The sequence below is a fragment of the Halomarina pelagica genome (assembly GCF_024228315.1).
Taxonomy (GTDB): domain Archaea; phylum Halobacteriota; class Halobacteria; order Halobacteriales; family Haloarculaceae; genus Halomarina; species Halomarina pelagica.
The window spans coordinates 1,659,393-1,716,026 of the sequence record NZ_CP100454.1; the positions used below are offsets into that span (position 1 = coordinate 1,659,393).

Genomic DNA, 56,634 nt, shown 5'->3' on the forward strand with positions numbered 1-56,634 from the left:
GACGGCGCGGGCGGCGTGCTGGAGGACGCCTACACCGCGAGCGGGAGCGGCACGACGCTCGCCACCGGCGCGTTAGAGCGCGGCTACCGCGAGGACCTCACGCTGGAGGAGGGCGTCCGGGTGGCCGTCGAGGCGGTCGCGAGCGCCCTGGAGCGCGACACGGCGAGCGGGAACGGCGTGACCGTCGCGCGGATCACCGCCGACGGCGTGACGATCGACACCCACGACGACGTGACGGAGGTGCTCGAATGATGCGCGGCGACGACCGGCAGGCGTACGACCGGGGCAGTAACATCTTCTCGCCCGACGGGCGGCTCTACCAGGTGGAGTACGCCCGCGAGGCGGTCAAGCGGGGGAGCGCGAGCGTCGGAATCCGGGTTGACGAGGGCGTCGTCCTCGCGGCGGCGCGTCGGGTCCGCTCGCCCCTGCTCGAACCACGCAGCGTCGAGAAGCTCCACGCGATCGACGAGCACCACGGCGTCACCAGCGCGGGCCACGTCGCCGACGCCCGACAGCTCGTGGACGTGGCCCGACGCGCGGCGCAGGTCGAGCGACTGCGCTACGGGCAGCCCATCACCACGCGGGAACTCACCGCCGAGGTGAGCCGCCACATCCAGGAGTACACCCAGTCCGGCGGCGCGCGCCCCTTCGGCGCGGCGCTGCTCGTCGGCGGGTTCGTCGAGGGCGAGGCGCGACTGTTCGAGACAGACCCCTCGGGGACGCCCTACGAGTGGCGCGCGACCGCCATCGGCGGCGGCAGCGAGGACATCCGCCGGCGGCTGGAAGAGCGGTACGATCCCGAGATGGGCCTCGACGCCGCCGTCGCGCTGGCGCGCGAGGTGCTGCGCGACGAGATGGGAGAGGAGGAGGACGGGGAGTTCGTCGCCGTCGCCGTGATCGACGAGGACGGCTACCGCGCCGTCGACGGCGCGGCGGAGTCGGTGGCGGGTTCCGACGTCGGCGACGAGTGACGCGCCGTCTCGACCACGGTCCCGTCGCGACCCACGAGCAGTTCTAGCGTCTCCCCCTCCAGTTCCGTCGAGACGCGCACGCACCAGGGGTCGTCCGAGAGCACCGCCTCCCGCCACTCCCGGCCCACGTTCCAGATCGGCCGCTCCCGGAGGTCGACCCCGTGGTCGTGGTAGAAGGCGACGACCGCCGGGTGGTCGAACACCGCCAGCGTGACCGGACAACGGAGTGTGTACCCGCACGCCCCGCAGGCGAGGTGGAGCCGCGGGGGATGCGGGTCGAGCGCGCCGTCCCCCCGCTCCGCGTACTCCACGCGACTCGTCGCCCGCCCCCCGCACTCGGGGCAGGTACCCCCGGCCAGCAGCGCGACGCGGTGGCGGTAGAGTCGGTCGAACGCCGCCGGGAGCGACTCGTCGTCGTGCGTCCGGTGTCCGCCGGGGGGGAAGGGAAGCGCGAGCACGTCCCGCCCGCAGTCGTGACAGGAGACGGAGACGGTGTTGTCCGCCACAGCGGCGCGTAGGCCCACCTCGCCGCAGAACGGGCACGGGTCCGGGATCGTCACGGGTTCCCGATCGACGCTCTCCGTGTACGCGCCGCTCACGATGGCGCGGGCGATCTGCAGGCCGGCGTAGGTGAACGTGTACCCCCCGTCGGTCTCCCTGAGGTAGTGGTCGGTCAGCTGTCGCAGGTGGTAGGCGAACCCGGCGGTCGTCTCCGCGCCGCTGGCCTCGAACAGCTCCGAGAACGTCTTCGTCGTGGGGGCGACGCCCCTCCCCTCGCCCTCCCCGACGGGTTCGAGGAGGGCGGTGAGGACGCGCGTGCGCACCTCGTTTCCGAGCGGGCGGAACGCCTCTCCGGGGTCGACGGAGTCGTCGGTCATACGGCACCTACCACGCCCGCGCCGATAAGGTGCCCGTCAGCGCCGCTCGTACTCCAGTTCGGTCGCGACCCGATCGGCGATCCCGGCGTCCGCGAGGCGCTCGACGAGGTGGAGCGCGAGATCCAGCCCGGAGGTGACGCCGCCGGCGGTGACGACGTCGCCGTCGTCCACCACGCGCTCCGCTCTGACCTCCGCGGCCGTCTCCCGCAGGTCGGCGAGCGCCCCGGCGTGCGTGACGGCCGGGCGGCCGTCGAGGACGCCCGCGCTCGCGAGGATCATCCCCCCGGTGCAGACGGAGGCGAGCGTCGTCCCGTCGGCGTGGAGACGTGCGATCGCCTCCGGGAGGTCGCCCCGCTCGACCTGCGTCCAGGCTCCCTCCGCGCTCCGGTCGTTCCACCCGCCGCCCGGCACGACGAGGAGGTCCGGATCGGCGAGGACGCCGTCCGGTTCGACTCGCAGACCGTGGCTCGCCTCGACCCGCCCACGCTCGTCGAGCGTCACCAGCGACACGTCGATCTCGGCCCCGAGGGCGGCCGCCGAGGCGAACACCTCGTACGGGCCGACCGCGTCGAGTTCGTCGAATCCGTCGTAGAGAACGATCTGCACGTCGGTCATACCTCCGCCTTCGGCCCGGGAGGCATAACCGCTCCCCTGCCGGCGGCCGATAAATTGCATATCGCGATATGAAATCGAAGGTGCGTCGCCCAACGCGGCGAGTCTACCGACCGAGACCGAACGCCCCCGCGACGTCGATGAGGCCGTTGCCCTGCTCCTCCGCGTCGAGATCGAGGGATCGCGCCGTCTCGCGGAGGCGCTTCCGTGCCTCGACGTTCGAGAGGCCGTCCGACATCAGCAGCGCGCCCGCGCCGCTTACGTGCGGGGCCGCCATCGACGTGCCCGACTGCCGTTCGTACGTGCCACCCGGCATGGTGGAGTAGATCTCCTCGCCCGGCGCGGCGAGTTCGACCTCCGGACCCGTCAGCGAGAACTCGGCGAGTTCCCCGTCGCCGGTCGTCGCGCTCACCGCGATCACCTCCTCGAACGCCGCCGGGTAGCGCACGATGCTGTTGTCCTCTCCCTCGTCGATGTTGCCGGCGGAGGCGACGAGCAGCACGCCCTTCTCGTAGGCGTACCTGCACGCGTCCCGGATCACGCCCGACGGCGTCTCCTCGCCGAGGCTGATGTTCGCGACGTCCCATCCCTTGTCGCCGACGAACTCGATGCCGGCCGCGACGTCCGACGCCTCGACGCCCTCCTCGGTGCCGATCTTGACGGCGTGGAGCGCCGCCTCGGGCGCGACGCCGACCACGCCCTGGCCGTTGTCGACGGCTCCCGCGATCCCGGCCACGTGCGTGCCGTGCCCGAGGGTGTCCTGCCAGGCCGGGAGGTTCGAGTTCTCCTCGGCGTCGTCGTCGACGATGATCGTCGTCCCGTCCTCGTCCTCGTCTACGATCACCCGCTCGCCGCTGCTCTCGACGAACGACTTGCCCGTGTTGAGGTTCGGCCGCAGGTCCGGGTGCGTGCTCCCGATGCCGGTGTCGACGACCGCGACGGACGCCCCCTTCCCGGTGATCCCGCTCTCGTGGGCGACCCCGCAATTGATCCGCTCGACGCCGGCGGGGATCGACTCCGGCCCGGAGGGCGGTCGCTCCTCGCTCGTCTCGTCGTGGTCGTGGAGGCGCAACCGACTGTTCGTCTCGACGTACCGGACGTCGTCCCGACCGGCCAGCCACTCGACCACCTCCGTCGGAAGGCGGAGCGTCAACGCGTCGAACCCGAACTGGCGGACGACCTCGGACGCCTCGGACAGCGCGGCGTCCAGGCCGCTGTTCTCGGCGTAACCCACGTTGACCTCGACGAACTCGCCCCGGCCGCCGACGAGCGCCCGACCGCCGAGGCCGAGCGTGGCAACGCCGCCGATCGTACCGGCCGCCTTCAGGAACCGCCGCCGGTCCACTTGCATAGAGGTGTCTATCTGATTCATGTTGTGTGCGTGCTTTGACCTTCGATCCGTGGGCAGCCCGGTTACCGCCCCGTAACCACCTAACCCTGGCCATACTAATTAAATATTCCGATACTGGTACCATTCTTTGCAATAGTACGTCAAGTAAATTCACATTCTCACAGTATTTCTCCAATTTTCCAAAACTATCCGAACTCCGGTGAGGTCGCGCCAGGGATCGGTACGATCTTCGGGAGGACCCGCACTGAATCGGTGTTTTCGCCGTTTCGCGTCCGAATTTCCGCGATCGTTCCACCGATGTCGGGGTGCGGAGACCCGACGAGCGATCGGTGCGCGTCGACGGCAGCCACGACCATTCCTCGAACGGCTCTCGATCAACAGTACTACGTACAGAGAGAACGGGTACTCCCGCTCTCGTGACTGCCCGCCCGTGCGTAGCTCCTCGAACCGGACGCTCGTCGACGGACGAGGGCGGCGCGCGAGCGACGCCCGCCCCATCAACGATCGGAGACCAGTTCATATAGGTAGAGTGTCAATTACTCTCAGGGTCGCCCGACGACCTACTCGAGAGGGGAACGATGAACGGGAAGTACAATCGGATACTGATCGCGCTGGTCGCAGTCGCCGTCTCGGTCACCACCGGCGGATCGGCGGTGCCGATCGACGACGCGCCGACCGCCGCCGCGGTCACGGACGGATCGCCCGGCTACCACCACGTCGATGGAGTCGTCGAAGGCACGCCGAGCGAGACCGGCGAGCGCGGCGCGGGGAGTGACGGTGCAGGGAGCGGCGACGGCGACACGGGGAGCGCAACGAAGTCCGATCGCGCCGCCCGTCCCACGTGCGATCCGAACGGCGAGGCGGACGGCGTCGAGGTCGAGCGGGTCGGCGAGCGCGTCAGCGTCGAGGGCGACGGCTTCGACTACGAGAACGACGGCGAACGCGTCGAGTTCGAAACCGACGACGGACTCGACCTCGAAGTCGAGGAGGACGGCGACACCGAGATCGAAGGACCGGGCTACGACGTCGAACAGCGCGGGGCCGACCTCGACGTGGAGAGCGACGGCGGGTCCGGGGTGGAGGTCGAGCGGGTCGGCGAGCGCGTCAGCGTCGAGGGCGACGGCTTCGACTACGAGAACGACGGCGAACGCGTCGAGTTCGAAACCGACGACGGCCTCGACGTCGAGATCGAGGAGGACGGCGACGTCGAGATCGAGGGGCCCGGCTACGACGTCGAACAGCGCGGGGCCGACCTCGACGTGGAGCGTGTCGCGTGGTGTGTGAGCTAATCGCATAGGTCGTCGGGGCTCTAACTGATTAGGCGGACGGTACTCGCGTTTCGATCGCCAAGGTACGGTCGAGCATCGCCGTCGAGAGAACTGACGGAACGGCCGGGCGGTCTCGGACGAGCACGGGGCGACACGCGACCGTCGCGTGTCCGCGCGGACCGCGAAGTCCACGGTTCGCCCCGTCACGATGCCGAAGATCCAGAGGAGAGACCCACATGAGACACCACGTGAACGACGCCGGAACCGGGACGTCTCCGCGAGCGAGCGAGAGGGACAGATACGCCGTCCTGAAACTCGAGGAGGACGAGGCCCTGCTGTACGACTGCGAGAACCCCAGAGCCTGGATCTGGACGACGGTACTGTTCCACGCCGATGACTGCCGGTAGTCGTCCGCTCGTCCACCTTCTTCGGTAAGATCGGCGGTCGCGTCGTCACGATCACCGCGCCGGTGTATTCATCGACGGCGAATTCGTGGACACCCACCGCTCGCGGGGTATCACTCACTGTACGGCCAGGTGTCGAAAAATCGAGTGGGGTCGTGTTCCGGTCAGCGGGGTGAGGCGATTTAGTTGCCGTGTTCGATGTCGGCCTGCTCGCCGTCGCTCTCGACGTCGAAGCCGTCACCGTCCTCGACCTCTAGGCGGTCTTCGTCCTGCTCGACGTCGTTGTTGTCGTCTTCGTACTCGACGTCACCGTCGCCGCTGTTCTCGTAGTCGACGTCGTCGTCGGCGTTCTCGTACTCGAGATCGCCGTCGCGCTGTTCGATCTCGTCGTCGGCGGATTCGATGTCGACGTCGCCGCTGTCGCTATCGAACTCGAGGTCCACGGGACCGTCCATGCTCTCGAAGTCCAGGTCACCGTCGGCGGTCGTCTCGTAGTCGACGTTGTCGTTCTCGACTTCGGCGTCGTCATCGGACTCCTCGATCTCGAGGTCGTCACTCTCGACGTCGACGTCGTCACCGTCGTTGGCGGTCTCGTAGTCGAAGTCGTCCTCCGTGTTCTCGACTTCGACGTCACCGTCTTCGCTATGTTCGATCTCTTCGTCGTCGCTCTCGATGTCGAGGCCGTCGTCGGTCTCTTCGACGTCGACGGTGTCGTCACCACCGCCGTTCCCGTCACCTGGGGACACGTCGCCGTCGGTCTCGTTGCCGTTGCCGTTGCCGTTAGCCTGTGAGTCGTTCTGCGCCGCCAGCGCGCCCATGGAGCCGAGTACCACGGTCACGAGGACGACGATGACCAGCGCAGATCTGAGGTTCTGTTTCATGTCTCTTCCTGTTATATCGGTCGATTCGCGTTCACATCCCACGTGGGATACTCCAGGCTTGACCCGCCAGCGACGAGTAGTGTCGACCTATCGACGTAGGCGGACCGCGACCTACTGGGTTAGGTTACCCCGAGGTCGGGGGGTAGTCGGAGCCGAATGGGAGGTGACAGCCGGGACCGGGGAGACAGTCGGGACGGGAGACGTCGGTCATCCGCTCGATGCCGCTACGCGTGGTGGTCCTGCGTCTCGCTGAGGAACGCCTCCAGGAGTTTCTGCTCGGCCTTCCGGAGGTGCTGGTGGAGCGTCGGCGACGACACCCCCAGGGAGTCCGCGAGTTCGGCGGCGGTGTTCTTGCGCGGCCAGTCGTAGTACCCCGATGCGTAGGCGGACTCGATGGCGGTCATCTGCTTGTCGGTGAGGCGGTCCGCGAGGTCGTCGCGGAACTCCGCCGCCGTCTTGACCGAGCGGTTGACGTCCCGCTTCGCGACCAGAGACGAGTCGGGGTAGAGCGCCCGGAACGCCCCGACGATTCCCCGTATATCGGCAGTGAGGGGCGCTTCGGCGACGAGCGTCCCCACACCGTCGTCAGCCGCCATGGACCGGACGCTCGCGCCGACCTCCATCAGCACGCGGGAGACGGAACCGGATTTGACCAGCTCCACGAGGATCTCGTCGTCGTGCTCGCTCACGACGCGGTGACTCTCGACGGCCGCGACGTCGTCGGCCACCGCGAGCACGTCGTCGACTGACGCGCCGTCGATCCGGAGGTAACAGAGGAACTTCCCGTCCTCGAGCGCGGTCTCGTGTTCGAGCTGCGACCGACACGAGAGGCGCTCGGAGAACGCCACGGCGATGCTCCGCGAGTCGGTCACCTCGAACTCCAGTTCGACGATCGAGTCGGAGAGGAGGAGTTCCCGGTTCAGCGCGGCGTTGATCGCGAAGCCGATGACGTCGCCGAGCACCCCGAATCCGGTCCGTCCCACGTCGGTGAACACGTCCTCCCGGGACGCGTTGACCACTAGCACGCCGTAGATCCGATCCCCGTACGTGAGCGGGACGGCGGCGACAGCCTCCACCTCGCCGAGGGCGGCCCCGTCGTCGACGCCGTTCCCGAATTCGCGTTCCGCGACCTGATACTGGCGGATCACCTGAACCTCGCCGGTCCGGATGGCGTGTGCCACGACCCCGTTTCCGATCTGCGAGACGGGCATCGCGTCGAGCGCCGCCAGGTAGCCGTCGTCCACGCCGGCACCCACCTTCGGCGTGACGTCTTCGTCGGTCACGTCCACGCTTCCGATCCACGCGCTCTCGTAGAAGTCAGACGCCGCCAGCCGATCGCAGACGATCTGGTTGATCTCGTCGCGCGTGGTCGCGTTTATCAGGCGCCGGATGAGTTCCTGGACGAGGTTCGTGATCTGGTTGAGCGTGTCGAGCTGGTCGTGCTGCTGGCGGAGTTCGCGTTCGTTCCCGCGGAGTATCTGTTCGCGTTCGTCGCGCTCCAGCGCCGCCCTGACGTCCGCCGCCAGCAACTCGGCGCAGTGGCTGTCGAGTTCCTCGACGGCGTTCGACCGCGTGAAGACGGTCAGCGTGCCGTAGTCGCCGAGGGGCAGGTGCAGGCTCACCTGGCCCGGCCCGTCCGCGCAGGGCTCCGCCTCGTCCGCCCCCGTGATCACCATCTCGCGCTGTCTGTAGGCGCGACCGGCGAGCGTCGCGTCGAGGTCGAACGCGACGCACGACTCGACGAGTTCCGCCGCCCGGTCGGTCATGGCGACGGGTTCGAGCGCGTTGGTCCGGGGATCGAACAGCCGAACGCAGCTGACGTTGGAGCCGAGCACGCGCTCTACGGTGTCGAGCGCGCGGCGGGCGATCACGTCGGTCGTCTCGGCGACCATCAGTTCGCGGCTCGCCTCGTTGAGCGCCTCGAGCTTTCGCTCGTGGGCCTTGCGCTCCGAGACGTCGCGGACGAGCGCCAGCACGTGCGGCCGGTCGTCGATCTCGATTCGGGACGCGGAGATCTCGGTCGGGAGGACCTCGCCGTCGGCCGTGTGACAGCAGAGTTCGTCGGTCCACCCGGACCCGTCGCTCAGGACCGCGTCGATGAACGCCCCGAACTGCGGCAACTCGTCGCAGTGCACGTCGGAGGGAGCGAGATCGAGCAGTTCGTCCCGGGAGTAGCCGAGCAGATCGCACGCCTGCGGGTTGCACTGCTCGTACTCGTTTCGACCGGGATCGAAGATCAGGATCGCGTCGTTCACGTGCTCGAAGATCGTCTCGAAGCGCTTCTTGGCCTCGCGGATCTCCCGCTCTCGCTCCTTGCGTTCGGTGATGTCCGAGTAGATCGCGTACGCTCCGGGATTGCCGTCCGCCTCGAAGAGGATCACGTGGGCCAGAAACTCGCGGGGGCCGTCGACCGTCTGACGGCGGACCTCGGCCTTGACCTCCTCGCCTCGGAGCAACCGCCCGACGAACTCCCGATGCTCGTCGTACTCCTCGTCGGGGACGAGCACGTCGTCGATGGTGCGGCCGACCACGGCCTCGTCGTCGTACCCGAACACGCGCTCGAAGGCGTCGTTCACCCCCCGGATGACCGGCACGCCGTCTTTGAAGTCACAGTCGACGATCGGGTCGCTCGAGTTCTCGAACAGCGTCGCGCGGCGGTGGCGTTCGGCTTCCAGTCGGTGATTCGGCTCCGGTTCCTCCGAGGTCTCGCGTACCGTCGCGGTGTAGAACCGCTCGCCGTCGGACTCGGAGGTCTGTGCCGAGAGCCTGACCGGAACGTCGTGACCGTCACGATCGACGAGAACGACGCCGCGTTCGCCGCCGTCGGTCCGCTCGCGGCCCCGACCGGCGCGCGCCCGGATGAGTTCCAGCGGTGGAATCAGGCTCTCCGCGAAGAGTCGGGCGACGGGTCGGCCCTCCAGACCGCCGCGGTCGTACCCGAGGAGCCGTTCGACGTACCGGTTGGCGAGGACGACGGTTCCGTCGGCGTCGAGGACGATAATTCCCCCTGCGGTGGCCGCGAGGGCCGCCCTGAAGAGCGCACTATCCAAGCTCGAGTGCGACTGAGACATACTTGACACGACGATAGGTACCCGTATCGAAAGTGCGTGGTACCTCGATTTCGAGGTACTGTGTACGGCGATCGGACCGGTATCACCGATGGCCGATAATTCAACGACGTTGCCACGGAAGCGAGGTCGCTATCGGGGCAGAGACGGTTCCAGCAGGAGATCCAGACAGTTCTCGATGAGCTTCCGTTCGGCCGCTTGCAGGTGCTGGAAGAGCGTCGATCCCGAGATGTTCAGGTCCGCCGCGATCTCCTCGGCGGTGCTCTTCCTCGGGAAGTCGTAGTAGCCCGCGAAGTAGGCGGTTCGGAGCGCCGTCAGTTGTTTCTCCGTGAGTTGCTCCTCGAGCTGTCGGCTCATCTGCCCGGTCGTCTTGACCGGGCGGTCGACCGTTCGCTTCCTGGCCAACGTCCAGTCCGATGACTCCGCCCGAACCACCTCGACGAGTTCGTCGAGGTCGTCGTCGGGGGCGGCTTCGATGACCACGCGGTTCTCGTCCGGATCGGCGACGGCCGTCTGGATCACCGCGCCGGCGTCGACGACGTGGTTGAGGAAATCGGACGGCTTCACCCGAACTTCGAACCGATACTGCCCGTCGTACCGGGCGATCGTCCGGTACGCCTCGACGACCTCGGCCGCCTCGATCACCTCACGAACCCGCTCCGGGGACGCCCCCTCGACCGTCAGGAAGTGAAGCAGCGACTCGCCGGGGCCAGGAACGACGTCGTCGACGCGACAGCGACAGCGACACTCGGCGGCGAGCGCGGCGAAGAACGCCGCCGGTTCGGTGGCTCGGAGTTCGAGTTGGACCACCGTGTTCGCGAGCAGCAGACGCTCCTGTTTGAGGGCGTAGATGGCGAAACCCATCGCCCTCGCGAGGGTTTCGAGCGACGCCCGCTCGTGCGCGTCGAAGGCGTCCGGGCGAGCGGAGTGGACCACGAGCGCGCCGTAGATCGTCTCCCCGTGCGCGAGCGGGAGCGCGATGCCCGACCGCTCCCCTCGCTCGCGCGCGAACCGCCGCACCGGTTCCGGAACGAGCGGGTCCTCGTCGATCCGCCGGGAGACGAAGGCATCACCGCGGAGGAGCGTCTCGCCCATCTCACAGCCCTCCATAGCGTCGGGGTCCACCTCGGCGAGCATCCGCTCGACGGCCTCGCCGTTCGCGCCCGCGCGCGGGACGAGCCGTCCCTCCCGCACGCTCCGCTCGCCGATCCACGCGCTCGCGTAGAACGGCGTCGCGGTCAGGTGTTCGCACACCAACGCTTCGAGTTCCTCGCGCGTCGTCGGCTTCACGAGCGCCTGGATGATCTCCTCGATGAGGTGGTGGATCCCGTGGAGCGTCTCCAGTTCGTCCCGCTGGCGCTGTAACCGCCGTCCGCGTTCCTTCCGCTCGGTGACGTCCTGAACGATCGTCACGAACCCGCGAAGCGCGCCCCGCTCGTCCCGGATCGCCGTCAGCACGACGTGCGTCCAGCACGTCGATCCGTCCTTCCGGAGACAGCGGGCTTCGCCCTCGAACCGACCGGTTTCGGCGGCACGCTCGAGCATCCGCCAGGGATCCCCGCGATCGAGCGCCTCCCGAGTCGTGACGATCGAGAACGGCTCGCCGACGGCCTCGTTCTCGGGGTATCCGTAGATCCGGACGCACCCCTCGTTCCAGCTCGTGACGACCCCGTCGGAATCGAGCGTCGCGATCGCGTACCCGTCGACCGCTCGCACCGCCGACCGGAGCGGCTGATCGCGCACGTCCGTTCCGGCGTTCGGCCCGCCGGTTCGGATCGTGTCGCTCACGGCGGCCGCCTCCGCCGTCGCACGTCCACCCCCATCACGGATCCGCGCGGTTCGCCGCCGCGCGGATCAGAGTCGGCTCGTTTACTCATCCCCGATAGGTCCTCTCGATCACGTTACAGTACGACCGTTTAGCGAATCGGTTATCGAGTCTCACGCGATAGCTCTAGTTCGACCCGCGACTAATTCAAAGGAGTTCATATTTGACGGGAACGATCCGCCCTAATTCGAAGTGGACACCAGCGGACCATCAATCGCTACTCGGTAAAACTGTTGGACCGGTTCGCGTCGAACGGCGGTCGAGGCAGTGACGTGACGCATCGCCCAGGCGTCGATCCCCCGCGTCCGATGGTTCGTCCTCGAAGCGTCGTCCGGGGAACGCCGGACGCCGAGGGCGAGAACCGCCCTACGAATACGATGAAGCAGGTTTCGCTATATGGAATCCAGATTCGGCGCACAGCACAGATTCGGCGGAGGTCGGTCGACGGTCCCCCGTGCGACCGCTCGATGGCGCCGATCAGTCGCCGTTTCGAACGCTTCGACGTCCGTCGGGCACGCGTCACGGATCGATAGACCGTGGTGTGTCGGACGTCACGGCTCGACGGCCGCGTCCGACCCCTCGACCTCGGTCAGCCGCGCCCGCAGGTCGTACCCCACCTGTGCGACGCAGAGGATCGCGACTGTCCCGACGAGCGCGACGGCGGGGAGCCACCGTCCGAGCGGTGCGAGGAGGAGGACGAGGACGCCCCCTCCGGCGCGAACCGCGGCGAGCGACCGACCGCGTTCGTGGGCGGCCGTCGTCGTGGTCCACTGCACGACGCCGATGGCCGCGAGGCAGGTGGCGACCGCCCCGCAGAGCAACCAGCAATCCGCCGCCGCGAGCGGTGCGGTCAGATCGGCCGTGAGCGCGTGTTCGACGCCGACGCCCGCGGCGGTCAACCCGACCACGAGCGGGAGGTGGGCGTAGAGCCACCCCTCGTAGACGAGCACGCGACCCTCGCGGGCGCTCGCGTCGATGGTGACGCCGCTGTGACGGTCGAAGTAGACCCACCAGACGCTCACCGCGACGAGCAGGGCGAACGCCGCCGCGAGTACCGAGAACGGCGTCCACGCCACCTCGGCGACGCCGCTCACCACGGCGAGCACCGACTCGCCGAGGACGATGATGGTGAACAGCCCGAAGCGCTCGGGGAGGTGTTCGGCGTGCGGCGGGATACGGGCGTGCAACTGGCCGGCGGAGATCGGCGTCCCGAAGTCGACGAGCAGACCGACGCCCCAGAGCGCGTAGCGAGCGGGCGGCGGAACGAACGCCGACAGCGCCCAGAGACCCGCGGCGACGGCGAACCCGGCGGCGTACCGCCGCGTGAGCGGGCGGGCGACCGGGACGAAGTGGCTCGCGCCGAGGTACTTCAGGACGAGGACGCCGCGGACGCCCGCGTAGGCGAGCGCGAACGACGCCGACGCCGCGAGTCCGTCGTGGATGCTCACCGCCAGTGCGGCGACGGCGAACATCTCCGCGACGGTGAACAGCCGGTGGACGACGTCGTCGGTGTCGAAGCGCGTCGCGTAGAACGTCGAGCCGACCCACGCCCACCACGTGGGGACGAACAGCGCGAGGAAGGCGACGACTCCCGGGATCGACACGTCGGCGCTCAGGACGTGCGCCAACTCCGCGATCGCGACGACGAACACGAGGTCGAAGAACAGCTCCAGCCACGTCGCGCTGCGCAGGTCGTCCTCGGCGTCCGGGGAACTCCGCAACCGCGGCGGCGACAGGCGCAACAGCTCCGCGAGCACGTGACGAGTACGCCGGCGGACGATAGAACGCTGTCGCCGGCGTCGACCACAGTCGTACTGTCCGCGGTACCTGTTTCGAGAGGCCCGGTACTCGGGACCCCGAATATCCTCTGTCGAGGTACAGCGGACAGTATATGTTCGCCGGGGCGCAGTGACGGGCATGGCAACCGACGAGGAGATCGTCGAGGTGACGCTCTCGGCCGACGAGTACGACCGCCTGCGCGACGTGACGGACGACCCCGCCGCGATGGTACGCGAGGCGACGCTCGGACGGGTCAAACTCGAGGAGGCGATCGCGTTCACGCGCGACGGCGGGTTCCGCGAGTCGATGGGGCGCGAGCGGATGACCGGCGAGCCGATCCCCCGACCGCCAGTGGGCGAACTCGTCGGGTTCGACGTCGAGGCGGTCGCTGACGGGGAGTCGCGCCTGACGTTCGAGGCCGGTCCCGAGCACGCGAACCCGATGGGGACGCTCCACGGGGGGATCGTCTGCGACGTGGGCGACGCGGCGATGGGGACCGCCTACGCGAGCACCCTCGAGGAGGACGAGTCGTTCACGACGCTCGAACTCTCGGTCAACTACCTCCGGCCGGTCTGGTCCGGTCGGCTGGAGGCGGTCGGTCGGGTCGTCGAGCGCGGTAGCACGATCGGCTTCGTCGAGTGCGACGTGACCACCGAGGAGGGAAAGCGCGTCGCGCGGCTGTCGAGCACCTGCATGACGCTGCGGGAGGACCGGGCGGCGGGGCGGTAGGTCGCCCGCCGAGGGCGCGCGGGCCAATCTTATACCCGCGCGTCGCCTAGCGCTCGCGTGGCAGACAAAGACCTCAGCGACATCGCCGGTCTCCCGAGCGACCTCGGCATCGGCGAGGACCTCGCGCGCGCCGAGCAGGTGCTCTCGGTGCGCGTCGAACGCCGCCGCTACGGCAAGCCGATGACCATCGTCGAGGGGTTCGACGAGCACGCCATCGACTTAGACGAGCTGGCCTCGACCCTCAAGCGCCGCCTCGCCACCGGCGGAACCGTCGACGACGGCCGCATCGAACTCCAGGGCGACCACTCGAACCGCCTCCCCGACGTCCTCCGCGACGAGGGGTTCGCCGTCGAGTAACCCCCGCGACGACCGTACCCGTTTTCGAAGCAGGGATCCGACACCGAGAGCGATAGCGGTGGACGGTGCGGGGATCGACCGATCGGCTCAGTTCTCCGTCTCGAACGTTCCGGCGGGGGCGGCCCGTCGTAGCGTCCGAGAGACGAGTTTCGTATCCCGACATACGGTTTATCCCTCGACCGACGCGGGGCGCTTTTACCGCCCCGCCCGGTAGGAGGTCCATGGTGCGGAACGTCGCCAGCGAGTTTCTCGAACTCGAACCCGAGGACTTCTATCTCCTCTCGGGGATCGAGCACGGGATGCGGTTCAGCCGGTGGGTCGATCGGGAGAAGGTCGCGGAGTTCTCGCGGCTCGACCCGAAGGAGGTCGACTACCGGCTGGATCGCTGTGAGGACCGGGGGCTGGTCGAGCGCAAGACGGTCCACTACCAGGGGTTTCGCCTCACGTTCGAGGGGTACGACGCGCTCGCCCTGCGGGCGTTCACCGAACGCGACACGATCCGGGGGTTCGGCGCGCCGCTCGGCGTCGGCAAGGAGAGCGACGTGTACGAGGTGCAGTCGTACAAGCCGCTGGCGCTGAAGTTCCACCGCGAGGGGTACACGAACTTCCGCGAGGTGCGCCGCGAGCGCGAGTACACCTCCGAGCACCGCCACGTCTCCTGGTTCTACACGGCGAGGAAGGCCGCCGAACGCGAGTACGAGGCGCTCGAAACCGTCTACCCCGAGGTGCGCGTCCCGCGCCCGATCGACCAGAACCGCCACGCCATCGTGATGGAGAAGCTCCCGGGCGTCGAGCTATCGCGGGCGGAACTCGCCCCGGATCAGGTCGTCGGCGTGCTCGATCTCGTCCTCCGGGAGGTGACCGCCGCCTACCGCGCCGGCTACGTCCACGCCGACATGAGCGAGTACAACGTCTTCGTCGATAGCGAGGGCGTCACGATCTTCGACTGGCCACAGGCCGTCCCGACCGACCACGAGAACGCCGACGAGTTCCTCCGGCGCGACGTGGCGAACCTGCTTCGCTACTTCCGGCGGAAGTACCCTAAGCGAGTGGGCGAGGAGGACGCGGACGCCGTCGCGGACGCGGTTCGCGCCGACGAGTTCGAGTCGGTGCGCGCGTTCCGGTGAATTAGATGTCGCGATACAGAATCGTCGGCCGGTGGGAGCGGGGGCGAGACGGGCGTCGAGGGGCTCGCGGTCGGGCCGAACGCGGAACGGAAAGCGGGACCCTTATTCGCCGCACTTTCGTCGGTTCACGGGATGGCGAGGAACCGACCGGGGACGCGCCCGCTCGACAGTCCGCCCGAGAGCGCCGGTGACCACCTGAAGGGAGCGGCGGCGATCGTGGTGCTGTTTCTCGTCCCGCTCAGCGTGATCCTGGCGTTCGTCATCGGCGTCGGACCGGGGTTGTACGACTTCACCGCCACCGCGAACGCGACCGACGGATCGGGTGCGGGGAACGCGACGAACGCCACGAACGCCACGAACGCGACCGGCGGACCCGCCGACGCTGCCGGGGCGGGGACGACGGAGCAGGGGGCGACGCCGACGACCACCGAGGCCCCCCGAGACGCTCCGACGGACGAACCACCGACGGAGACGCCCGAGGCGACGCCGACGGAGGCGTCCGCGTCGACGCCCGAGGAGACCCCCGGAGCGACGTCCACCGAGACGCCGGCGGGGACGCCGACGCCCGCGCGGACAGCTACACCAACGCCGACCGCGACGGACACGCCGACACCCACGCCGACGCCTACCCCCACGCCCGCGCCGGAGAGCCACACGCTGGTGGTCGAACGGGCTGACGAGAACGCGTCGGCGAACTACACCGTGACCGTCAGCGGGGAGATCCGGCGGGACGCCTCCGTGGAGTCGGACGACGCGATCGGCGGGGACGGTCGGAACGTGACCGGGACGATCGCCGACGCGCGCGACGCGTACACGTTCACCGGCGAGGTCGAGCGCGCGGAGGTGGTCGGGAACGCGACGATCAGCGTCGACGGCGAGGTCGTCGCTCGGAGTTCGGCGAGCGAGTCGAACGGGGCGGACGGGAGCGGCGCGAACGAGACCAGCGCGAACGAGACGAACGCGACCGACGCCGACCGGACGAGCGCGAGTAACGCAAACGAGATCGACACGACCAACGAGAGCGGCTGACGCGGTCGCCGACGAGGGCGATTCCCTCAGGCGGAGCTGAGGACGGCGACCGGGCAGGGGGCGTTCTTGATGATGTACTCGACGCGGTGGCCGAAGAACGCCCGTTCGGAGACGGGACGGATGCTCGACCCCATCAGGACCAGGTCGTGGCCCCCCTCCTCGATCAGCCGGAGCATCTCCTCTTCGGGCTCCTCGCGGGCGACGAAGACGCGCGTGCTCACCTCGACGCCCGTCCGCCGGCCGCGGTCGGCCGCCTCGTCGACGATCTCCTCGCCGAACTCGATCAGCGAGCGGACGTTCTGGTTCCGGCGGGCGACGAACCGGTCGTTTCGGCGGGGCGGGTCCACGTAGTGAACGATCTCTACCATCGCGTTCCGGTCGCGGGCGATGGCGAACGCGACCTCGGCGGCGTGACGGTTGTACTGCATCCCCGCCGTCGGGAGGAGGATGCGCTGGATCGGGTTCTCGTCGACGCCGTACCGACCGGTCGTCCGATCCTCGTGGGCGTCGACGACCATGACGGGGCACGGCGCGTTCACGACGATGCGGTCGACGGCGGCACCGAACAGCGGGTCGTTCGGCCGAGCGCCGCGCTCGGCTGCACCGAGCACGAGCAGGTCGTACCCCCGCTCGGCCTCCGCGAGGACGGTCTCGGTGGCCCCGGTCGTCTCCTCCCGGACGACGTTCCGGAGGTCGTTGTCGTCGTCGAGGGCCAGCCGTTCGGCCATCACCTCGAAGCAGCGTGCGGGGTCGTCCCGGGGGGACGGATCGCCGTCGGCGGCCGTCGCGACGTCGGCGGATGCGGAGGGGCTACCGCCGTCGGGCAGCAACCGCGCGAACCAGCCGCCGGAGGCGGAGCGACGGGAATCGGCGGCGGCCGCCCCCCGACGCGCGAGGTACATGTTGGTGACCTCGATCTCCTCGCCGCGGGTCATCAGTCCCACGAGGCGGGCGGCGAACTGCGAGTCCTCGCTCCCGCGCGTGGGGACGAGTACGCGCTTGAGGTTGGCGACGAAGTTCCGCTCGCGTTCGGCCTCGCGCTCCTCGTCGTCCATCTCGATCCTCGGCACCGTCCAGCGCAGCAGCGGCGGTGCCATGATCGAGGTGACGATGGCGACCATGACGACGATCGTGTACATCTCGCCGGTGAGGACGCCGAGGCTGAGGCCGATCGTGGCGATGATGATCTCCATCGCCCCGCGGGCGTTCATGCCCGCGCCGAGGCTGATCCCCTCCCACCGCGAGAGGCCGGCGGCCGCCGCGCCGAGGTACGTCCCGACGAACTTCCCGGCGATGGCGACGCCGAGCGCGGCCGTCCCGACCGCGAACACGGTCGGATCGAGCATGGCCGCGAGGTTCACCCGCAACCCCGCGGTGGCGAAGAAGATCGGCGCGAAGACGCCGACCGTGACGACCTCGAAGAGGTGTCGGGCCGAGCGGTCGAATCGCTTCACGTCGCCGACGAGGATGCCGACGACGAACGCGCCGAGCACCGCCTCGATGCCGAGGTAGTGGGTCAGGGAGCCGACGCCGAGCGCGAGCACCATCAGCGTCGTGATCTTCGCCGTGTCCCCGCCGACGGCGTTGTCGACGAAGCGGACGATACGCCTCGACAGGCGGCGTCCGAGGGTGAACGAGACGCCGAGGAAGACCAGCAGGATCAGGATCGTCTCCGCCGCCGACCCGAGGTCGACGACCCCGCTCCGCGCGAGGCCGGCGACGACCGACAGCATGATCCAGCCGAGGCTGTCGTTGATCATGCCCGACGCGAGCGTGATCTGCCCGATGTCGCGCCTGACGAGGTCCATGTCCATCAGCACCTTCGCGATGACCGGGATGGACGAGATGCTCATCGCGGTCGCGACGAACAGGCTGAACACCAGCCGCTGGTCGGGCGACACGAGGAACTCCGCGGGGAGAACGTACGCGAGTCCGAAGCCGAACGCGAACGGGACGGCGACTCCGCCGACGGCGACGCTCGTCGCGGACTTCGCCCGGGCGACGATGAGGTCGAGATCCGTCTCGAGACCCGTCAGCACGAGCAGCATCAGCAGCCCGATCCACGAGACGACTTCGAGCAGGTGGAACTGCTCGGCGGCGAGGGGAAAGATCGCCTCGAAGGCCCCCGGCGCGACCGTCCCGAGGACGGACGGACCGACGACGATGCCCGCCAACAGTTCGCCGACGACCGACGGGAGGTTCGCCTTCGTCGCCAGCACGCCCAGTCCGCGCGCGACCAGCAACAGCAGGAATAGCTGGACGAGCAGGACCAGCAGCGCGTGGTGATCGATCGGCTCGACCGCCTGTTGGATGGGGACCGACATCACGTCTCACCCACCGGTCGACGGAGACCCTGCCGGCCGCGTCGGGGCGGAACGGTCGCGGGACGGTTCTGCCGTGCGCTCCAGTGGACGTATCGGTGGGTGCGGTGAATCATGGTTCGGTAGGACGGCACGCGAGGGAGGGCCGTTCAGGCCGGTACCCTCGTCTGGGGTGCGTCAGCCGGGAAACCCGTCGAGCGAGCGACGGCGTCGGGACCCGGAGGTCGTTCCCCCGCCGGATCGTCCGACTCGACCGCCCCGGTGACGATGCTTCGCATGGTCTCGATCGCGAGCGACGAGCGACGCCCGTTCGAACGCGCTCGAACCGCTTCGCGACCACCTCTATGAAACGAATTGTGATAAAGAACGCGGTTAGATTGTCGATTTGGTATATTTATACCGATTTATTAATCAGATCGTCCCACATCGGAGGGCCGGAGCACCGCCTGGCGTCGTCGTACTCTCCCAGGAGCGTTCGCCTCTCGCCAGAGAGGCGACCCGGGAACTCGACGCCTACCCTTGCGAACTCACTCCTCGCTCCCGTCGGCCCGGACGAGGCGGTCGAGGACCGCATCGGAGGCCCGTTCGCCCGCCTGTACGCTCCAGAGGGTCGCGTAGAGGCCGCCGGCGGCGAGGAGGTCCTCGTGGGTGCCGCGCTCGACCACCCGGCCCTCTTCGAGGACGACGATCCCCTCGGCGTCCCTGATCGTCGACAGCCGGTGGGCGATGACGAGCGTCGTCCGGTCCTCGGTGAGCCGGTCGAGGGCGCGCTGGATGAGCACCTCCGTCTCGGTGTCCACGGCGCTCGTGGCCTCGTCGAGCACGAGGATCGGGGGGTTCTGGAGCACCGCCCGGGCGATGGAGATGCGCTGGCGCTGGCCCCCCGAGAGCTTCACGCCGCGCTCTCCCACCCGCGTGTCGTAGCCGTCCGGGAGGTTCTGGACGAACTCGTGTGCCTCGGCGGCCTTCGCGGCCGCCACGACCGCCTCGTCGTCCGCGTCGAACGCCCCGTAGGCGATGTTCTCCCGGACGGTGCCGTCGAAGAGGAACACGTCCTGGCTCACGTACCCGACGTTGGAGCGGAGCGCGTCGAGCGCGAGGTCGCGCACGTCGATCCCGTCGACGCGGATCGCCCCCTCGTCCACGTCGTACAGCCGGAGGAGGAGCTTCGCGGCGGTCGACTTGCCGGCTCCCGTGGGACCGACGAAGGCGACCGTCTCGCCCGGTTCGACGGCGAAGGAGAGGTCCTCGACGACGGACCGCCCGGGCAGGTACGCGAAGCCGACGCGGTCGTACTCGACCCGGCCCTCGACGCGCTCGGGGCGGACGGCGTCGGGGCGGTCGTGGACGGTGACGGGGCGCTCGACGAGGTCGACGATGCGCTCGCCGGAGGCGCGGGCGTTCTCGTAGGAGTTGACGATGCGCCCCGCCCCGGAGAGCGGTTCGACGAACCGCTGGGTCATGAACAGGAAGGTGACGAACTCGCCGACGAGCAGTTCGCCCGAGAACCCCGGCGGCGGGCCGACGACCAGCCAGTACCCGCCGAGGGCGAACGTCGCGGCGAACGAGAGACCGGCCAGGAGGTCCATCGACGGCTGGTAGAGGTACTCGAGCTTGGCGACCGACCAGGTCGTCAGGTAGTTCTCCCAGGAGGCGTCGCCCACGCGCTCGTTCTCGTAGCGCTCCGTGTTCGAGGTCTTGATCACCTCCATCCCGCTGAGGTTGTTCTCGATGCGCGTGTTGAGGTCGCCGATGCTCGCCCGGAGCGCGCGGTAGCGCGGTCGGATGGTGCGCATGAACCAGACCGTGAAGACCGCGAGGACGGGAACGCCGAGGAGCGTGACGGCGGCGAGCTGCGCGTTCAGGTAGAACAGCAGCGCGGCGATGCCGAGAACGGTCGCGAGCAACTGGAGCGCGCCGCTCACGGTCGAACCGAGGAACATCCGCAGGTTGCGCACGTCGTCGTTGAGGATCGCCATCACCTGCCCGGTCTGCTTGTCGTCGAAGAAGGCCATATCGAGTTCCTGCATCGCGCGGTAGGCGTCCACGCGGACGGCGTGCTGGATGCGGTTCGAGAACAGCGAGAGGCTCACCCCCTGCGTCCAGGTGAGCGCCCCGCCGACGACGAGCGACCCGAGGATGAGCGCGACCGAGAGCCACAGCTGCGTTCGCGGGTCGCCGGGGATCCACGCGGCCGGGACCAGCGGGAGGCGGTAGGGGACGTCCCTCGACGGGGTGAACAGCGCGTCGATGGCGACGCCGAGCACCAGCGGCGGGACGAGGCTCACGGCCCGGCCGACGATGCTCGTGACCACGCCGAGGACGAACAGCGGGAGTTCGGGGAGCGCGTAGCGGGCGAACAGGTCGCGCACGGGCGCGGCCAGCGGCGAGAAGTCGTCCCCGCTCACGGCGCGCGATCGCGGTCCCGACGCGACCCGGCGGTAGCGAATCCGTACGATGACATTAACGTCAGGTAAGCGCCGAGCGGATATGAGGGTCGCGGCGGGCGGAGCGGGCCGCCCCACGACGAACACCTAAGACCCTCGCGCGACCCGCGTGAGGCATGCGGTACCACGAATCGAGGGGCGATCCCGATGAGTGAATCGACGGACGACGCGACGGACGCGCCCCCCTCCCGCCTCGCGCGACTGCTGTTCGGCGGCGTCCTCGCGTTCATGGCGCTCGACAACTTCCGGAACCTGGAGGGGATGATCGGGTACGCGGAGGGGAACGGCGTGCCGAAGGCCGATCTCGCCGTTCCGTTCGCGAGCGGCGCGCTGCTGTCCGGGGGTGTCGGGATCGCGCTCTGGCGGCTACCGCGGCTGGCGGCGGGCGCGGTCGCGACGTTCTTCCTCGGCGTCACGCCGCTGATGCACGACTTCTGGAACCGCGAGGGCGAGGAGAAGCAGGCCCAGCAGATCCACTTCCTCAAGAACCTCGCGCCCCTCGGGGCGGCGATCGCCTTCCTCGTCCGCGGAGGGCGACGCTGTCGGACGTGACGAGTCCGGAGTCACGAAGCGGCGTTTCGAAGGCCCTAAGTACGCCATCGGAGTAGTCACGCCAACTCGCTGGCCGGACGGGCCCCAGCGGGCACCTGCGACCGCATCGGCGCAGGCCGGAATGTGGCGCGCGCGGTTCGTCGAACCGCCCTCGCGCTGAACCACCCGACGCCCGTCGGAGCACACTATGGCACGAAGCTTCTACTCCCACATCCGAGAGGCGTGGCAGAACCCGAAGGAAGGTAAGCTGGCCGAACTCCAGTGGCAGCGCCAGCAGGATTGGCGCGAGCAGGGCGCGATCGAGCGCGTCGAGCGCCCCACCCGGCTGGACAAGGCCCGCTCGCTCGGCTACAAGGCCAAGCAGGGCGTCGTCGTCGCGCGCGTCAGCGTCCGCAAGGGCGGCGCGCGCAAGCAGCGCTTCACGGCCGGCCGCCGCTCGAAGCGCCAGGGCGTCCGCAAGATCACCCGCAAGAAGAACCTCCAGCGCATCGCGGAGGAGCGCGCCTCGCGCAAGTTCCGCAACCTGCGCGTACTCAACTCCTACTGGGTGGGCGAGGACGGCTCCCAGAAGTGGTTCGAGGTGATCCTCCTCGACCCCGAGCACGGCGCGATCAGGAACGACGACGACCTCAACTGGATCTGTGACGACTCCCAGCGCGGTCGCGCCTTCCGCGGCAAGACCGGGGCGGGCCGCCGCGGCCGCGGGCTGAACAACCGCGGCACCGGCGCGGAGAAGTCCCGCCCCAGCGTTCGCGCGAACGACGGGCGCGGAAAGTAGGCACCGCCGCCGTCGTCCGTTCTCGGCGTTCTTCAGCCGCTCGCCAGCGGCGGCCGCGACCGCGCGCCTCGCGCACGACCGGCGTAGCAGTGATACTCCACCGCGCACGAGGGGCACGCATGAACCTCACCGAGGCGCTCGTTCCCGAGACGGACGGCGGCGCGCCGCTCGTCCCCGTCGTCGGCGCGGGCGGGAAGAAGACGGCGCTCTACGCCCTCGCGAACCTGCTCGACCGCGCGGTGGTGACCGCGACCGTCAGGATCCCGATCTTCGACGAACACGTCGCGCGCGTCGTCGTCACCGACGACCCGGCGGCGGCGGTCGAGTCGGCGGGACCGGAGGACTGGCCGCTCGGCGTCGTCCCCGAGCGGGAGGGCGACCGCTACCGCGGCTACGAGCCCGACGCCGTGAACGCGCTGGCCGAGCGTGATCTCGACGCCGTGCTCGTGAAGGCCGACGGCGCGCGCATGCGCGAGTTCAAGGCCCCCGGCGAGGACGAACCGCGGCTGCCCGACGGCGCGGACGCGGTCCTCGCCATCGCCAGCGTGCAGGTCGTCGGCCACCCGCTGACGGCGGAGTACGTCCACCGACCCGAGCGGGTCGCGGCGCTCACCGATCGCGACGTCGGCGACACCGTCCGTGCGGAGGACGTGGCGGCCGTGCTCGCGGACCCCGCGGGCGGGCGCAAGAACGTCCCCGACGACGCGACCGTGATCCCCGTGCTCAACAAGGTGGACGACGACGACTGGGAGCGGACCGCACGGACCGTCGCCCGGGGGGTCCACGAGCGGGCGGACGTGCCCTACGTGGCGCTCACGCGGTTGAACCGCGGCGAACTGGTCGCGACCGTCTAGGCGAGGCGCTCCGCGGCCGCCGCGAACTCCTCGCGGGTGTTCACGTTCTCGAACGTGTCGAGCGAGCCGCGCGCCCGGATCGCCGGTTCGTCGACGACGACGTAGTCCAGTTCGAACAGCGGGGCGACGATCCTGCGCTCGCCGCGTTCGAGGGCGGCGTCGCAGGCGTCCGCCATCGCCGCCGCCCGGTAGACGGCGTGGGTCGTCTGGAACCACTCGTCGTCCAGGCGGGGAACGGCGGCGTCGTACGGCCGCGTCCGCGCCTCGCCGTCCGCGCCCGCCTCGTCGGCGCGTCCCGCCGCCCGCTCGAACAGGTACCGGACCACGTCCGGTTCGACGAACGGCATGTCGCAGGCGACGGCGAACGCGTACTCGTCCTCGACGGCGCGGAGTCCGGTCCGGATACCGGCCATCGGCCCCTCGTCGGGCGTCTCGTCCACGGCGAACGCGACGGGGAGGGGGTATCCGTCGAGCGCCGCCCGGACGGCGGAGACCTGCCCCTCGCGGCAGTTGATCACGAGCGCGTCGACCGCCCCGACGAGGCGGTCCGCGACGCGGCGGATCATCGGCGTTCCGGCGAGGTCGGCGACGGCCTTGTCCGACTCGCCGAACCGCTCCGAACGGCCCCCGGCGAGGACGACGGCGGTCGGCATAGGGGGAGGTAGGCGGGCGCGCCGGTAAATCGCACGGGTAGTCCCCCTACAAGAACGTTTCGATTCTGGAGTGGAAACGAGGGGGTCGCGTCAGTCGTCGCCGGGTGCGCGCGCGCCGAGCGAGTCGGGGTCGGGGTCCGGTCCCGCGGGCGTGACGCGGACGCTCGTCACCTTGTACTCGGGGATCCCGCTGACCCGGTCGAACGTCTCCTTCGTGAGGCGGTTGACCGCGCCCGCGGCGAAGTGCATCGGGACGAACACGACGCCCACGTCGGGGCGGTCCGTCACCTGCGCCTTCACGACGATCTCCCCCTGTTTCGACTCGACGTGCACGTACTCGCCGTCGGCCACCCCGAGGCGCTCTGCGGTCTCCGGGTGGATCTCGACGAAGCTCTCGCCGACGTGGTGCATCAGCCCCTCGACGCGGCGGGTGAGCGTGCCCGTGTGCCAGTGATAGAGTACGCGCCCGGAGGTGAGCGTGAGCGGGTACTCCTCACTCGGGAGGTCGCCCGGCTCGCCCATGTCCGCGGAGACGAACCGCGCCTTCCCGTCCTCGAAGTTGAACTCGTCCTCGTAGAGGTAGGGGGTGCCGGGGTGGTCCTCGTCCGGGCAGGGCCACTGGAGGCCGTCGCCCCGCTCCTCGAGTCGGTCGTGGGTGATCCCGCCGTAGATCGGCACGAGGTCGTTGATCTCGTCCATCACCTCGCTCGTCGACTCGTAGCCCCACTCGACCCCCAGCCGGTTCGCGAGTTCCTGCAGGATGATCCAGTCGGGTTTCGCCTCGCCGGGCGCGTCCATCGCCCGCCGGACGAGCTGGACGCGGCGCTCCGTGTTGGTGAACGTGCCGTCCTTCTCGGCGAAGGTGGCGGCCGGGAGGACGACGTCTGCGAACTCGGCAGTCTCGGTGAGGAACACGTCCTGCACGACGAGGAAGTCGAGCGCGTCGAGCGCGTCCGCCGCGTGCGAGATGTCCGGCTCCGACAGCGCGGGGTTCTCGCCGACGACGTACATCCCGCGGACGTTCCCCTTCAGGGCCTCGGTGAACGTCTCGGGGACCTTCAGACCGACGTCGGACGGCGGGCGCGTCCCCCAGGCGCGCTCGAACGTGTCGAGCACGTCCTCGTCGTGGAGGTCCTGGTAGCCGGGGAGGGTGTGCGGGGCCGGCCCCATGTCGCCGCCGCCGCCCTGGACGTTGTTCTGTCCGCGGAACGGTGACAGCCCCGCCCCCGGCTTGCCGAGGTTGCCGGTGACGAGCGCGAGGTCCGCGAGCGCGAGGACGTTCTGCGTCCCGTGGCTGTGCTGGGTCATCCCCATGGCCCAGCCGAAGACGCAGGTATCGGCGGTCGCGATCGTCTCGGCCGCGTTCTTCAGCTCCTCGGGTGAGACGCCGGTCAGGCGCTCGACCTCCTCGGGCGTGAACGGCTCGACCTTCTCGCGCAGGTCGTCGAAGTTCCGGGTGCGCTCCTCCACGAACTCGGCGTCGTGGAGGTCCTCCTCGACGACGTACCGGATCATCCCGTTGATCCAGGCCACGTCGTAGCCGGGGCGGGTGCGGGTGTACTGGGTCGCGTGCTCCGCGATGCCGACCCTCCGCGGGTCGAAGACGAACAGGTCCGCCCCGTCGCGGACGTTCTGCTTGATCCGCGTGGCGAGGACGGGGTGGCTCTCGGTCGTGTTCGAGCCGGTGATGAGGTAACAGTCGGTCTCGCCGACGTCCTCGTTGATGCGGTTGGTCATCGCCCCGTAGCCGACCGTCTGCTGGAGCGCGGCGACCGTCGAGGAGTGACAGAGCCGCGCGCAGTTGTCGACGTTCTTCGTCCCGAGCACCTGCCGGGCGAACTTCTGGACGAGGTAGGCCTCCTCGTTGGTCCCCTTCGAGGAGGCGAAGCAGGCCATCGCGTCCGGTCCCGCATCGTCGACGATGCGCGCGAACTCCTCGGCGACGCGGGAGAGCGCCTCGTCCCAGGTGGCCTCCCGGAACTCGCCGTCCTCCCTGATCAGCGGCGTCTGGAGGCGCGTCTCGCGGTCGACGAACTCGTAGCCGAACTTCCCCTTCACGCACGTCGAGAAGTCGTTGACCGGGGCGTGGTCGGGGTCCGCGGGCTGGACGGCGAGGAACTCGCCGTCCTTCGCGTGTACCTCGAACCGACAGCCGACCGAGCAGTAGCCGCAGGTGGTCTCGGTCCGATCGACGCCTCCGAGCCTGACGTCGCTCACGGCGTCAGCGACGTCGAACAGCACGCCCTCCGGCATGGTGTTCGCCGCGACGTCCTCGGCGAGGTGCTCGACGCGCTGCCAGGCCGCGCCGCCGGCGTCCGTCGCGGCGTCGCGGGCGCGCTCGCGGGCCTTCGCCATGAACCGGGCCACCCCCTTGCGCTCCGACGCGTCGTCGGCAGCGGGGCTCGCGGGGGGGTCGTCCGCCGTCCGCGCGGGTTCGTGCTCGATGACCTTCCCGACGGAGTTCTTCTGGTCGAAGCCGGGGATCGGGAGGGTGGCGACGCCGTCGTAGCCCTTCTCGGTGAGCGAGCCGGTGGGGCAGACCGTCGCGCAGTGGCCGCAGGAGACGCACGTCGAGTCGGCCATCGTCTCCGCCTCGCTCTGGAAGCCGACGTGCGCGTCGTCGCCGGAACCCTCGATCCGGAGGACGCCCTCGACCTGGACGTCGTTGCACGCCTCGACGCAGCGGTTGCAGAGGATGCACTTGTTGCGGTCGATCTGGATGAACGAGGAGGTGTCGTCGATCGGCTCGTAGGCGTCGCGGTCGTCGAGGACGCCGTAGCGCGGGTGCCAGACGTCGTTCTCGATGGAGACGTCCTGGAGTTCGCACTGGCCGTTGGCGTTGCACGTCGTACAGCGGAGGTTGTGGTTCGACAGGACGAGGTCGAGGTTCACGTCGCGGGCCTCCTCCGCGTCGGGCGCGTCGGTGGCGATCGACAGGCCGTCTTCGGCGGGGAAACTGCACGACGGCACGAGGCCGTACTCCTCGGTCTCGACCATACAGGTGCGACACTCGGAGCGCGGGCCGATCTCGTCGCCCTGCTCGGTGTCCCGGTCGTAGTAGCACAGCGCGGGGACGTACCCCTCGGTGTCGACCGCGTTCACGGCGTCGATGAGCGTCGACCCCGGCGGGAGCGCGACGGGCGTCCCGTCGACGGTGACGGTCGCCATCCCCTCGCGCTCGCCGGACGCGCTCGGGGGGACGGCCCTCACCTCGGGGTCGTTCGCCGTGCCGGTGACGAAGTCCTCGGTCAGCGGCGTCTCGTGCTGCGGGTTCTCGACGGACGGTACGCGCGGTAGTGGTGGGTTGGTACTCACGAATCTCCCTCCTGGCAGGTTCCGCTGGGACAGCGACCGTTCGCGTGCGCGACGAACTCGGCCTCGAACGCCTCCATGGCCGTCGCGACGGGGCGGGCGGCGGTCTGCCCGAACGCGCAGGTGCTCGTCGTCCGCATCACCCGCGCGAGTTCGCGCAGCCCGTCGTCGGGGTAGTCGCCGTCGTAGACGTCGCGGAGGAGGTTCGTCAGCTGCTTCGACCCCTCGCGGCAGGGGACGCAGCGTCCGCAGTTCTCCTCCTGGGCGAAGCGAGCGCGCCGCCCGGCCGTGGCGACGACGCAGTTCGACTCGTCGAGCAACTCGACGACCCCCTCGGCACCGAGGTCGGCGGCGGCCAGCGCGGGGGCGCTGGGCGCGCAGTCGAGCGACCGGACGAGGCCGCCGAACTGCCCGCCGACGCACGCCATCTTGAACCGCCCGGGCATCGTCACGGCGTCGCGGACGGCGGCGAGCGACCCGCCGGTCGGGAGTTCGACGGTGGCCCGCGCCTCGACGTCGCCGGTCACGGTGAACAGGCGCGTGCCGGGGTCGGCGTCGTCGGGGTCGTACTCCCCGCCCGCCACGAGCGCGCGTCGCACGTGTGCGAACGTCCGCGGGGTGTGGACGACCGTCGGGCGACCGTGGAGACCGTGGACCTCCGGGCCGGGCGGGCGGAGTCGCGCCTCGAGCCTGTCCGCGCCCTCCATCGCCTCGAGCGCCATCGTCATCTCCCCCGCGATGAACCGGTCGGGACCGGCGACGACCTGCACCGCCTCGCCCGTCTCCTCGCGGAGCGCGCCCGCGGCCGCCTCGACGCGCTCGTGGAGGCGCTCGTCCGCCTCGTTGCAGTAGACGATCACGTCCGTCGCGTCGACGGCGCGGGCGACGGCGAGCGCGCCGTCGAGGACCGCGAGGGGCGCGCCCTCCAGCAGCACGCGGTCGGTCTCGTTGCGCCGGTCGGCCTCGTTCGCGTTCACGACGACGACCGGATCGCCGTCGGCGTCGCGGGCGGTGCGCCACGCGGGCGCGACGGGTTCGTCCGCGCGGCCGTCGCCGCGACCGCGTCCCAGCAGGCCGATCGCCCCGATCGCGTCGAGCGCCTCCCCGGGGTCGCGCTCGTCGAACGTCGGCGGGAGGTCCTCGACGCTCGCGGGGGCGACCCATCCGCAGGGACCGAGCACGCGCCGACGGCCGACCGAGAGCGGTCCGTCGTCGGGGACGGGCAGCGTCTCGCGGTCGGGTGCGTGCTCGACGACCGCGACGGCGTCGTCCGTGAGGAGGTCGCCCCCGTCGAGCGCCGCGGCGACCTCGCGGGCGCGGTCGGGCGTGCAGTTGGCGTGAAACGCGGTCCGGCCGTCGGCGGTCGCCGAGACCAGCGGGTCGAGTCCCCGGACGCCCGCGGATCCGACGGTGACGGCCGATCCTCCGATCGCCTCCCGCGCGGCGGCCGCGACGGCACCGTCCGCGTCGGCCACGCGGAGGACCGGAGCGCGACCGACGGCGGCAGTCGTCTCGTCCATACCTCGCGTCCGCGTGGCTCGGCTAAAAAAGGCACGCGTATAGGGGGTAGACAGGTCCCGGACGGTGAACGTCCCGCACCTAGAACGGCGGCGTCAGCGCGGGGGGGCGCCGTCGACGGGCGACGAGCAGGAGTCCCCCGGCGACGAGCGCCAGGACGAGCAGGCCGACGAACGAACGGAGCGCGGACATGCCCCGGGGTTCGTCCGCCGGGCAGTTATACTGTCGGCCCGGTTCGCGCGGACGCGGCGACGGGCGTGACTCGCCGCGGACCGAGGCGCGCGTTCGCCAAGGCGCGACCGGCCACGACGGCGGCGGAGGAGGGGGAGCGCCGTCGGATATTTACCCGGAGAAGTGGTACGAGGTGGCACGCCATGACCGTCGAAGGGGGGGACGCCGAAGAGGGAACGGTACCGGTGACGGTCGTCACCGGCGCGCTCGGGGCGGGCAAGACGACGCTCGTCAACCGCCTGCTGACCGCGCCCGGCGACCGGCGGATCGCGCTGATCGTCAACGACGTGGGGGAGGTCAACGTCGACGCCGAACTCGTCGAGGCCGAGGAGGACGGCATCGTCGACCTCTCGAACGGCTGTATCTGCTGTCGCCTGCGCGACGACCTCGTCACGGAGGCGGCGCGGCTGGCCCGCGAGCGGACGTTCGACTACCTCGTGATCGAGGCCTCCGGGATCAGCGAACCCGTTCCCATCGCGCGGACGCTCACCGTCGGATCCGAGGACGGGCCGGACCCCGCCGACGACTACCGCCTCGACACCGTGGTGACGGTCGTCGACGCCTACGGCTTCTGGAAGGAGTTCGACGCGGGCGCGGACCTCCCGCCCGGCCACGACCCCGACCGCCCGCTCGCGGACGTACTCGTCGACGGGATCGAGTTCTGCGACGTGCTCCTGCTCAACAAGTGCGACATGGTACCTGACGACGTGCTCGAGGAGATCGAGGCCGTGATCCGGCGGCTCCAGCCCCGCGCGGCGCTGCACCGGACGACTCACTCGGACGTCCCGCCCGACGCCGTACTCGGAACCGGGCGGTTCGACTTCGAGGCGGCGAGCCGCGAGCAGGGCTGGAAGCGCGAACTCGCTGGGGGCGGGCGCGATGACGGGGGCGGTGACGATCACGGGTACGACGGCGGGCACGGGCACGGGGACGGTCACGACCACGACCGTGATCGCTCCGCAGCCGAGGCCCACGGCGTCGAGTCGTTCGTCTACGAGCGCGACCGCCCGTTCCACTCCCGGCGCTTCGCCGACTGGCTCGACGACTGGGACGGTGCGATCGTCCGCGCGAAGGGCTTCTGCTGGCTCGCGAGTCGTCCGGAGGAGGTGATCGGGCTGAACCAGGCCGGGCCGTCGCTGCGCGTCGGTCCCATCGGCGAGTGGGGCGAGGACGACCCCGTCACGCGGCTGGTGTTCATCGGCAGTGACCTCGATCCGGAGCGACGGCGGACGGAACTCGACGCGTGTCTGCTCGGGGCGGACGAGCGCGACGTCGCGGCCGACGCGGATCCCTTCCCGCGCGAGACGCTGTTGAAGTGACCCCCTCAGCGCGACGCGCCCGGTCCGACCTGCTCGCGCAGTTCCTCGTAGGACTCGTGGAAACCGTAGGTCGCCTCGCTCCTCCCGCCGACCGCGTTCTGGTAGACCTCGTCGTACTGGAGGAGCGCGGACCAGCCCTCCCCGACGTTACAGTAGAGGCACACGATCGGAGATACCGTCGAGCGGGGGGATAACGGTTGTGGTGGCCGCAGCCTGTTGTTGACGGCCGGACGCGAATCTGTCGTTGAGATCGGTCGGGACTCTCGTTGCGGTAGGATAAACTAATCGTAAAGAGAGATGCATCACTATAGATAAGGCGTTCCCTCCAACAGAAGAGTTGCTTTATCGGGATAATTCAAAATGTGTATGAAAGTGCGACTGAACCGACGCCAAGTGCTTAGAGCGGTAGCGCTGTCGACGCTCGGCAGTACCAGCGGTTGTCAAGAATTACTGGGCAATAACGACACACCGAATCGGGCAGACGCACAGAGTGATGCTGTCCTGGTTCGAGACGCCAACGTCGCGGACTGGTCGCCTCCGACCGACGCAGACTGGCCGATGACGGGGTACGATCCCGGCCGTACGTTCTCAACACCAGCGGACGGTCCGAAGGGACCCCCTTCGGTAGAGTGGCGAACCCATCTCGATCGAACTCGTGACTCCGAGCAACCGATCGTACGAGGCGAACGGCTCTACGTCGCGCGGGCGGATCGGCTCGTTTCTCTCGATGCCGTCAGTGGTGAACAGTACTGGTCCGTCCCAATCCTTCCTGAGGGGAACCAACCGCCACAACACGCGGCCGCATCCCAGAACACGTTGTTTACCGAACAGTTCCGCGTGTCCGCGACCGAGGGAGCGAAACGGTGGACGAAGACGGAACCGTCGTACGTCGATCTGATGGTTGTCGATGACCTGCTCATCGCGGCGCGCGTCCCGGACGTTGCCGTACAACTCAATCCCGAGAACGGAAAGATACTCTACGAGTACGGTCTCGCAAAAGCTGTCGCCGACGGTGGCGTCCTCTACGGTGAAGACGCGAGCGGTTCAGGACGTCTCGTCGGAGTCACTGTCACATCCGCCGAACCGGCGTTCGAGGCGTCCGTCGATCTCGATCCCTACCAGCTGATGGCTACTGACGGGGTTCTATGCGGGGTTTTCAAGAGCCTCCCGGCAAACGACGTGTACCTCCAGGCGTTCGACGTCAAGAGCGGCGAACGCCTCTACCGGCGCGATCTCGATGTTCACATCAGCGACGCCGAACGGATCGCGCTCACCGACGACGCGCTGTACGTACTCGGTGAACGACTCTACTCGTTCAGTCCGACGTCAGGGGAGGAACAGTGGACGTACGCGCCCTCGTCCAGCGGGGTAACGCGAATCGTCGCGGATCGCTCCGCAGTGTACCTCTGCACGGCGGATGCTATCGTCGCGGTCGCTCACGACGGAACGGAGCGCTGGGAGCGGAAGCTTCGATCTCGCCCGCTCGCCGCCCCGATCGTGGCTGGTGGGAGACTCCTCGTATCGACGGAGACAGACATTCTCGCGTTTTCGTGACTGTCTAGAACTGTTTCTGTCCGAGAGTCAAGTAAATATCGTAACAAAACATATATGGTATGCTTTCAATCGAAGATTCCACCTGCGATTCGATCGTACGATGCTGGCAAAAATAACTATGACGCAATAAACGGCGATTATACTTGGGATTGGAAAGGCGATCTGAAGAGTGCCATCGACAAAGACGAACCGTTCATACTGAACATGAACGGTGGGGGGAGAAACAGGATAAAAGCGGCGAAGGATACGGCGACCACAGCGTTGCAACCATCGGATACGACGAGCGTTCCGACGGATTGTACTGGGCAGTCCATGACGGCTGGGTTGACTATCGGCGATGGCTTCAGAACGATAACTGGGAAGATGTACTCCCAACGTTTATTTGGCAAGCGTAGCCAAGACCGAGGTATATTACCGACACAGCTGTTCCGTTTACACGGGAACCACGGTTCACTTCTAAATAAAGTACAGAGACCACCGCTACGGTTCGAGCAACACCTTCGTGACGCCCTCCTCGCGCTCGTCGAACCGCTCGTACATCTCGGGCGCGCGGTCGAGGCCGACGCGGTGTGAGACGACGAAGCTCGGGTCGGCGCGTCCCTCGATGATGAGGTCGCGCAGTTGCCGGTTGTACTGCTTGACGTTGCACTGGCCCGTTCCGAGGCGCAGGCCCTTCTCGAACAGCTTCCCGAAGTCGATGCCGAGCCGGCCCTGGGCGGCCATCTCGTCGGGCGCGCCGGGGTCCTGCGGGACGTACAGGCCCGGGATCCCCAGCTGACCCGTCGGGCGGACGGTCTGGATGAGCTGGTTGAGTACGACCGCCGGGTTCTCCCGGGCGGGGTCGTAGGCCTCGTCGCCGGGGTCGGTGTCCGGGTCGATGGCCTGGTAGCCGACGGCGTCCACGCCGCGGTCGACGCCGTCGCCGTGGGCCTCCTTGATCTGCTCGACCGGGTCGGCCTCCTCGAAGTTGATCGGCGTGGCGTCGCAGTGATCGACCGCCAGGTCGAGTCGGCTCTCGACGCGGTCGACGACGTAGATCTCGGCGGCCCCCTTGATCTTCGCGCTGTAGGCGGCCATCAGCCCCACCGGCCCCGCGCCGAAGATGGCGATGGACTCGCCGGGCTGGAGGCCCGCGAGTTCGGTCCCGTGCCAGCCGGTCGGGAAGATGTCCGCCAGCAGGGCGAAGGAGTCCTCGTGCTCGTTCCCCTCCGGGAGCTTCAGCGCGTTGAAGTCGGCGTAGGGCACGCGGAGCTTCTCGGCCTGCCCGCCCTTGTACGGACCCATCGCGACGTAGCCGTACGCGCCCCCGGCGAAGCCGGGGTTGACGTTCGTACAGAAGCCGGTGAAGCCGTTCTCGCAGTTGCGACAGTGGCCGCAGGCGACGTTGAAGGGGAGGACGATCCGATCGCCCTCTTCCAGCGTCTCGACGCCCTCGCCGACCTCCGTGACGGTCCCCATGTTCTCGTGACCGAAGACGATCCCCGGTTCGGCGGACGTCCGCCCCTCGTACATGTGCAGGTCGGACCCGCAGATGGCCGTCGTCGTGATGTCGATTATCGCGTCGTTCGGGCTCTCGAGTTCCGGTTCGTCCACTTCCTCCACCGCGACGTCGTGCGGTCCCTGGTATACGACCGCGTCCATTGTCATCGAATTACACCCCGCCTCACACCACACCGCACGGCTCCTTACTCGTTTTTCAGTGATAGGTTGACTGTAACTCTGTGAAGGCAATCAGCGACGCCGCTCTCACTCGCCGATCGTGGTGCCGGTCGTCGCTTCGAGGTGTTTGACGAGCGCCGCCACGTCCTCCCCGCCGAACCCGAGCGCCCGGGTCGCGCCGACGGCCTCCCGCGTCGCGGCGGTCGCCGGCAGGGGGACCTCGGCGTCGCCCGCCGCGTCGAGCGCCAGCGAGAGGTCCTTGAACAGGAGGTCGACCGGGAACTGCGGATCGAACGATCGCTCCCGGACGGCGTCGCCCTTGACCGCGAACAGGGGCGCGCCGAGGACGCCGTCGTCGATCACGTCGAGCACCGTGTCGAGCGGGAGGTCGTGGGCGGTCCCGAAGGCGAGGGCCTCGGCGAACGCCTCCATCAAGTTCCCGAGCAACAGGTTCGTCGTGAGTTTCATGGTAGTCCCCTGACCGACCGCGCCGCAGTCGAACACCGACGACCCGATCGCGTCGAGCGGGTCGCGGACGGCGGCGATCGCGTCGTCGTCGCCCGAGGCCAGCACGACGAGGTCGCCCTCCTCGGCCGGGCCGACCGTCCCGAGGACGGGCGCGTCCACGTACCGGCCGCCGGCGTCCGCCACCGCCGTCGCCGCGGCCGTCGTCGCGTCGTGCGAGACGGTGCTCGTGTTCACGACGACGGTGCCCTCCGCGAGTCCCTCGACGATACTCTCCTCGCCCGTGACCACCGCGCGGAGCGCCTCGGGACCGGTCACCATCACGAAGACGGCGTCCGCCTCGGCCGCGACGGCGGCCGGGGACTCCCGAACCGCGTGTCCCGCCTCGGCGAAGGGTTCCGTTCGCGCTTCGGTGCGGTTGTAGACGACGAGTGGGTGGCCCGCGTCCGCGAGGGTCCGGGCCATCGGCGCGCCCATCGCGCCGAGGCCGACGAAGCCGACTGTCTGCATGTAAACGCGGTACGCGCTCGCGGGGCTTGTACGCTCGGTCGACGGTGGCGGGCGCAAGCTATATTCTCTGTGACTCGAATACATAGTTATCGATGGCCGCCCGCCTCCCCCTCTGGCGCGTGACGCGCACCGCCCGCGCCCGACGGCTGTACGAGTGGCTGGCGGCGCGGGGCGTCACCGGGGCCCGCATGTACCAGTACGTCCGCGACCTGGACGACGACGTTCCCGCGCCGTCGCCCCCCGAGAGGGTGACGCTCGCGTTCGAGGGCGGTGCGCCCCCCGAACTCGAACGGCTCGACGGTGATCTCGCGCGGGACGACCTCGTCCTCGTCGCCCGAAGCGGCGACGAACTCGCCGGGCAGGTGGTCGTCAGCGTGGGACGGCCGGTCCGCGTCCCGCCGCTCGACGCGACGGTACGCACGGACGGGGCGTACCTCTGGCGGCTCTACGTCCCGCCCGCCCACCGCGACTGCGGTATCGCCACGGCGCTCGTCTCGGCGGGCGTCCGGGCGGCCCGCGAGCGCGGAGCGGACCGCGCTTCGGCGCTCGTCGCCACGGACAACCGGCCGTCGCAGTGGGTGTTCGAGGCCAACGGCTTCGAGGCGCGGACGCTCCACACGTACTACCGCCTCGGCGGACTGAGCCACCGAGGGCGGACGGACGCGACGGGAAGGTAATAAATATAATAGACAATAAGTAAATACCTTACACGGAATATTTATATCCCAGTTCGTCGCAGGCGTGACTGTACGCGATGTCCGACGAAATCGGGTCGGCGGTCCGGCGGGTCGTGACGCGGGTCGACCGGCGAGGGCCGCGCTTCGAGCGGGAGAACGTCCTCCGGCGGCTGACCGTCGCGGACTACATCAGTCTCGTGGCGCTCTTCTGGGGGTGGGCGAGCGCCGTCCTGTTCCTCACGGGCGAGCCGAACTGGGCCGTGCTGGCGATGCTCGGCGGGTACGGGTTCGACAAGCTCGACGGCTACTGGGCGCGCCGCTCGGGCGTCAGTTCGGCGTTCGGCCGGCAGATCGACTCCTTCATCGACGTCTTCGTCTACCTCGTGAGCGCGGCGCTCCTCTATCACTACGCGCTCGCGCCGAACGTCTACGCCAGCCTCGTCGTGGGCTTTCTCGTGGTCGCGTTCGGTGGCCTCCGGCTCGTGCGCCACAACGACGAGGGGTTCATCGCGGAGGGCGGGACGAGCTACTACCGGGGGACGACCGTCGTGCACACGAACCTCGCGGCGGTCGGCTGCTACCTCGCGGCGGCGTTCACCGGGATCCCGAACGGCTGGCTCGCCGGCGCGCTCCTCGTCCTCGTCAGCCCGCTGATGGTGTCCGACTACCGCGCGCCGAAGACCGACCGCAGCCACGTCCTGGCCGCGCTCGCGGCGCTGACCGTCGCCGCCGGCTGCCTCTACCTGGAGGTCGGCGCGTAGATGACGCGGCGACTCGCCGTCGACCCGCACGTGCACTCGGCGGGGTCCTACGACGCGACGGGGACGGTCGAGGAGATCCTCACGGGGGCGAGCGCGGCCGGTCTCGACGCGCTCGCCGTGACGGACCACGACGCCATCGAGCGGTCCCTGCGGGCGGTCGAACTCGCCCCCTCCTACGGGCTGCTCGCGCTCCCGGGGGTCGAGGTGTCGACCGCCGACGGACACCTGCTCGCGCTCGGCGTCGACCGGCGGCCGCCGGCCGGCGAACCGCTCGCGCGCACCGTCGAGCGCGTCCGCGAGCGGGGGGGCGTCGCGGTCGTCCCCCACCCGTTCGAGCGGCTCCGCCACGGCGCACCGGCGGCCGCCATCGACGACTGCGACGGCGTCGAGACGTACAACGCCTGTTCGCTCCTGTCCGTCCGGCGACGGGCCGCCCGTCGCTTCGCCGCGGAGCGGGGCCACGCGCGCATCGGTGGGAGCGACGCCCACACGCCCGCGATGGTCGGGCGGGCGTACACCGAGGTGCTCGTCGAGACGGCGGCCGCGACACCCGACGAGGTGTCCGCCGACGCGGTGCTCGATGCGATACGACGCGGCGCGACCCGCGTTCGCGGACGGCGGACGCCCGTCCGGCGGTTCGTCCGGAAGTACGCGACGAACGCCCGCCTGAAGACGGGCGCGCTGTTCGCGCGCCGGGGCGTGACGCTCACGCGCCGGTGACCGCGCGGACGGCGAACGGCCGGGTCACTCGACGGTCCGGGAGAAGGCGTCGACGGTCACGTCCACGCCGCAGACGACGCAGCCGCCGTCGAGGATCAGCTCTCGGACGTCGACGTCGACGACGGTACGCACGTCACACCGGTGACAGCTGAATTCGAATTTCGGTGGCACGGTTTCGCGCCAGTAGTCGATGGGGTGGGAGGGGAAGACACCGAGCCCACTATTTGCGGGGCGTTGATGCCGCGGGCGAGGGGACGCCGCCGGGACGACCGCCGCGGAGGCGCTACTCGACCAGCAGCGCGTCGAGCAGTTTCGTCTGTGCCGCCGCGAGGTGCTCTGCGAGCGTCGCACGGTTCACCCCCAGGGCGTCGGCGACTTCGCCCGCGTTCGCCCCCTTCGGGTGCGAGAAGTACCCCATCTCGTGGGCGGTCTCCAGCACGTCAGCCTGTCGGTCGGTGAGCGCGTCGCGGTCGACGAGCACGAGTTCGCCCGAGTCGGAGGGACACTCAGAGCGCGTGAGACGACGGACGGCGACGCCGTCGAACGCGGCGCGCAGGTCGCCGATGATCTCCCGGAGCGATTCGAGATCCGGCGCGTAGAAACTCACGAGGAGGGCACCGTCTCGCGCGCGCACGTCGCGGACCGGACAGTCGTGGGACTCGATCCGTTCGCAGACGCACCCCTGACCGCGTTCGCGGGCGAGGCGGTAGACGCTCTCGGCGTCGTACCTGAACACCTCGTCCGCGTCGACGGTGGCGTCCTCCGAGGCGGTGAACTCCTCGGTGACCGAGGTTCCGGACGCGGAGACGCTCCTGGAGACGGCCCCGACGGGCGACACCTCCCGCGAGACGGCCGCGACCTGACACGTCGGGGGACGCTCGATCCGCATCTCCGCGTAGATACCGGACCGCATCACGTCGACGCTCTCCCAGCGAGTACAAGCGTGTTGTCCCGAAGGTGTTCGGGTACGGGGGGTACTTGAACACCCCGCATCCTGTGGTCGGCGAGTTACCGCCCTCGAGTCGGTACCGACGGACGAGGAGTGTCCATGAAGCCAGACGGCCACCGCGGCACGGGCGGAGTTGCGTGGCGAACGGACGGGCAGGGGTCCGATCGGAACGCCGGAGGGAGAGGACGAGGGAGCCGACGCGGGAGACCGGAGAGAGGCGACCGATGAGGCGCGAGACCCTCGTCGTCGTGGCCCTCCTCCTCGCGGTGCTCGTCCCGATGTGGTACGTCGCGCTCCACGGCGAGCCGCCGAGCGAGGAGATCGAGATCGACCAGAGCGTCACCGAGATGCGACCGCTCCAGGGGTTCGTCGACACGCCGAACAAGCTCTCGCCGAGCCAGGTCGGCGTCGTCGTCTGGGTCGCGCTGTTCGCCCTGGTGGGCGTCCTGACGGCGGTCCACCGGTTCATGAACTCGGCCGTCAGGTCGGCTGAGCCGGCCCGGGCAGCGGCCGACGGGGGCCGTCCGGGCCGGCCGGGATCGCCGTGGTTCCAGACGGACGACAGGTGGGTCGCGACGTATCGCGCCGCGTCGGACGCGACCGAGGGCGTCCTGGCGATGGGCGGGCTGGCGATCCTCGCGATCGTGTTCGCCGCGCTGTTCACCGGCGAGTACCTCACGCTCGCCCGGACGCAGTACTTCGGCGTCTACGCCGCCGGCATGTTCCTGTCGCTGGCGATGCTCACCGTCGCCTACTACGCCTGGTTCCTCCCGCACGTCGAGGTCGCGGAACGGAGGGCGCACCGATGACGGGGGGACGCGAGGAGTGCGAGTGCGAACGTGAGTGTGAGTTCGAGGAGCGTCGGGGGCACGGTCTCGAGACGCGCCCCAGCATCTACGCTGACCGTCGCGGGGCGATGGAGCGGCGGGACTTCGCCAAGGTGCTGGCGACGGTCGGCGGGTTGACGGCGGTCGGCAGCCTGGCCGCCCCCCTCGCCGGCCTGTCCCGCGTCTTCGAACGGTCGTACACGGGACCGATCTACTCGGACGGCGTCTACCTCGTCGACGCCGAGGAGAAACGGGTCCCGGAGACCGCGCTCCGCCCCGGCGAGAAGACGACGGTGTTCCCGGAACCCCGACCGGGGATCGAGCAGGCCCCGACGCTGCTCGTTCGCTACCCGGAGAGCCGCTACGGCGGCGCGACGAAACTCGAGTTCACCGTGTCGGGCTACGCCGCCTACTCGAAGGTCTGTACGCACGCCGGCTGTATGGTCTCCAACGAGCAGGGCGAGATCCTGGTCTGCCCGTGTCACTTCGGGAAGTTCGACCCGACGGCGGGGGCGACGGTCGTCGGCGGACCGCCGCCGCGCGCCCTCCCGCAGCTTCCGATCACCCTGTCGAGCGACGGGTACCTCATGGCGACCGGGGACTTCGAGGGCCCGGTCGGGCCGGGGGGCGAGTGATGTCCCGGCTCGACGGGCTGGCAGACCGCGTCGGGTCGGCGTCCGAGCGCCTCTACCGGTGGACCGACGACCGGTTCGACCTCGACGCCGGCCGCGGGGCGCTCGGCAAGGCGTTCCCCGCCGAGGACTCGTTCCTGCTCGGGGAGATCGCCCTGTTCAGCTTCCTCGTGCTCGTGCTCACCGGGACCTTCCTCGGTATGTTCTTCGAGCCGAGCACGAGCGACGTGACGTACGAGGGGAGCGTCGCCAAGTTCCAGGGCGAGACCCTCCCGGAGGCGTTCGTCAGCGTCCTCCACATCACCTACGACGTCCCCTACGGGATGTTCATCCGTCGGATGCACCACTGGGCGGCGCACCTCTTCGTCGCCGCCATCGGACTCCACATGCTCCGGGTGTTCTTCACCGGCGCGTACCGCAACCCCCGCGAGCCGAACTGGGTCGTCGGCTCCGGGCTGGCCGTGCTGGCGATGGGGGCGGCGTACACGGGCTACGCGCTCCCCTTCGACGAGTTCGCGAGCACCGCGACGGGCATCGGCTACAACGTGGCGAAGTCGATCCCGATCGTCGGCGACGTGGGCGCGAAGATCGTCTTCGGCGGCGAGTTCCCGTCCAGCGCGACGATCCCGCGGCTGTACTTCCTCCACGTGCTCGTCATCCCGGCGACGATCGGCGTGCTGCTCGCGGTCCACATGGCGATCCTGTTGCGCCAGAAGCACACTGAGACACCGCGGGACGGCCCCGTGGGGACCCGGCGGACGACCGTCGAGGCGGACGACGACAGCGTAGTGGTCGGACTCCCGGCGTTCCCCAACCAGGCGGCCGTCAGCGCCGTGGTCTTCTTCCTGACGCTGGCGACGCTGTCGCTGCTCGCCGGCTTCCTCCCCGTCCACAACGTCGCCGAGTACGGCCCGAACGACCTGGCGAGCACCCCCGAACTCATCATGCCCGACTGGTTCTTCATGTGGCTGTACGGCTTCCTGAAGCTCCTGCCGACGTGGATGAGCGTCACGATCCCGGTGGTCGGGATCCACCTGAACACGGAGTTCATCGGCGGGGTCCTGCTGCCGGGGCTCGTGTTCCTGGCGCTGTTCGCCTGGCCGTTCATCGACTACTCGGAGGAGCCGACACACTTCACGGCCGACCCGCTGGCGCGACCCTGGCAGACCGCCGTCGGCGTCGCGGCGATCGTGTTCGTCGTGATCGCCTCCATCGCGGGGATGAACAACATCCTCGCGGACGTGCTTGGCACGTCGACGAGCGTCGTCAACCCGGCCCTCGTCGTCGCGCTCCTGCTCGGTCCCGCCCTGGCGGGGGGGATCACCTACCGGGTCCTGAGCGGGGACGACGGCGAGCGCGACGCGGGCGGGCGCGACCCGACGGAGGCGACGGGCGATGGCTGAGGTCGAACTCGCCGCGGAGACGTACCGGCGCATCGACCGCGCGAGCAAGGTCGTCGCCGTCGTCGCCGTCGCCGCCGGTCTCGAACTCGGCGGCGACACCCCGGCGGGACTCCTGCTCGGCGCGATCGGGGTGGCGCTGGCACTGAGTACGGTATTCATTCGGAACCAACCATGAGCGAGAACGAACGGCACGGCGAGCGGTCGGAGCGAGCGGAAACCGAGACGGGCGCGTCGCGTCGGGGCTTCCTGAAGGGCCTCGGCGTCGCCGCCGCGGTCGGTGCGGGGGCGGCGAGCGGCGACCTGTTGTCGATGGACGGCCTCGAGATCGTCGAGGACCCCATCGGTAACTACCCCTACCGGGACTGGGAGGACCTCTACCGCGAGCGGTGGGACTGGGACTCGGTCGCCCGGAGCACCCACAGCGTCAACTGCACCGGCAGTTGCTCGTGGAACGTCTACGTGAAGAACGGGCAGGTCTGGCGCGAGGAGCAGGCCGGCGACTACCCCCGCTTCGACGAGTCGCTGCCGGACCCGAACCCGCGGGGATGCCAGAAGGGGGCCTGCTACACGGACTACGTGAACGCCGACCAGCGCGTCAAGCACCCGCTCAAGCGGGTCGGCGAGCGCGGCGAGGGGAAGTGGAAACGGATCTCCTGGGACGAGGCGCTGACCGAGATCGCGACCCACGTCGTCGAGGAGGTGCGGGCGGGGCGGTACGACGCGATCAGCGGGTTCACGCCCATCCCGGCGATGAGTCCCGTCTCCTTCGCGGGCGGGTCGCGGCTGATCAACCTCCTGGGCGGCGTGAGCCACTCCTTCTACGACTGGTACTCTGACCTCCCGCCGGGCCAGCCGCTGACGTGGGGCGTCCAGACCGACAACGCCGAGAGCGCCGACTGGTACAACGCGGACTACCTCATCGCGTGGGGGTCGAACGTCAACGTGACGCGCATCCCCGACGCGAAGTACTTCCTCGACGCCGGCTACGACGGGACCAAGCGCGTCGGCGTGTTCACCGACTACTCGCAGACGGCGATCCACACCGACGAGTGGCTCAGCCCCGAACCGGGGACGGACACGGCGCTCGCCCTCGGGATGGCACGGACCATCGTCGAGGAGGGGCTGTACGACGAGGCGCACCTGAAGGAACAGACCGACATGCCGCTGCTGGTCCGCGAGGACACCGGCAAGTTCCTCCGCGCCGCCGACCTCCGCGCCGACGGGGACGACCGGGTGTTCGTGATGCGCGACGCCGAGGGAACCCTCCGGGACGCGCCGGGGTCGCTCGGGAACCGCGCCGGGAAGTACGACCCCGACGCGAGCATCGAACTCGGCTTCGACCCGCGACTGGACGTGGACGGGACCGTCGACGCCCTCGACGGCGAGGTTCGCGTCCGGTCGGTCTGGGCGAAGCTGAAGGCGGAACTCGCCAGGTACGACCCCGCGTTCGTCCGCGAGGAGACCGGCGTCGGACGGGAGACCCACCAGCGGATCGCCCGCGAGTTCGCCGACGCCGACCGGGCGAAGATCATCCACGGGAAGGGCGTCAACGACTGGTACCACAACGACCTCGGCAACCGGGCGATCCAGCTGCTGGTCACGCTGACCGGGAACCTCGGCCGGCAGGGGACGGGCCTCGACCACTACGTCGGCCAGGAGAAGATCTGGACGGTCCACGGCTGGAAGACGCTCTCCTTCCCGACCGGCGACGTTCGCGGGGTCCCGACGACGCTGTGGACCTACTACCACGCCGGCATCCTCGAGAACACCGACGAGGAGACCGCGGCCCGCATCCGGGAGGCCATCGACAGGGAGTGGATGCCGCTGTACCCCGAGGAGCGCGAGGACGGGACGCGGCCCGATCCGACCACGCTGTTCGTCTGGCGCGGGAACTACTTCAACCAGTCCAAGGGGAACGTCGCCGTCGAGGAGACCCTCTGGCCCAAACTCGACCTCGTCGTCGACGTCAACTTCCGCATGGACTCGACGGCGATGTACTCGGACATCGTCCTGCCGGCCGCGAGCCACTACGAGAAGCACGACCTCTCGATGACGGACATGCACACCTACGTACACCCGTTCACGCCGGCCGTGGAGCCGCTCGGGGAGTCGAAGACGGACTGGCAGATCTTCCGCGAACTCGCGGCGAAGATCCAGGCGGTCGCGCGGGAGCGCGACCTCGACCCGGTGCGCGACCGCCGGTTCGACCGGGAGATCGACCTCACGACCGTCCACGACGACTTCGTCCGCGACTGGGTGTCCGGAGCGGAGGGGGCGCTCGCCGACGACAGGGCCGCCTGCGAGTTCGTCCTCGAGCACTCCGAGGAGACGAACCCCTCGGACAGCGACGCGCGAATCACGTTCGACGACATCGACGAGCGGCCCCGGCGGTTCGAGGCGGCGAGCGACCACTGGACCTCGCCGATCGAGGAGGGGGAGGCCTACGCCCCGTGGAAGCGCTTCGTCCGGGACAAGGAGCCGTGGCCGACGTTCACCGGCCGACAGCAGTACTACATCGACCACGACTGGTTCCTCGAGATGGGCGAGGAACTGCCGACGCACAAGCGCCCCGTCGTCGAGCAGGACCGCGAGGCGTACCCGCTGCGGTACAACACGCCCCACGGTCGGTGGTCGATCCACTCGACCTGGCGGGACAACGAGACGCTGCTCCGACTCCAGCGCGGCGAGCCGGTCGTGTACCTCCACCCGGAGGACGCCGAGGCGCGGGGCATCGCGGACGGCGACGACGTCGTCGTCTACAACGACCTGGCCGAGGTCGAGGTGCAGGCGAAGCTCTACCCGAGCAGTCGGACGGGAACCGCCCGGATGTACTTCGCCTGGGAGACGTTCCAGTTCCCCGGGCGGAACAACTTCAACTCGCTCGTCCCGATGTACATGAAGCCGACGCAGCTGGTCAGGTACCCCGAGGACACCGGCGAGCACCTCCGGTTCGTCCCGAACTACTGGGGACCGACGGGCGTGAACAGCGACGTCCGCGTCGACGTCCGGAAGAAGGGGGGTGACGGGTCGTGAGCGGCGGGACGTCGGAGGTCGACCTCGCGGAGGGGGTCTCCCACCAGGTCGCCATGGTGATGGACCTGAACAAGTGCGTCGGCTGTCAGACGTGTACGGTCGCGTGCAAGACCCTCTGGACCGAGGGCGGCGGCCGCGAGTACATGTACTGGAACAACGTGGAGACGAAGCCGGGCGAGGGGTACCCTCGAAACTGGGGGGAGAGCGGCGGCGGCTGGAAGTCCGCCGAGCACGGGGAGCGGTCGCCCGGGGAGATCCCCGCGCAAGGAGACTACGGCCGCGCCTGGGAGTTCGACCACGAGGCGATCATGTACGACGGGAGCGACGAACCGCTCCGTCCGCAGGGGGACCCGACGTGGGGACCGAACTGGGACGAGGACCGGGGGGCCGGCGAGCACCCCAACTCCTATTACTTCTACCTCCCTCGCATCTGTAACCACTGTACGCACCCCTCGTGCGTGGAGGCGTGTCCGCGGAAGGCCATCTATAAGCGCGAGGAGGACGGGATCGTGCTCATCGACCAGGAGCGGTGTCGGGGGTACCGCTACTGCGTCGAGGGCTGCCCCTACAAGAAGGTGTACTACAACGCGAGGACGAAGACCTCGGAGAAGTGCGTCTTCTGTTACCCGCGGATCGAGGGGTCGGGACCGGACGGCGAGACGTTCGCCCCGGCCTGCGCCGAGGAGTGCCCCCCTCAGCTCCGGCTCGTCGGCTTTCTCGACGACGAGCGGGGACCGATCTACAAACTCGTCGAGGAGTACGAGGTCGCCCTCCCGCTCCACCCGGAGTACCGGACGGAGCCGAACGTCTACTACATTCCGCCGTTCGCACCGCCCCAGCACTCCGACGCCGGCGAGACGGTCGACGTGGACCGCATCCCGCGTGAGTACCTGGAGGAACTCTTCGGCGAGCGCGTCCACCGCGCGCTGGACACGATCCAGCGGGAGCGCGAGCGCGTGAACCTCGGCGAGTCGAGCGAACTCATGGACCTGCTGACGGACACGAATCCCGCCCGGAAGTACCGCCTGGAGGTGTTCGACGATGCGTGAGGAGCGGTCGGCCGCGCTCGCCGCGGCGGTGTTGAGCTGTCTGGTGGTCGTCACGGCGGCCGTCGCGCCCGCGCTGACGTCGGCCCGGCCGGCGAACCAGATCCCCGTCGAGGAGGTGTCGGGCGACGCGAACCCCCAGCGGCCGACCGCCGAGGTCTGGACCGCGGTGCCGTCGGTCGACGTTCCGCTCACGAGCGCGCCGAGCGGGCTCCCGAACGCGAACGACACGTCGGTCGAGACGCTGGACGTGCAGGCCGCACGGGATCAGCGACGCCTGTACGTCCGCGTCTCGTGGAAGGACGGGACGGCGGATCGGAACGTGACCGGGCCGCGGGAGTTCGCCGACGCGGTCGCGGTGCAGCTACCGGTGAACACCAGCGCCCGGCCGCCGATCGCGATGGGGAGCACGCGCACCCCCGTCAACGTCTGGTACTGGAGCGCTGACGGCGGCACCGAGGAACTGCTCGCCGGCGGACCCGGATCGACGACCGCGTTCGGGAACGCGACGGTGCGGACGACGACGACGTACGACGACGGCCGGTGGACGGTCGTCCTCTCCCGGGAGCGACGCGTCCCCGGACCGAACCGGACCTCGATCGGGGGGGAGGACGTCGACGTCGCGTTCGCGGCGTGGAACGGCTCCAACATGGAGCGGTCCGGCCGGAAGTCGGTGAGCGAGTGGTACCACTTCCCCCTCGGGCCGGGACCGCAGGGGCCGCCCTACGAGACCATCCTGTGGACGGTCGCGGGGCTCGCGATCGTCGGCGTCGCGCTCGTGACGATCACCGCGGTCAGGAGGACGTGACATGGACGACACGAACGGAAACGCGCTGGAGGACGGCACGGCCCCGGTCGACGACGAACCGCTCGACGTCGCCTCGCTCGACGCGGCGGCCGCGGCGCGCGGGGGCGTCTACGCGCTGTTCGCGACGCTGTTCGAGGAACCGGACGAGACGGTGTACGCCCGGCTCGACGCGGGCGAGGTGCACGCGCAGTGCGCCGACCTCCTCGCGGCCACGGGGCTCGACGTCGACCCGCCGGACCTCACGACCGGCGACGATCACGAGACGCTCTGTGCGCGGTACAACGACCTGTTCACGGTCGGCTACGCGGAGTACGAGGATCGGAGCGACGGGTCGCTCGCCTCGCGGGGGCCGCCCGTCTCGCTCTACGAGAGCCGGTATCGCTCGGACGTGTCGTGGAGCGACGTGAACCTCGACCTCGCGCGAGCGTACGACTACTTCGGCCTCGGGGTCGATCGGACGGCGCGGGACAACCACGACTACCTGCCGTACCTCCTCGAGTTCGCCGGCTACCTGGCCCGACGCGCCGCGCTGCTCGACGAGGGGGCCGCCCGGGCGCGACTCGACTTCCTCGACAGGCACCTCCGCGTCGTCGCCCCGCGCGTCGCCGAGCGAGTGGCCGGGGAACCGGGCACGGACCTCTACGGCGAACTCGCCGACGCGCTCGACCGGTTCACCGCCGCCGACCAGGTCGACTTGGCCGCGCGGTACGAGGAGGTGGGGCGCTCGTGAGCCGACACTCGGCGTCGACCGGTGACGAACACCGCCCGACGGGGGCGGGGAGTCTCGCCGGAGCGCTGTCCGTCTCGCCGCGGGGCGCGGTCGGAGCGCTCGCCCTGCTCGCGCCCGCCGCGACGACGCTCCTTCGCGTCGCGCGAAACGCGCCGACGACCCTGCCGCCGGTCGTCGCCGACGCCTACCCGTCCGTCGCGCTGGCCGCCGCGCTGGGTCCCGCGGCGGCGGCGGTGCTGCTCGGCGCGCTGACCGACGACGTGCGCGAGCGCGTCGGACTCGCGTTCGTCGGCGTCTTCGGTCCCGCGGGAGCGTTCGTCCCGGCGGCGTGGCTCCCCGCCGCGGGGGCGGTCGTCGGCGGGACGGCCCTCGCCGTCTACGCGCGTCGGCGACGACTCGGGGCGCGTCGGTTCGCGGTCGCCGCGCTCGTCGTCGTCGCCATGGCGGCGTCGCTCGCCGGTGCGGCGGGCGTCGCGTCGGTGACGCTCAGGCCCCTGGGGTCGACGCTCGCGCTCCTCGGCGTCGGACTCGCCCCCGCGTTCGTCCGGTCGGCGTGGCCCGACTGGACGGTCGGGGCGCTCGCGGCCCTGCTCGCGCTCAAAGCGGGCCTGAGCGCGCCCTTCGCGACCGGGGCGGTCGTGCTCGTCGGCGGCGCGGTCGTCGGGACGCCGCTCCCCGTCGTCGCGCTGGCGGTCGGCGGGGCCGTCGCCACGGCGGCCGCCGCGCTCCGTCGCCGCGCGCCCGAGGCGGCGGTCGGCGTCGCGCTGCTGGCGGTCGCGGGCGTCCCCGCGACGCTCCCGCGAGCGCTCGCGGTCTGCGTCGGCGTCGACCTGCTCGTCGCGTCGTCCACGGGCGGTGATCGCCCGTGAGAGACGAGGAGGAGGCCACCGACGGACCGCCGGACCCGCGTCTCCACCCGGAGCGGAGCCCGGGGTTCGGGGAGCACCCCGGGGGGCTCGCGGCCATCGAGGTTGATCGCGACGTCACCATCGGCGAGGCGTCGCCGGAGGAACTCTCGGTGAGCGACACGACGCCCGTCGCCGACCGGGACGCGGAGGCGCTGTGCCGGACGCTCGAGGGTGGGTCGGTCGTCGAGCGTCGGCGCGCCGCGCTCGCCCTCGCGGACGCCGGCGCGGACGACGGTCGCGTCGGGCGGGCGCTGGCGGGCGCGGCGAGCGACGACGACCCCGAGGTTCGGCAGTTCGCCGTCGAGTCGCTCGGGAAACGCGGGGGGGAGGTCGCCGCGGACGCGGCCCGCCGGCTGGTCGACGACCCCGACCCGTGGGTGCGCGCGGAGGCGGTCGTGACGCTCGATCGCCTGGATCGGGCGGCCCACCGCGACCGCATCGAGGACGCCCTCGACGACGACCACCACGCCGCCCGGCGGAACGCGACGATCTCGCTGTTCAAACTGCGCGGCGAGGGGGCGCTCGACGTCCTCCTCGAACGGGCGGACGACCCGAGCGAGCGCGTCCGGGAGTGGGCCGTCCACCTCCTGGGCGGCGTCGACGACGACCGCGCCAGGGTGACCCTCGACGCGGCGGCCGAATCGGACGAGAGCGACCTCGTGCGCGCGACCGCGGCGCGCGCACTCGAGGTCGACCCCGGGAGCTTCCGGCGGCAGTTCAGCGGTGCGCTGGACGAGGAGGATACGGTCCTCCCCGGCGAGGACGCGCTCAACCGACGACCCGATCTCTGATCATGGACGAACACACCACGGATGCGATCCTGCGCGAACGAGTCGAAGCGGCGCTGCGAGACGTGAGCGATCCCGAACTCGACCGGGCGGCGTTCGACGCCGGCCTCGTCGAGCGGATCCGCGTCGACGACGGCGAGGTCGTCGTCGAGGCCGACCCGTCCGGGTTCGACCCGTCGGTCGAGCGGGCGACGCGGGCGATGCTCCGCGCCGTCCGCGACGTCCCCGGCGTGCGGAGCGCCCACGTCGAACCGACGGCGGCGGAGGCTGGTGGTCGGACTCCGGGGGTCGACGCGTTCGACACGGTCGTCGCCGTCGCCAGCGCGAAGGGGGGCGTGGGCAAGTCGACCGTCGCCACGGCGCTCGCCTGCGCGCTCGCGGGCGAGGCGGACGTCGGCCTGTTCGACGCGGACGTCCACGGCCCGAACGTCCCCTCGCTACTCGACGTCGAGGGACCGATCCGGGCGGACGAGGAGGGTCATCCCCTCCCGGTCGAGGCGTCCGGCCCCGACGCGACGCTCGAAGCCATGAGCGTCGGCTTCATGGCGTCCGGCGCGCCGCTGGCGTGGCGCGGCGCGATGGTCCACGACGCGGTGACCGAACTCTTCGCCGAGACCGCCTGGCTGAATCGGGACACGCTCGTCGTCGACCTGCCGCCCGGGACGGGAGACGTCGTACTGACGACGCTACAGGAGATCGAGGTCGACGGCGTGGTCGTCGTGACGACCCCGTTTCCGACGAGCGTCGAGGACACGAACCGGAGCGTCGACCTCTTCCGGGAGAACGGCGTGCCCGTCCTCGGTGCCGTGGTCAACATGGGTGGGTTCACCTGTCCGTCCTGCGGCGACACGCACTCTCTGTTCCCGGGGGGTTCGCCCGAGGCGGCGCTGGACGCGCCGGTCGTCGCCGAACTCCCGTTCTCGCCGGCGCTGCAGCGGACGCCGACGCCGGGGGACGCCGCGGACGCCGTCGATCGACTCGCCGCCGAGGTCTCGCGTCGGGTGACCGAGGCGTGGGAACTGGACGCGCCCGACGACGCCGTCGACCTCCGCGGAGCGACCGCCGACGAGCGCCGAGCGCGGGTCCGCGAACGGTTCACGGCGCTCGATTCCGGGGACCCGTTCCACCTCGTGAGCGACCGCGACCCGAGTCCAGTCAGGGGGTTCCTCGCGGAACTGGCCGGCGTCGAACCCGAGGCGATCGAGCCGTTCCGGGTCGAGCGCCGGACCCCGGAGGGCTGGGTCCTCCGCGCGAGGCACCCGTGAGCGGCGACGCGTGCGAGGAGCGCGGGGAGCGCGGGGAGCCGATCGAGTCCCCGCGGCTCGACGTGATCGGCAGGGAGCGACTGTGCCTCTCGGTCGCGGCGCTGCGATCGCTACCGAGCGTCGAGCGGCGGTGCACCGTCGCCTGCGCGTCCGGACGGCGGACGACGGCGCGCTGGCGGGGCGTCCCCGTCCCGGAACTGCTCGACCGCGCGTCGATGCCGGAGGCGACGACCCACCTCGTGATCGGGAGCGACGACGGGTACCGCGCCTGCGTCGCCGTTCGCGACGCGCTCGACGGGATCGTGGCGTACGCCCGCGACGGGACGCAGATCTGGGACGAGCGCCCCTACGCGACGCGGTTCGTCGCGCCGGGGATCGAGGGTGCGCGCACGGTCAGGGGCCCGACGCGAATCGAGGGGGTCGCGCTCGCGCCGGGGGCCGACCCCGACGCGTACGAGGCGCGACCGGCACCGCCCGGGGATCACTCGTCACCACGGGTCGACTGACGACTGACACGGGCGATCGAAGAGAGAGAACGCGGCCGACGGGTCGCGGTGGGGGGAGAACCACGACGCGTCGGCGGGTGATGCGTCGGCGGCGATCCCAGCGGGTACCGCCGACGGGCGGAGGTTCGGAGGGGACGTAATGGGCTTTCTGTTCGAGGTATCGGTGGCGTCGTCCGACGCTCCGCCGTCGCTCCGGAGGGGGGCCGAACGGGATCGTCCGCGATCGTACACTATCTTCCGGGATCGAGAGGCTCAGACACATCTAATTCCGACTATGAAAATATTTACTACGGTCCGAGTTCTATCGTGGAACGCGAACGTCCGCACGTCCTTCTCCTGTCGGCACGCCGGGCGCGTGACAGCGAACTACGGAGGTACTACCATCATGTGGCAAGACTACGTCATCCTCGTCGGAAGCATCGTCGCGATAACCAGCCTCGTCCCGATCCTCCTCGACGAGGAGGCGGTCGTTCCCTACACGACGAGCGTCCCGACCGTGTTCGTCCTCCTCGGGCAGTCGGTCGCGTTCTACACGATCGGCCTCGTCGGATCGGCTCTGGGGGCCGTCGCGGGGTTCGTCCTCTGGACGTTCATCGCGGTCTACAAGTCGCCGTCCAAGGAGCCCCGAGAGCGGGCCGAGAGTACCACCACGGTACGGCCGGCCGACTGAGTCGTTCTTCGTCCGTTTCTTCTGCCCTCACCCGCGATGTCGGGCGCGGGAAAAGTCTGCCGGGCTAGACGCCCTCGACGAGCCGCTTCAACTGCTCCGGCGGGACCGCGCCGCGGGCGGCGTAGCCGTCGTAGGCGAACGTCGGCACGCCCGTCACGCCGCGTCGCTGTGCCTCGGCGAACCGCTCGCGGATGCGCTCCCGCAGGTCGTCGTCCGCGAGCGCGTCTCTGATCTCCGCTCCGTCCAGCCCGACGTCCGCGGCGAGGTCGGCGAGCACGTCCGGGTCGCCGATGTCCCGGCCCTCCGTCCATAGCGCCTCGAAGATCGCCTCGTCGAACTCGCGCCACCGCTCGGGGTGTTCCTCCTGTACGTGAAACGACGCGACCTGCGCGTTCAGCGAGTCGACGTCGGTGGCGATCTCCTGGTGCATCTCGACGTCGTACTTCTCCCGGAGCCGTCGGACGTTCTGTCTGGCCTGCTCGTAGTACCCCTCGTCCTTGCCGTCGTCCACCGAGTGGTCGATCTCGCCGTCCGGACCGCGCTTCCCCGACCGGAGGTCGAAGGGGTGCCAGTCGATCGCGAGCGGGTCGTCGCGCGTCTCCTCGTACCGGTCGAGGGACCGGCGTCCCAGATAGCAGAACGGGCAGACGTAGTCGGAGTAGATCGTGATCGTCTCGGATCGCTCGTCGCTCATACGTTCTCGTTGTGGAGGACGCGCCAAAAGACGCTCGTCCGGACGTGCGGGCCGGCCGTCCAACCGCCGACTGGAAGCCGCACGCCGGCGCGCGACGAGGATTTCCCCCGCGCCGACCCACAGAGACGGCATGGCACGCACCGGCTCGCCGGAGGAGTGGGGGACCGACATCGAACGGACGGTGAACTTCAGCGACGCGGTCTTCGCCATCGCTATCACGCTCGCCGCCCTCTACATCCCGGTCCCCGAAGCGCCCCCGGAGACGCTCCTGTCCGGTATCTCGCCCGTCTGGCACGAACTGACCAGCTACGCGATCAGCTTCCTCGTCGTCGGCTCCTACTGGCTCGCGCACCACCGCATCTTCCACTACATCGAGCGCTACGATCAGGGGTTGCTCGTGCGAAACCTCGTGTTCCTGCTCGCGGTCGGCCTGCTCTCGTTCACGACGGGGATGATGGGGGCCCACGAGAACTCTCGCACCGCCGTCGTCGTCTACGCGGGACACATGGCGGCGACCGGGCTGCTGCTCTCCTGGGTGTGGTGGTACGCCGCGCGGGGCGGGGCGGTCGTGGCCGACGTCGACCGTCGCGTGCTGCGGTACCACCACTTCCGGGCGGTCGCCGTGCCGGGGATCTTCCTGCTCTCGATCCCGCTCGCGTTCGTCGATCTCACCCTCGCGAAGCTGTCGTGGCTGGCGCTGCTCGGGATCGGCCCCGCCTACGCCCGCCTCGTAGAACCGGCGCGAGGGTTTTTATCCGATGCCGGGCGACAGTGACCGATGGGCGACGCGAAGATCGTCTGTACGCTCGGGCCGGCCTCGTCGTCGCGGGAGGCGATCCGCGACCTCGCCGACGCGGGGATGGCCGTCGCGCGGATCAACGCCAGCCACGGCACCCGCGAGGAGCGCGCGGTGCTCCTCGATCGCGTCCGCGAGGTCGATCGCGAATCCGACGCGCCGCTGGCGTCGATGGTCGACCTGCAGGGCCCGGAGATCCGCACCGCGCCGCTCGAGGAGTCCGTCCGCCTCGACGAGGGGAGCGAGGTGCGCTTCGTCGAGGGCGAGGAGGCGAGCGCCGAGCGGGTCGGGCTCTCCGCGTCGATCGCGGCCGCGGACCCTGGCGACCGGGTGCTGGTCGACGACGGGCGGATCGAGGCGACCGTCGAGCGCGTCGAGGGCGACGCCGTCGTCGCCCGCGTCGAGAGCGGCGGCGCTCTCGGGGGCCGCAAGGGCGTGAACGTCCCCGGACTCGACCTCGATCTCCCGCCCGTCACCGAGCGCGACCGGGCGGACGTGGCGCTGGCCGTCGAGCGGGAGGTCGACGTCGTGGCGGCGAGCTTCGTCCGCACCGCCGAGGACGTGCTGGCCGTCGCGGGCGTCGTCGAGGACTTCGGCGGCGACGTCCCGGTAGTGGCAAAGCTGGAGCGCAGCGGCGCGGTCGAACACCTGGAGGGGATCGTCGAGGCGGCCTACGGCGTGATGGTGGCGCGCGGCGACCTCGGCGTCGAGTACCCGATGGAGGAGGTGCCGCTCATCCAGAAGCGGATCGTCCGTCGCTGCCGGGAGACGGGCACGCCGGTGATCGTCGCCACGGAGATGCTCGACTCGATGGTCCACGCTCGCCGGCCCACCCGCGCCGAGGCGTCGGACGTGGCGAACGCGGTGCTCGACGGGACCGACGCGGTGATGCTCTCGGCGGAGACCGCCGTCGGCGACCACCCCGTCCGCGTCGTCGAGACGATGCGGACCATCGTCGAGGAGGTCGAGGCGAGCGAGGAGTACGCCGACCTGCGCGAGGGTCGCGTCCCGCGGGCGGGCGCGACCAGCGCCGACTCGCTCGCCCGGGCCGCGCGCTTTCTCGCCCGCGACGTCGGCGCGAGCGCGGTCGTCGTCGCCAGCGAGTCCGGCTACACGGCGCTCAAGACGGCGAAGTACCGCCCGCAGGTGCCCGTCGTCGCGGCGACGCCGGAGGAGCGCGTCCGCCGTCGCCTGGCGCTGTCGTGGGGCGTTCGCCCGGTCCACGTCGACCGCGTCGCCGACGCCGAGGCGATCGTCCGCCAGGCGGTCGACGCCGCGCTCGGCACGGGGGCCGCGGAGAGCGGCGACACCGTCGTCGTCCTCTCGGGGATGATGACGGACGTCGAGGGGACCGACACGGCGAACATGCTCAAGGTGCACGTCGCAAGCGAGACGCTGGCGACCGGCCGGGGCGCGGTCAGCGGTCGGACCGTCGGCCCCGTCGCGTACACCGACGGCGACCTGCGCGACGTCCCCGAGGGGGCGGTCGTCGCCCTCCCGGAGGACTTCGGGGACGAGTTCGTCGGCGACCTCTCGCGTATCGGCGGCATCGTCGCCGCCCGGCGGGGCATGACCGGCTACCCCGCCATCGTCGCGCGCGAACTGGGCGTGCCGATGATCTCGGGGGCGACGCTCGACCGTCGCGCCGTTCCGCCCGGGACGACCGTCACCCTGGACGCGGAGCGCGGCGTCGTCTACGAGGGCGACGTCACCGACGGCCGAGGCGCGTGATACCACCGGCCACTGACCGTCGGGGCAGAAAGACGCAAGGGGGTGGGCCGTGGGATAGTCGTATATGCGAGAACTCGTGGTCGTCGTCGGGACCCGCCCCGAGATCATCAAGATGGCCCCGGTGATCCGGGCCGCGGAGGGGACGTTCGACCGCTACCTGGTCCACACGGGACAGCACTACGACGCGGAGATGAGCGGCGCGTTCTTCGAGGCGCTCGACCTCCCGACGCCGGACTCGAACCTCGAGATCGGCAGCGGCACGCAGGGCGAGCAGACCGCGGACGCGCTCGTCGGCGTCGAGCGCCTGCTGCTGGAGCGCGATCCCGCCGCCGTGGTGGCGCTGGGCGACACGAACGCCGTCCTCTCGACGGCGCTCGCGGCCTCGAAGCTCCCGACCACGTTCGGCCACGTCGAGGCCGGACTGCGGAGCTTCGACCGGAGCATGCCCGAGGAGGTCAACCGCGTCGTCGCGGACCACGTCGCCGACCTCTCGTTCGCGCCGACCGAGCAGGCCGTCGCCAACCTCGCCGAGGAGGGCGTCACCGACGGCGTTCACGAGACCGGCAACACCATCGTCGACGCCTGCCGCGAGCACGCCCCGCTCGCCGCCGAGCGCTCCTCCGTGCTCGAGCGCTTCGACCTGGAGGGGCGCTACGTCGCGGCGACGATCCACCGGGCGAGCAACACCGACGACCCCGAGCGCCTGCGCGCCGTCATGGACGCCCTCGACGGCGCGCGCGCGCCGGTCGTCCTCCCGGCGCACCCGCGCACGCAGGCCGTCCTCGACGAGATCGGCTACGAACCGGAGGGCTCGCTCCGCCTGGTCGACCCGCTCGACTACCTCGACTTCCTCAAACTGCTCGACGGGGCTCGCGTCGTCGTCACCGACTCGGGCGGCATCCAGGAGGAGGCCTCGATCCTGGAGGTCCCCTGCCTCACCGTCCGGCCCAACACCGAGCGCCCGGAGACGGTCGAGGCGGGCGTGAACGAACTCGTCGAACCGGGGGACCTCGGCGCGCGCCTCGACGCGCTCCTCACCGACGACGAGGCGCACGCCGCCATGACCGGCCACCCGAACCTCTACGGCGACGGGCGCGCGGGCGAGCGCATCGTCGACGCGCTCGCCGAACGGCTGTGATCGCCCTCGCCACGCGGAGACGATGACCACTGACACGATGCGCGTACTCTACCTCACCGAGGAGGCGATCGGCTTCTCCGACGCGCTGGTGCGGGGCGGCGCGATCCACGTGAGAAACGTCGTCACCGGCCTGCGCGAGCGGGGACACGAGGTCTTCCTCGTCGACTGGAACGACGCGCCGGAGCGACCCTACCAGCGGTCGGTCTCGCCGCGGATCAGGCCCGTCGCCGGCGCGCTCGCGACGCTCTCGCGCGCCGTCTCCGTCGGTCGGACCGAGTCGGTGGACGTGATCGTCTCGAAGACGCGCAAGACGTACCTCCCCGGGGCGGCCGCCGCGGCCGTCCTCGGCGTCCCGCACGCGGTCCACGTCGGCTCGACGCTCGGCGTCGACGGCGGCGGCCTCCGGGCGCGCGTCGAGGCGGCCGCCGTCGGCGCGCGCCTCCGCGTCCCCCACGCCGGCTACCTCGTCGTCTGTGCGTACATCGGGCGACAGCTCCGCGAGCGGGGCGTCCCGGCCGACCGGGTGTACGACGTCCGGAACGCGGTGGACGTCGAGCGCTTCGCGCCGGCCGGCCCGCCGCTCCCCGATCGGTACGCGGCGGCGCTCCCCGAGGACGGGTTCACCGTCGGGTTCGTCGGCGGCCTCCACCGCTACAAGGGCGTGTACGACCTCCTGACCGCCGTCAACCGCTGTCGGTCGGACGTGACGGCGGTCGTCGCCGGCGACGGCCCGGAGCGCGATCGACTCGAGACGGTCGCCGGCGAGCGCGCGGTCTTCCTCGGGGCCGTCCCCTACGAGCACGTCCCGGCGATCTACCGCGCCGTCGACGCGTTCGTCCTCCCGTCGTACACGGAGGGACTGCCGCGCGTGGTGCTCGAGGCGCAGGCGACCGAGACGCCCGTCGTCGCCACCCGCGTCGGGGGCGTCCCCGAGGTGATCGACGACGGCGAGACGGGACTGCTCTGTCCGCCCGGACGGCCCGACGCCCTGGCGCGCGCCGTCGACCGACTGGCGGCGGCTCCCGACGAGCGGGCGCGACTCGGGAGGAACGGCCGGGCGGCGGTGATCGAGTCCTACTCGTGGGAGGAACTCTACGACAGATACGAGCGGGCGCTCGCCCGCATCTGTGACCGATGAGCGAGGAGACACTCGGCGACGACGCGAACGCCGACGAGCGCGACGCGAGTGCCGACGGAAGCGGCCCCGAAGGCGACGGTCGAGGGGGGACGAACGCCGGCGGGAGCGGCGGGAGCACCGACCAGGCGATCCGCGACCTCGCGAAGGGCGCGGGGGTCGTCTACGTCGGCCTGGTCGTCGAGGTCGTCATCGCCTTCCTCGCGCAGGTGCTCGCGGCCCGCTACCTCTCGACCGGCGGGTTCGGGGGGATCACGACCGGGACGGCGCTGCTCAACATCGGCGCGATCGTCTCCAGCGTCGGCTTCGGCGAGGGGATGGCACGCTACCTCCCGCGACTGCCCGACGAGCGCAAGCGCGCGGTCGCCCGGGCGGCGTTCCTGCTCGGTCTCCCCGTGGCGATCGTCGTCGGCGGGGTGTTCGTGCTCTTCGCGGAACCCATCGCCACCCGGGTGTTCGGCGACCCGACGGTCGCGGTGAGCCTCCGGATCTTCGGCGCGGCGATCCCCTTCTCGACGGCGACGGTCATCTCGATCGGGGGGATCCGCGGGCAGAAGCAGTCGCGCTACCGCGTCTACGTCGAGAACATCCTCCAGCCGACCGTCCGGTTCGGCCTGGTCGTCGTCGCCGTCACCTACGGGCTCGACCAGGCGGGCGTCGCCGGCGCGTACGCCGTCCCGTACGTCGTGGGGTCGGCGCTCGCCGTCTACTACTGCTGGCGGGTACTCCCCGCCGGGGAGTCCGGCCTCGATCGGTCGCTGCTCGGCGAGTTCGTCGGCTACTCCGCGCCGTTCGTCGTCACGGGGGCGGCGAACTTCATCTACCGGAGCATCGACGTCTTCCTCGTCCTGTACTTCCTCGACAGCGAGGCCGTCGGGGTCTACGGCGTCGCCTACGCCGCCGCCCAGCTCATCATCATGTTCTCCGCGGCGTTCAACTTCATCGGGACGCCCGTCGCGAGCGAG

The 56,634-nt window shown here is 70.1% G+C and carries 52 protein-coding genes (2 of these 52 running past the window's edge); 34 read left to right on the forward strand and 18 right to left on the reverse strand.

Annotated elements, in window-relative coordinates:
• Together NKI68_RS08625 and NKI68_RS08630 are read left to right on the forward strand one after the other, a co-directional pair.
• A protein-coding gene (locus tag NKI68_RS08625; protein ID WP_254546308.1) for an Ntn hydrolase family protein crosses the window boundary here: on the forward strand, nt 1-252 show its 3' end. It extends 426 nt beyond the left edge of the window; 252 of the gene's 678 nt are visible here — the last part of the coding sequence; its start codon lies off the left edge, out of view; it ends in the stop codon at nt 250-252.
• On the forward strand, nt 249-971 hold the full coding sequence (locus NKI68_RS08630) for an archaeal proteasome endopeptidase complex subunit alpha (protein ID WP_254546309.1): 723 nt from the start codon (nt 249-251) through the stop codon (nt 969-971). The genes NKI68_RS08625 and NKI68_RS08630 overlap by 4 nt, the downstream gene beginning before the upstream one ends.
• Here the strand turns inward: NKI68_RS08630 and NKI68_RS08635 are convergent.
• The 3 genes from NKI68_RS08635 to NKI68_RS08645 all read right to left on the reverse strand — a co-directional run bounded on the left by NKI68_RS08635 (nt 911) and on the right by NKI68_RS08645 (nt 3,812).
• The gene (locus tag NKI68_RS08635; protein ID WP_254546310.1) at nt 911-1,849 is read right to left on the reverse strand and encodes a DUF7351 domain-containing protein; all 939 of its coding nucleotides are present in this window, start codon (nt 1,847-1,849) and stop codon (nt 911-913) included. The two genes, NKI68_RS08630 and NKI68_RS08635, sit on opposite strands and share 61 nt — an antisense overlap.
• Before the next feature lie 36 nt (nt 1,850-1,885).
• Nucleotides 1,886-2,464 carry a DJ-1/PfpI family protein gene (locus tag NKI68_RS08640; protein ID WP_254546311.1) on the reverse strand — a complete coding sequence of 193 codons (579 nt, stop codon included), beginning with the start codon at nt 2,462-2,464 and terminating at the stop codon, nt 1,886-1,888.
• Between the two features lie 103 nt (nt 2,465-2,567).
• On the reverse strand, nt 2,568-3,812 hold the full coding sequence (locus tag NKI68_RS08645) for a S8 family peptidase (protein ID WP_254546312.1): 1,245 nt from the start codon (nt 3,810-3,812) through the stop codon (nt 2,568-2,570).
• Between the two features lie 578 nt (nt 3,813-4,390).
• Here NKI68_RS08645 and NKI68_RS08650 point away from each other — a divergent pair.
• Nucleotides 4,391-5,101 (forward strand): hypothetical protein, encoded by a 711-nt coding sequence (locus tag NKI68_RS08650; protein ID WP_254546313.1) that lies wholly within the window; start codon nt 4,391-4,393, stop codon nt 5,099-5,101.
• Nucleotides 5,102-5,316: 215 nt separating this feature from the next.
• The gene (locus NKI68_RS08655) at nt 5,317-5,487 is read left to right on the forward strand and encodes a hypothetical protein (protein WP_254546314.1); all 171 of its coding nucleotides are present in this window, start codon (nt 5,317-5,319) and stop codon (nt 5,485-5,487) included.
• A 179-nt stretch (nt 5,488-5,666) separates the two neighbouring features.
• Here NKI68_RS08655 and NKI68_RS08660 read toward each other — a convergent pair whose 3' ends face one another.
• The 4 genes from NKI68_RS08660 to NKI68_RS08675 form a co-directional block, all read right to left on the reverse strand.
• Nucleotides 5,667-6,365 carry a hypothetical protein gene (locus NKI68_RS08660; RefSeq protein ID WP_254546315.1) on the reverse strand — a complete coding sequence of 233 codons (699 nt, stop codon included), beginning with the start codon at nt 6,363-6,365 and terminating at the stop codon, nt 5,667-5,669.
• 224 nt (nt 6,366-6,589) lie between these two features.
• Nucleotides 6,590-9,436, reverse strand: a complete 2,847-nt coding sequence (locus NKI68_RS08665; RefSeq protein ID WP_254546316.1) for a PAS domain S-box protein — start codon at nt 9,434-9,436, stop codon at nt 6,590-6,592.
• 129 nt (nt 9,437-9,565) lie between these two features.
• Nucleotides 9,566-11,221 carry a bacterio-opsin activator domain-containing protein gene (locus NKI68_RS08670; RefSeq protein WP_254546317.1) on the reverse strand — a complete coding sequence of 552 codons (1,656 nt, stop codon included), beginning with the start codon at nt 11,219-11,221 and terminating at the stop codon, nt 9,566-9,568.
• 588 nt (nt 11,222-11,809) lie between these two features.
• On the reverse strand, nt 11,810-13,015 hold the full coding sequence (locus NKI68_RS08675) for a low temperature requirement protein A (RefSeq protein WP_254546318.1): 1,206 nt from the start codon (nt 13,013-13,015) through the stop codon (nt 11,810-11,812).
• A 160-nt stretch (nt 13,016-13,175) separates the two neighbouring features.
• On the opposite strand from NKI68_RS08675, the gene NKI68_RS08680 reads away from it, so the two are divergent.
• The 4 genes from NKI68_RS08680 to NKI68_RS08695 all read left to right on the forward strand — a co-directional run bounded on the left by NKI68_RS08680 (nt 13,176) and on the right by NKI68_RS08695 (nt 16,279).
• On the forward strand, nt 13,176-13,766 hold the full coding sequence (locus NKI68_RS08680; RefSeq protein WP_254546319.1) for a PaaI family thioesterase: 591 nt from the start codon (nt 13,176-13,178) through the stop codon (nt 13,764-13,766).
• A gap of 57 nt (nt 13,767-13,823) precedes the next feature.
• A complete protein-coding gene (locus NKI68_RS08685; RefSeq protein WP_368410942.1) occupies nt 13,824-14,123 on the forward strand; it encodes a translation initiation factor in 300 nt (99 codons plus the stop codon).
• 221 nt (nt 14,124-14,344) lie between these two features.
• Nucleotides 14,345-15,250: a serine/threonine-protein kinase RIO2 gene (locus NKI68_RS08690; protein WP_254546320.1), complete on the forward strand. Its 906-nt coding sequence runs from the start codon at nt 14,345-14,347 to the stop codon at nt 15,248-15,250.
• Nucleotides 15,251-15,382: 132 nt separating this feature from the next.
• Entirely contained in the window at nt 15,383-16,279 is an 897-nt protein-coding gene (locus NKI68_RS08695; RefSeq protein ID WP_254546321.1) for a hypothetical protein, read from the forward strand.
• A gap of 26 nt (nt 16,280-16,305) precedes the next feature.
• Here the strand turns inward: NKI68_RS08695 and NKI68_RS08700 are convergent, their stop codons facing one another.
• Nucleotides 16,306-18,603, reverse strand: coding sequence for a cation:proton antiporter domain-containing protein (locus NKI68_RS08700; RefSeq protein ID WP_254546322.1), 2,298 nt, complete (start codon nt 18,601-18,603; stop codon nt 16,306-16,308).
• Nucleotides 18,604-19,127: 524 nt separating this feature from the next.
• Nucleotides 19,128-21,008 carry an ABC transporter ATP-binding protein gene (locus NKI68_RS08705; protein ID WP_254546323.1) on the reverse strand — a complete coding sequence of 627 codons (1,881 nt, stop codon included), beginning with the start codon at nt 21,006-21,008 and terminating at the stop codon, nt 19,128-19,130.
• Nucleotides 21,009-21,194: 186 nt separating this feature from the next.
• Between NKI68_RS08705 and NKI68_RS08710 the strand changes: the two genes are divergently transcribed.
• The 3 genes from NKI68_RS08710 to yqeC all read left to right on the forward strand — a co-directional run bounded on the left by NKI68_RS08710 (nt 21,195) and on the right by yqeC (nt 23,231).
• Nucleotides 21,195-21,599, forward strand: coding sequence for a DoxX family protein (locus NKI68_RS08710; RefSeq protein WP_254546324.1), 405 nt, complete (start codon nt 21,195-21,197; stop codon nt 21,597-21,599).
• Between the two features lie 187 nt (nt 21,600-21,786).
• Nucleotides 21,787-22,377, forward strand: a complete 591-nt coding sequence (locus NKI68_RS08715) for a 50S ribosomal protein L15e (RefSeq protein WP_254546325.1) — start codon at nt 21,787-21,789, stop codon at nt 22,375-22,377.
• A 119-nt stretch (nt 22,378-22,496) separates the two neighbouring features.
• On the forward strand, nt 22,497-23,231 hold the full coding sequence (gene yqeC / locus NKI68_RS08720) for a selenium cofactor biosynthesis protein YqeC (RefSeq protein WP_254546326.1): 735 nt from the start codon (nt 22,497-22,499) through the stop codon (nt 23,229-23,231).
• Here the strand turns inward: yqeC and NKI68_RS08725 are convergent.
• The 3 genes from NKI68_RS08725 to NKI68_RS08735 all read right to left on the reverse strand — a co-directional run bounded on the left by NKI68_RS08725 (nt 23,228) and on the right by NKI68_RS08735 (nt 28,716).
• The gene (locus NKI68_RS08725) at nt 23,228-23,884 is read right to left on the reverse strand and encodes a molybdenum cofactor guanylyltransferase (protein ID WP_254546327.1); all 657 of its coding nucleotides are present in this window, start codon (nt 23,882-23,884) and stop codon (nt 23,228-23,230) included. The two genes, yqeC and NKI68_RS08725, sit on opposite strands and share 4 nt — an antisense overlap.
• A 90-nt stretch (nt 23,885-23,974) precedes the next feature.
• A complete protein-coding gene (fdhF, locus tag NKI68_RS08730; RefSeq protein ID WP_254546328.1) occupies nt 23,975-27,199 on the reverse strand; it encodes a formate dehydrogenase subunit alpha in 3,225 nt (1,074 codons plus the stop codon).
• Complete coding sequence (locus NKI68_RS08735; RefSeq protein ID WP_254546329.1) at nt 27,196-28,716, reverse strand: NADH-ubiquinone oxidoreductase-F iron-sulfur binding region domain-containing protein; 1,521 nt, start codon at nt 28,714-28,716, stop codon at nt 27,196-27,198. The genes fdhF and NKI68_RS08735 overlap by 4 nt, the downstream gene beginning before the upstream one ends.
• 372 nt (nt 28,717-29,088) lie before the next feature.
• Between NKI68_RS08735 and NKI68_RS08740 the strand changes: the two genes are divergently transcribed.
• On the forward strand, nt 29,089-30,264 hold the full coding sequence (locus NKI68_RS08740; protein ID WP_254546330.1) for a CobW family GTP-binding protein: 1,176 nt from the start codon (nt 29,089-29,091) through the stop codon (nt 30,262-30,264).
• A gap of 5 nt (nt 30,265-30,269) precedes the next feature.
• Here NKI68_RS08740 and NKI68_RS08745 read toward each other — a convergent pair whose 3' ends face one another.
• Nucleotides 30,270-30,428 (reverse strand): hypothetical protein, encoded by a 159-nt coding sequence (locus NKI68_RS08745; protein ID WP_254546331.1) that lies wholly within the window; start codon nt 30,426-30,428, stop codon nt 30,270-30,272.
• 394 nt (nt 30,429-30,822) lie between these two features.
• Between NKI68_RS08745 and NKI68_RS08750 the strand changes: the two genes are divergently transcribed.
• A complete protein-coding gene (locus NKI68_RS08750; RefSeq protein WP_254546332.1) occupies nt 30,823-31,818 on the forward strand; it encodes an outer membrane protein assembly factor BamB family protein in 996 nt (331 codons plus the stop codon).
• A 480-nt stretch (nt 31,819-32,298) separates the two neighbouring features.
• Here NKI68_RS08750 and NKI68_RS08755 read toward each other — a convergent pair whose 3' ends face one another.
• Both NKI68_RS08755 and NKI68_RS08760 read right to left on the reverse strand, forming a co-directional pair.
• On the reverse strand, nt 32,299-33,459 hold the full coding sequence (locus tag NKI68_RS08755; RefSeq protein ID WP_254546511.1) for a glutathione-independent formaldehyde dehydrogenase: 1,161 nt from the start codon (nt 33,457-33,459) through the stop codon (nt 32,299-32,301).
• A gap of 105 nt (nt 33,460-33,564) precedes the next feature.
• Nucleotides 33,565-34,536, reverse strand: coding sequence for an NAD(P)-dependent oxidoreductase (locus tag NKI68_RS08760; protein WP_256562686.1), 972 nt, complete (start codon nt 34,534-34,536; stop codon nt 33,565-33,567).
• An 8-nt stretch (nt 34,537-34,544) separates the two neighbouring features.
• On the opposite strand from NKI68_RS08760, the gene NKI68_RS08765 reads away from it, so the two are divergent.
• From NKI68_RS08765 to NKI68_RS08775, 3 genes are all read left to right on the forward strand, one after another.
• The gene (locus NKI68_RS08765; protein ID WP_254546334.1) at nt 34,545-35,129 is read left to right on the forward strand and encodes a GNAT family N-acetyltransferase; all 585 of its coding nucleotides are present in this window, start codon (nt 34,545-34,547) and stop codon (nt 35,127-35,129) included.
• Nucleotides 35,130-35,206: 77 nt separating this feature from the next.
• The gene (locus NKI68_RS08770; RefSeq protein ID WP_254546335.1) at nt 35,207-35,890 is read left to right on the forward strand and encodes a CDP-alcohol phosphatidyltransferase family protein; all 684 of its coding nucleotides are present in this window, start codon (nt 35,207-35,209) and stop codon (nt 35,888-35,890) included.
• Nucleotides 35,891-36,610, forward strand: a complete 720-nt coding sequence (locus NKI68_RS08775; RefSeq protein ID WP_254546336.1) for a CehA/McbA family metallohydrolase — start codon at nt 35,891-35,893, stop codon at nt 36,608-36,610.
• 24 nt (nt 36,611-36,634) lie between these two features.
• Here the strand turns inward: NKI68_RS08775 and NKI68_RS23930 are convergent, their stop codons facing one another.
• Nucleotides 36,635-36,961, reverse strand: coding sequence for a DUF7560 family zinc ribbon protein (locus NKI68_RS23930; protein ID WP_438267800.1), 327 nt, complete (start codon nt 36,959-36,961; stop codon nt 36,635-36,637).
• Complete coding sequence (locus NKI68_RS08780) at nt 36,894-37,523, reverse strand: helix-turn-helix domain-containing protein (RefSeq protein WP_254546337.1); 630 nt, start codon at nt 37,521-37,523, stop codon at nt 36,894-36,896. Before NKI68_RS08780 ends, NKI68_RS23930 begins: the two co-directional genes overlap by 68 nt.
• 260 nt (nt 37,524-37,783) lie before the next feature.
• Here NKI68_RS08780 and NKI68_RS08785 point away from each other — a divergent pair, with 260 nt between their 5' ends.
• The 13 genes from NKI68_RS08785 to NKI68_RS08845 all read left to right on the forward strand — a co-directional run bounded on the left by NKI68_RS08785 (nt 37,784) and on the right by NKI68_RS08845 (nt 50,175).
• Nucleotides 37,784-38,368 (forward strand): hypothetical protein, encoded by a 585-nt coding sequence (locus NKI68_RS08785; RefSeq protein WP_254546338.1) that lies wholly within the window; start codon nt 37,784-37,786, stop codon nt 38,366-38,368.
• Nucleotides 38,365-39,021 carry a QcrA and Rieske domain-containing protein gene (locus NKI68_RS08790; protein WP_254546339.1) on the forward strand — a complete coding sequence of 219 codons (657 nt, stop codon included), beginning with the start codon at nt 38,365-38,367 and terminating at the stop codon, nt 39,019-39,021. Before NKI68_RS08785 ends, NKI68_RS08790 begins: the two co-directional genes overlap by 4 nt.
• Complete coding sequence (locus NKI68_RS08795) at nt 39,021-40,421, forward strand: cytochrome b (protein WP_254546340.1); 1,401 nt, start codon at nt 39,021-39,023, stop codon at nt 40,419-40,421. Before NKI68_RS08790 ends, NKI68_RS08795 begins: the two co-directional genes overlap by 1 nt.
• The gene (locus tag NKI68_RS08800) at nt 40,414-40,596 is read left to right on the forward strand and encodes a DUF8120 family protein (RefSeq protein ID WP_254546341.1); all 183 of its coding nucleotides are present in this window, start codon (nt 40,414-40,416) and stop codon (nt 40,594-40,596) included. Before NKI68_RS08795 ends, NKI68_RS08800 begins: the two co-directional genes overlap by 8 nt.
• Nucleotides 40,593-43,454, forward strand: coding sequence for a nitrate reductase subunit alpha (narG, locus tag NKI68_RS08805; RefSeq protein ID WP_254546342.1), 2,862 nt, complete (start codon nt 40,593-40,595; stop codon nt 43,452-43,454). Before NKI68_RS08800 ends, narG begins: the two co-directional genes overlap by 4 nt.
• Nucleotides 43,451-44,503 (forward strand): nitrate reductase subunit beta, encoded by a 1,053-nt coding sequence (gene narH, locus NKI68_RS08810; RefSeq protein WP_368410943.1) that lies wholly within the window; start codon nt 43,451-43,453, stop codon nt 44,501-44,503. The genes narG and narH overlap by 4 nt, the downstream gene beginning before the upstream one ends.
• Nucleotides 44,496-45,308: an ethylbenzene dehydrogenase-related protein gene (locus tag NKI68_RS08815; protein WP_254546343.1), complete on the forward strand. Its 813-nt coding sequence runs from the start codon at nt 44,496-44,498 to the stop codon at nt 45,306-45,308. Before narH ends, NKI68_RS08815 begins: the two co-directional genes overlap by 8 nt.
• A gap of 1 nt (nt 45,309) precedes the next feature.
• The gene (locus NKI68_RS08820) at nt 45,310-46,038 is read left to right on the forward strand and encodes a molecular chaperone TorD family protein (protein ID WP_254546344.1); all 729 of its coding nucleotides are present in this window, start codon (nt 45,310-45,312) and stop codon (nt 46,036-46,038) included.
• Nucleotides 46,035-46,907 (forward strand): DUF8068 family protein, encoded by an 873-nt coding sequence (locus tag NKI68_RS08825; RefSeq protein WP_254546345.1) that lies wholly within the window; start codon nt 46,035-46,037, stop codon nt 46,905-46,907. Before NKI68_RS08820 ends, NKI68_RS08825 begins: the two co-directional genes overlap by 4 nt.
• A complete protein-coding gene (locus NKI68_RS08830) occupies nt 46,904-47,737 on the forward strand; it encodes a HEAT repeat domain-containing protein (protein WP_254546346.1) in 834 nt (277 codons plus the stop codon). The genes NKI68_RS08825 and NKI68_RS08830 overlap by 4 nt, the downstream gene beginning before the upstream one ends.
• A 2-nt stretch (nt 47,738-47,739) precedes the next feature.
• A complete protein-coding gene (locus NKI68_RS08835; RefSeq protein WP_254546347.1) occupies nt 47,740-48,999 on the forward strand; it encodes a P-loop NTPase in 1,260 nt (419 codons plus the stop codon).
• On the forward strand, nt 48,996-49,505 hold the full coding sequence (locus NKI68_RS08840) for a molybdopterin-dependent oxidoreductase (protein ID WP_254546348.1): 510 nt from the start codon (nt 48,996-48,998) through the stop codon (nt 49,503-49,505). The genes NKI68_RS08835 and NKI68_RS08840 overlap by 4 nt, the downstream gene beginning before the upstream one ends.
• A 385-nt stretch (nt 49,506-49,890) precedes the next feature.
• Complete coding sequence (locus NKI68_RS08845; RefSeq protein ID WP_254546349.1) at nt 49,891-50,175, forward strand: hypothetical protein; 285 nt, start codon at nt 49,891-49,893, stop codon at nt 50,173-50,175.
• 64 nt (nt 50,176-50,239) lie between these two features.
• On the opposite strand, the gene NKI68_RS08850 is transcribed toward NKI68_RS08845, so the two are convergent.
• Nucleotides 50,240-50,869, reverse strand: coding sequence for a DsbA family oxidoreductase (locus NKI68_RS08850; protein ID WP_254546350.1), 630 nt, complete (start codon nt 50,867-50,869; stop codon nt 50,240-50,242).
• Between the two features lie 130 nt (nt 50,870-50,999).
• Here NKI68_RS08850 and NKI68_RS08855 point away from each other — a divergent pair, with 130 nt between their 5' ends.
• From NKI68_RS08855 to NKI68_RS08875, 5 genes are all read left to right on the forward strand, one after another.
• The gene (locus tag NKI68_RS08855) at nt 51,000-51,644 is read left to right on the forward strand and encodes a TMEM175 family protein (protein ID WP_254546351.1); all 645 of its coding nucleotides are present in this window, start codon (nt 51,000-51,002) and stop codon (nt 51,642-51,644) included.
• 3 nt (nt 51,645-51,647) lie between these two features.
• Entirely contained in the window at nt 51,648-53,396 is a 1,749-nt protein-coding gene (gene pyk / locus NKI68_RS08860; RefSeq protein WP_254546352.1) for a pyruvate kinase, read from the forward strand.
• Nucleotides 53,397-53,460: 64 nt separating this feature from the next.
• Nucleotides 53,461-54,534, forward strand: coding sequence for a non-hydrolyzing UDP-N-acetylglucosamine 2-epimerase (gene wecB, locus NKI68_RS08865; RefSeq protein ID WP_254546353.1), 1,074 nt, complete (start codon nt 53,461-53,463; stop codon nt 54,532-54,534).
• Nucleotides 54,535-54,556: 22 nt separating this feature from the next.
• Complete coding sequence (locus NKI68_RS08870) at nt 54,557-55,672, forward strand: glycosyltransferase family 4 protein (RefSeq protein WP_254546354.1); 1,116 nt, start codon at nt 54,557-54,559, stop codon at nt 55,670-55,672.
• Nucleotides 55,669-56,634, forward strand: the 5' portion of a protein-coding gene (locus NKI68_RS08875; protein WP_254546355.1) for a flippase. The gene runs 669 nt beyond the window's last position; 966 of the gene's 1,635 nt are visible here — the first part of the coding sequence; it begins with the start codon at nt 55,669-55,671; its stop codon lies off the right edge, out of view. The genes NKI68_RS08870 and NKI68_RS08875 overlap by 4 nt, the downstream gene beginning before the upstream one ends.

What these genes read in the sequence shown, in the direction of transcription:
- NKI68_RS08820 (WP_254546344.1), top strand. Translation starts at nt 45,310, where the DNA reads ATGGACGACACGAACGGAAACGCGCTGGAGGACGGCACGGCCCCGGTC.
- NKI68_RS08715 (WP_254546325.1), top strand. Translation starts at nt 21,787, where the DNA reads ATGGCACGAAGCTTCTACTCCCACATCCGAGAGGCGTGGCAGAACCCG.
- yqeC (WP_254546326.1), top strand. Translation starts at nt 22,497, where the DNA reads ATGAACCTCACCGAGGCGCTCGTTCCCGAGACGGACGGCGGCGCGCCG.
- NKI68_RS08775 (WP_254546336.1), top strand. Translation starts at nt 35,891, where the DNA reads ATGACGCGGCGACTCGCCGTCGACCCGCACGTGCACTCGGCGGGGTCC.
- NKI68_RS08635 (WP_254546310.1), bottom strand. Translation starts at nt 1,849, where the DNA reads ATGACCGACGACTCCGTCGACCCCGGAGAGGCGTTCCGCCCGCTCGGA.
- NKI68_RS08725 (WP_254546327.1), bottom strand. Translation starts at nt 23,884, where the DNA reads ATGCCGACCGCCGTCGTCCTCGCCGGGGGCCGTTCGGAGCGGTTCGGC.
- NKI68_RS08755 (WP_254546511.1), bottom strand. Translation starts at nt 33,459, where the DNA reads ATGGACGCGGTCGTATACCAGGGACCGCACGACGTCGCGGTGGAGGAA.
- NKI68_RS08680 (WP_254546319.1), top strand. Translation starts at nt 13,176, where the DNA reads ATGGCAACCGACGAGGAGATCGTCGAGGTGACGCTCTCGGCCGACGAG.
- NKI68_RS08690 (WP_254546320.1), top strand. Translation starts at nt 14,345, where the DNA reads ATGGTGCGGAACGTCGCCAGCGAGTTTCTCGAACTCGAACCCGAGGAC.
- NKI68_RS08740 (WP_254546330.1), top strand. Translation starts at nt 29,089, where the DNA reads ATGACCGTCGAAGGGGGGGACGCCGAAGAGGGAACGGTACCGGTGACG.
- NKI68_RS08800 (WP_254546341.1), top strand. Translation starts at nt 40,414, where the DNA reads ATGGCTGAGGTCGAACTCGCCGCGGAGACGTACCGGCGCATCGACCGC.
- NKI68_RS08870 (WP_254546354.1), top strand. Translation starts at nt 54,557, where the DNA reads ATGACCACTGACACGATGCGCGTACTCTACCTCACCGAGGAGGCGATC.
- NKI68_RS08750 (WP_254546332.1), top strand. Translation starts at nt 30,823, where the DNA reads ATGACGGGGTACGATCCCGGCCGTACGTTCTCAACACCAGCGGACGGT.
- wecB (WP_254546353.1), top strand. Translation starts at nt 53,461, where the DNA reads ATGCGAGAACTCGTGGTCGTCGTCGGGACCCGCCCCGAGATCATCAAG.
- NKI68_RS08765 (WP_254546334.1), top strand. Translation starts at nt 34,545, where the DNA reads ATGGCCGCCCGCCTCCCCCTCTGGCGCGTGACGCGCACCGCCCGCGCC.
- NKI68_RS08835 (WP_254546347.1), top strand. Translation starts at nt 47,740, where the DNA reads ATGGACGAACACACCACGGATGCGATCCTGCGCGAACGAGTCGAAGCG.
- NKI68_RS08630 (WP_254546309.1), top strand. Translation starts at nt 249, where the DNA reads ATGATGCGCGGCGACGACCGGCAGGCGTACGACCGGGGCAGTAACATC.
- NKI68_RS08650 (WP_254546313.1), top strand. Translation starts at nt 4,391, where the DNA reads ATGAACGGGAAGTACAATCGGATACTGATCGCGCTGGTCGCAGTCGCC.
- narG (WP_254546342.1), top strand. Translation starts at nt 40,593, where the DNA reads ATGAGCGAGAACGAACGGCACGGCGAGCGGTCGGAGCGAGCGGAAACC.
- NKI68_RS08735 (WP_254546329.1), bottom strand. Translation starts at nt 28,716, where the DNA reads ATGGACGAGACGACTGCCGCCGTCGGTCGCGCTCCGGTCCTCCGCGTG.
- NKI68_RS08770 (WP_254546335.1), top strand. Translation starts at nt 35,207, where the DNA reads ATGTCCGACGAAATCGGGTCGGCGGTCCGGCGGGTCGTGACGCGGGTC.
- NKI68_RS08855 (WP_254546351.1), top strand. Translation starts at nt 51,000, where the DNA reads ATGGCACGCACCGGCTCGCCGGAGGAGTGGGGGACCGACATCGAACGG.
- NKI68_RS08695 (WP_254546321.1), top strand. Translation starts at nt 15,383, where the DNA reads ATGGCGAGGAACCGACCGGGGACGCGCCCGCTCGACAGTCCGCCCGAG.
- NKI68_RS08790 (WP_254546339.1), top strand. Translation starts at nt 38,365, where the DNA reads ATGACGGGGGGACGCGAGGAGTGCGAGTGCGAACGTGAGTGTGAGTTC.
- NKI68_RS08710 (WP_254546324.1), top strand. Translation starts at nt 21,195, where the DNA reads ATGAGTGAATCGACGGACGACGCGACGGACGCGCCCCCCTCCCGCCTC.
- NKI68_RS08815 (WP_254546343.1), top strand. Translation starts at nt 44,496, where the DNA reads ATGCGTGAGGAGCGGTCGGCCGCGCTCGCCGCGGCGGTGTTGAGCTGT.
- NKI68_RS08845 (WP_254546349.1), top strand. Translation starts at nt 49,891, where the DNA reads ATGTGGCAAGACTACGTCATCCTCGTCGGAAGCATCGTCGCGATAACC.
- NKI68_RS08660 (WP_254546315.1), bottom strand. Translation starts at nt 6,365, where the DNA reads ATGAAACAGAACCTCAGATCTGCGCTGGTCATCGTCGTCCTCGTGACC.
- NKI68_RS08780 (WP_254546337.1), bottom strand. Translation starts at nt 37,523, where the DNA reads ATGCGGTCCGGTATCTACGCGGAGATGCGGATCGAGCGTCCCCCGACG.
- NKI68_RS08700 (WP_254546322.1), bottom strand. Translation starts at nt 18,603, where the DNA reads ATGTCGGTCCCCATCCAACAGGCGGTCGAGCCGATCGATCACCACGCG.
- NKI68_RS08850 (WP_254546350.1), bottom strand. Translation starts at nt 50,869, where the DNA reads ATGAGCGACGAGCGATCCGAGACGATCACGATCTACTCCGACTACGTC.
- NKI68_RS08665 (WP_254546316.1), bottom strand. Translation starts at nt 9,436, where the DNA reads ATGTCTCAGTCGCACTCGAGCTTGGATAGTGCGCTCTTCAGGGCGGCC.
- NKI68_RS08655 (WP_254546314.1), top strand. Translation starts at nt 5,317, where the DNA reads ATGAGACACCACGTGAACGACGCCGGAACCGGGACGTCTCCGCGAGCG.
- NKI68_RS08760 (WP_256562686.1), bottom strand. Translation starts at nt 34,536, where the DNA reads ATGTATTCGAGTCACAGAGAATATAGCTTGCGCCCGCCACCGTCGACC.
- pyk (WP_254546352.1), top strand. Translation starts at nt 51,648, where the DNA reads ATGGGCGACGCGAAGATCGTCTGTACGCTCGGGCCGGCCTCGTCGTCG.
- NKI68_RS08640 (WP_254546311.1), bottom strand. Translation starts at nt 2,464, where the DNA reads ATGACCGACGTGCAGATCGTTCTCTACGACGGATTCGACGAACTCGAC.
- NKI68_RS08795 (WP_254546340.1), top strand. Translation starts at nt 39,021, where the DNA reads ATGTCCCGGCTCGACGGGCTGGCAGACCGCGTCGGGTCGGCGTCCGAG.
- NKI68_RS08645 (WP_254546312.1), bottom strand. Translation starts at nt 3,812, where the DNA reads ATGCAAGTGGACCGGCGGCGGTTCCTGAAGGCGGCCGGTACGATCGGC.
- NKI68_RS08785 (WP_254546338.1), top strand. Translation starts at nt 37,784, where the DNA reads ATGAGGCGCGAGACCCTCGTCGTCGTGGCCCTCCTCCTCGCGGTGCTC.